The 57671-nt window shown below is 63.4% G+C and carries 48 protein-coding genes, 3 tRNA genes and 1 other RNA gene (1 of these 52 running past the window's edge); 22 read left to right on the top strand and 30 right to left on the bottom strand.

Features of this window, described 5'->3' with window-relative positions:
* Nucleotides 1-46: 46 nt before the first annotated feature.
* The gene (locus tag BKH28_RS05320) at nt 47-691 is read right to left on the bottom strand and encodes a DUF3060 domain-containing protein (RefSeq protein WP_075417826.1); all 645 of its coding nucleotides are present in this window, start codon (nt 689-691) and stop codon (nt 47-49) included.
* Between the two features lie 108 nt (nt 692-799).
* Nucleotides 800-3553: a pyruvate dehydrogenase (acetyl-transferring), homodimeric type gene (gene aceE / locus BKH28_RS05325; RefSeq protein ID WP_075417827.1), complete on the bottom strand. Its 2754-nt coding sequence runs from the start codon at nt 3551-3553 to the stop codon at nt 800-802.
* A gap of 398 nt (nt 3554-3951) precedes the next feature.
* Here aceE and BKH28_RS05330 point away from each other — a divergent pair, with 398 nt between their 5' ends.
* Both BKH28_RS05330 and BKH28_RS05335 read left to right on the top strand, forming a co-directional pair.
* Nucleotides 3952-4356, top strand: coding sequence for a DUF3052 family protein (locus BKH28_RS05330; RefSeq protein ID WP_009397367.1), 405 nt, complete (start codon nt 3952-3954; stop codon nt 4354-4356).
* A gap of 163 nt (nt 4357-4519) precedes the next feature.
* Nucleotides 4520-4595 (top strand) — tRNA-Val (locus BKH28_RS05335).
* A 37-nt stretch (nt 4596-4632) separates the two neighbouring features.
* Here the strand turns inward: BKH28_RS05335 and BKH28_RS05340 are convergent.
* Nucleotides 4633-5547: an alpha/beta hydrolase gene (locus tag BKH28_RS05340; RefSeq protein ID WP_075417828.1), complete on the bottom strand. Its 915-nt coding sequence runs from the start codon at nt 5545-5547 to the stop codon at nt 4633-4635.
* A 173-nt stretch (nt 5548-5720) separates the two neighbouring features.
* On the opposite strand from BKH28_RS05340, the gene BKH28_RS05345 reads away from it, so the two are divergent.
* A complete protein-coding gene (locus BKH28_RS05345; protein WP_075417829.1) occupies nt 5721-5921 on the top strand; it encodes a YdeI/OmpD-associated family protein in 201 nt (66 codons plus the stop codon).
* Between the two features lie 98 nt (nt 5922-6019).
* On the opposite strand, the gene BKH28_RS05350 is transcribed toward BKH28_RS05345, so the two are convergent.
* Together BKH28_RS05350 and BKH28_RS05355 are read right to left on the bottom strand one after the other, a co-directional pair.
* Entirely contained in the window at nt 6020-7060 is a 1041-nt protein-coding gene (locus BKH28_RS05350) for a DUF1266 domain-containing protein (protein WP_075417830.1), read from the bottom strand.
* 89 nt (nt 7061-7149) lie between these two features.
* Complete coding sequence (locus BKH28_RS05355) at nt 7150-8322, bottom strand: aminotransferase class I/II-fold pyridoxal phosphate-dependent enzyme (RefSeq protein WP_075417831.1); 1173 nt, start codon at nt 8320-8322, stop codon at nt 7150-7152.
* Nucleotides 8323-8519: 197 nt separating this feature from the next.
* Between BKH28_RS05355 and BKH28_RS05360 the strand changes: the two genes are divergently transcribed.
* Nucleotides 8520-9770, top strand: coding sequence for a DUF1266 domain-containing protein (locus BKH28_RS05360; protein WP_075417832.1), 1251 nt, complete (start codon nt 8520-8522; stop codon nt 9768-9770).
* A gap of 100 nt (nt 9771-9870) precedes the next feature.
* Entirely contained in the window at nt 9871-10365 is a 495-nt protein-coding gene (locus tag BKH28_RS13790; protein ID WP_256695501.1) for a DNA-binding protein, read from the top strand.
* A gap of 376 nt (nt 10366-10741) precedes the next feature.
* On the opposite strand, the gene BKH28_RS13310 is transcribed toward BKH28_RS13790, so the two are convergent.
* Together BKH28_RS13310 and BKH28_RS13315 are read right to left on the bottom strand one after the other, a co-directional pair.
* Nucleotides 10742-11263, bottom strand: a complete 522-nt coding sequence (locus BKH28_RS13310) for a hypothetical protein (RefSeq protein ID WP_143224076.1) — start codon at nt 11261-11263, stop codon at nt 10742-10744.
* Nucleotides 11264-11576: 313 nt separating this feature from the next.
* Nucleotides 11577-12176 carry a HepT-like ribonuclease domain-containing protein gene (locus BKH28_RS13315; protein WP_143224077.1) on the bottom strand — a complete coding sequence of 200 codons (600 nt, stop codon included), beginning with the start codon at nt 12174-12176 and terminating at the stop codon, nt 11577-11579.
* Between the two features lie 186 nt (nt 12177-12362).
* On the opposite strand from BKH28_RS13315, the gene BKH28_RS05375 reads away from it, so the two are divergent.
* Nucleotides 12363-13412: an IS3 family transposase gene (locus BKH28_RS05375; RefSeq protein WP_075417834.1), complete on the top strand. Its 1050-nt coding sequence runs from the start codon at nt 12363-12365 to the stop codon at nt 13410-13412.
* Between the two features lie 200 nt (nt 13413-13612).
* On the opposite strand, the gene BKH28_RS13320 is transcribed toward BKH28_RS05375, so the two are convergent.
* The 9 genes from BKH28_RS13320 to BKH28_RS13340 all read right to left on the bottom strand — a co-directional run bounded on the left by BKH28_RS13320 (nt 13613) and on the right by BKH28_RS13340 (nt 25069).
* A complete protein-coding gene (locus tag BKH28_RS13320) occupies nt 13613-14578 on the bottom strand; it encodes a hypothetical protein (protein WP_143224078.1) in 966 nt (321 codons plus the stop codon).
* A 604-nt stretch (nt 14579-15182) separates the two neighbouring features.
* On the bottom strand, nt 15183-17759 hold the full coding sequence (locus BKH28_RS05380; protein ID WP_075417835.1) for an AAA family ATPase: 2577 nt from the start codon (nt 17757-17759) through the stop codon (nt 15183-15185).
* 136 nt (nt 17760-17895) lie between these two features.
* Complete coding sequence (locus BKH28_RS05385; RefSeq protein ID WP_075417836.1) at nt 17896-18855, bottom strand: hypothetical protein; 960 nt, start codon at nt 18853-18855, stop codon at nt 17896-17898.
* A 431-nt stretch (nt 18856-19286) separates the two neighbouring features.
* Nucleotides 19287-19559 (bottom strand): helix-turn-helix domain-containing protein, encoded by a 273-nt coding sequence (locus tag BKH28_RS05390; protein WP_075254669.1) that lies wholly within the window; start codon nt 19557-19559, stop codon nt 19287-19289.
* 173 nt (nt 19560-19732) lie between these two features.
* The gene (locus BKH28_RS05395) at nt 19733-20962 is read right to left on the bottom strand and encodes a hypothetical protein (RefSeq protein WP_256695502.1); all 1230 of its coding nucleotides are present in this window, start codon (nt 20960-20962) and stop codon (nt 19733-19735) included.
* Between the two features lie 59 nt (nt 20963-21021).
* Nucleotides 21022-21798 (bottom strand): hypothetical protein, encoded by a 777-nt coding sequence (locus tag BKH28_RS13325; RefSeq protein WP_143224079.1) that lies wholly within the window; start codon nt 21796-21798, stop codon nt 21022-21024.
* Between the two features lie 238 nt (nt 21799-22036).
* Nucleotides 22037-23005: a hypothetical protein gene (locus BKH28_RS13330; RefSeq protein WP_143224080.1), complete on the bottom strand. Its 969-nt coding sequence runs from the start codon at nt 23003-23005 to the stop codon at nt 22037-22039.
* A gap of 83 nt (nt 23006-23088) precedes the next feature.
* On the bottom strand, nt 23089-24498 hold the full coding sequence (locus tag BKH28_RS13335) for a hypothetical protein (protein ID WP_143224081.1): 1410 nt from the start codon (nt 24496-24498) through the stop codon (nt 23089-23091).
* A 37-nt stretch (nt 24499-24535) separates the two neighbouring features.
* Nucleotides 24536-25069, bottom strand: a complete 534-nt coding sequence (locus tag BKH28_RS13340; protein ID WP_143224082.1) for a hypothetical protein — start codon at nt 25067-25069, stop codon at nt 24536-24538.
* Nucleotides 25070-26282: 1213 nt separating this feature from the next.
* Here BKH28_RS13340 and BKH28_RS05410 point away from each other — a divergent pair.
* Entirely contained in the window at nt 26283-26543 is a 261-nt protein-coding gene (locus tag BKH28_RS05410) for a PerC family transcriptional regulator (protein WP_075417839.1), read from the top strand.
* 83 nt (nt 26544-26626) lie between these two features.
* Here BKH28_RS05410 and BKH28_RS05415 read toward each other — a convergent pair whose 3' ends face one another.
* Nucleotides 26627-27493 (bottom strand): hypothetical protein, encoded by an 867-nt coding sequence (locus BKH28_RS05415; protein ID WP_075417840.1) that lies wholly within the window; start codon nt 27491-27493, stop codon nt 26627-26629.
* Between the two features lie 296 nt (nt 27494-27789).
* Between BKH28_RS05415 and BKH28_RS05420 the strand changes: the two genes are divergently transcribed.
* From BKH28_RS05420 to BKH28_RS05455, 8 genes are all read left to right on the top strand, one after another.
* Complete coding sequence (locus BKH28_RS05420) at nt 27790-28089, top strand: hypothetical protein (RefSeq protein ID WP_009233120.1); 300 nt, start codon at nt 27790-27792, stop codon at nt 28087-28089.
* A 118-nt stretch (nt 28090-28207) separates the two neighbouring features.
* Nucleotides 28208-28918, top strand: a complete 711-nt coding sequence (locus tag BKH28_RS05425; protein ID WP_256695503.1) for a hypothetical protein — start codon at nt 28208-28210, stop codon at nt 28916-28918.
* A 433-nt stretch (nt 28919-29351) separates the two neighbouring features.
* Nucleotides 29352-30026, top strand: a complete 675-nt coding sequence (locus BKH28_RS05430; RefSeq protein ID WP_075417867.1) for an MT-A70 family methyltransferase — start codon at nt 29352-29354, stop codon at nt 30024-30026.
* A gap of 57 nt (nt 30027-30083) precedes the next feature.
* Nucleotides 30084-30275 carry a hypothetical protein gene (locus BKH28_RS05435; RefSeq protein WP_256695504.1) on the top strand — a complete coding sequence of 64 codons (192 nt, stop codon included), beginning with the start codon at nt 30084-30086 and terminating at the stop codon, nt 30273-30275.
* A 771-nt stretch (nt 30276-31046) separates the two neighbouring features.
* On the top strand, nt 31047-33278 hold the full coding sequence (locus BKH28_RS05440) for a type IV secretory system conjugative DNA transfer family protein (RefSeq protein ID WP_256695505.1): 2232 nt from the start codon (nt 31047-31049) through the stop codon (nt 33276-33278).
* Nucleotides 33279-33525: 247 nt separating this feature from the next.
* Nucleotides 33526-34383, top strand: a complete 858-nt coding sequence (locus tag BKH28_RS05445) for a replication-relaxation family protein (RefSeq protein ID WP_256695506.1) — start codon at nt 33526-33528, stop codon at nt 34381-34383.
* A gap of 263 nt (nt 34384-34646) precedes the next feature.
* Entirely contained in the window at nt 34647-35237 is a 591-nt protein-coding gene (locus BKH28_RS05450) for a hypothetical protein (RefSeq protein WP_256695507.1), read from the top strand.
* Nucleotides 35230-37212, top strand: coding sequence for a recombinase family protein (locus BKH28_RS05455; RefSeq protein WP_075417843.1), 1983 nt, complete (start codon nt 35230-35232; stop codon nt 37210-37212). The genes BKH28_RS05450 and BKH28_RS05455 overlap by 8 nt, the downstream gene beginning before the upstream one ends.
* Here the strand turns inward: BKH28_RS05455 and BKH28_RS05460 are convergent.
* Nucleotides 37175-37259: transfer RNA gene (locus BKH28_RS05460), tRNA-Leu, on the bottom strand. The two genes, BKH28_RS05455 and BKH28_RS05460, sit on opposite strands and share 38 nt — an antisense overlap.
* Nucleotides 37260-37296: 37 nt before the next feature.
* Nucleotides 37297-37388, bottom strand: a tRNA-Ile gene (locus tag BKH28_RS05465).
* Between the two features lie 204 nt (nt 37389-37592).
* On the opposite strand from BKH28_RS05465, the gene BKH28_RS05470 reads away from it, so the two are divergent.
* Both BKH28_RS05470 and BKH28_RS05475 read left to right on the top strand, forming a co-directional pair.
* Nucleotides 37593-38495, top strand: a complete 903-nt coding sequence (locus tag BKH28_RS05470) for a Nif3-like dinuclear metal center hexameric protein (protein WP_075417844.1) — start codon at nt 37593-37595, stop codon at nt 38493-38495.
* 46 nt (nt 38496-38541) lie between these two features.
* Nucleotides 38542-39276 carry a zinc ribbon domain-containing protein gene (locus BKH28_RS05475; protein ID WP_075417845.1) on the top strand — a complete coding sequence of 245 codons (735 nt, stop codon included), beginning with the start codon at nt 38542-38544 and terminating at the stop codon, nt 39274-39276.
* Nucleotides 39277-39349: 73 nt separating this feature from the next.
* Here BKH28_RS05475 and BKH28_RS05480 read toward each other — a convergent pair whose 3' ends face one another.
* Nucleotides 39350-40153 carry a YaaA family protein gene (locus BKH28_RS05480; protein WP_178388833.1) on the bottom strand — a complete coding sequence of 268 codons (804 nt, stop codon included), beginning with the start codon at nt 40151-40153 and terminating at the stop codon, nt 39350-39352.
* Nucleotides 40154-40251: 98 nt separating this feature from the next.
* Between BKH28_RS05480 and rnpB the strand changes: the two genes are divergently transcribed.
* Nucleotides 40252-40642: RNase P RNA component class A (gene rnpB / locus BKH28_RS05485), an RNA gene on the top strand.
* Between the two features lie 123 nt (nt 40643-40765).
* Here the strand turns inward: rnpB and BKH28_RS05490 are convergent.
* From BKH28_RS05490 to panB, 3 genes are all read right to left on the bottom strand, one after another.
* Nucleotides 40766-41977, bottom strand: a complete 1212-nt coding sequence (locus BKH28_RS05490) for a hypothetical protein (protein WP_075417847.1) — start codon at nt 41975-41977, stop codon at nt 40766-40768.
* 161 nt (nt 41978-42138) lie between these two features.
* Nucleotides 42139-43053 carry a type I methionyl aminopeptidase gene (map, locus tag BKH28_RS05495; RefSeq protein WP_075417848.1) on the bottom strand — a complete coding sequence of 305 codons (915 nt, stop codon included), beginning with the start codon at nt 43051-43053 and terminating at the stop codon, nt 42139-42141.
* A gap of 104 nt (nt 43054-43157) precedes the next feature.
* Nucleotides 43158-44003 carry a 3-methyl-2-oxobutanoate hydroxymethyltransferase gene (gene panB / locus BKH28_RS05500; protein ID WP_075417849.1) on the bottom strand — a complete coding sequence of 282 codons (846 nt, stop codon included), beginning with the start codon at nt 44001-44003 and terminating at the stop codon, nt 43158-43160.
* A gap of 192 nt (nt 44004-44195) precedes the next feature.
* On the opposite strand from panB, the gene glnA (BKH28_RS05505) reads away from it, so the two are divergent.
* The 3 genes from glnA (BKH28_RS05505) (at nt 44196) to BKH28_RS05515 (ending at nt 49922) form a co-directional block, all read left to right on the top strand.
* On the top strand, nt 44196-45527 hold the full coding sequence (glnA, locus tag BKH28_RS05505) for a type I glutamate--ammonia ligase (protein WP_075417850.1): 1332 nt from the start codon (nt 44196-44198) through the stop codon (nt 45525-45527).
* A gap of 18 nt (nt 45528-45545) precedes the next feature.
* The gene (locus BKH28_RS05510; RefSeq protein ID WP_075417851.1) at nt 45546-49151 is read left to right on the top strand and encodes a bifunctional [glutamine synthetase] adenylyltransferase/[glutamine synthetase]-adenylyl-L-tyrosine phosphorylase; all 3606 of its coding nucleotides are present in this window, start codon (nt 45546-45548) and stop codon (nt 49149-49151) included.
* 117 nt (nt 49152-49268) lie between these two features.
* Nucleotides 49269-49922 carry a histidine phosphatase family protein gene (locus BKH28_RS05515; protein WP_075417852.1) on the top strand — a complete coding sequence of 218 codons (654 nt, stop codon included), beginning with the start codon at nt 49269-49271 and terminating at the stop codon, nt 49920-49922.
* 10 nt (nt 49923-49932) lie between these two features.
* Here the strand turns inward: BKH28_RS05515 and BKH28_RS05520 are convergent, their stop codons facing one another.
* The 7 genes from BKH28_RS05520 to lipB all read right to left on the bottom strand — a co-directional run bounded on the left by BKH28_RS05520 (nt 49933) and on the right by lipB (nt 57039).
* The gene (locus tag BKH28_RS05520) at nt 49933-50733 is read right to left on the bottom strand and encodes an amino acid ABC transporter ATP-binding protein (protein ID WP_075417853.1); all 801 of its coding nucleotides are present in this window, start codon (nt 50731-50733) and stop codon (nt 49933-49935) included.
* On the bottom strand, nt 50730-51695 hold the full coding sequence (locus BKH28_RS05525) for an amino acid ABC transporter permease (protein WP_075417854.1): 966 nt from the start codon (nt 51693-51695) through the stop codon (nt 50730-50732). Before BKH28_RS05525 ends, BKH28_RS05520 begins: the two co-directional genes overlap by 4 nt.
* A gap of 3 nt (nt 51696-51698) precedes the next feature.
* A complete protein-coding gene (locus tag BKH28_RS05530; protein WP_075417855.1) occupies nt 51699-52619 on the bottom strand; it encodes an ABC transporter substrate-binding protein in 921 nt (306 codons plus the stop codon).
* A gap of 155 nt (nt 52620-52774) precedes the next feature.
* Nucleotides 52775-54199, bottom strand: coding sequence for a type I glutamate--ammonia ligase (gene glnA / locus BKH28_RS05535; protein WP_075417856.1), 1425 nt, complete (start codon nt 54197-54199; stop codon nt 52775-52777).
* Between the two features lie 189 nt (nt 54200-54388).
* A complete protein-coding gene (locus BKH28_RS05540; RefSeq protein ID WP_075417857.1) occupies nt 54389-55108 on the bottom strand; it encodes a DUF4191 domain-containing protein in 720 nt (239 codons plus the stop codon).
* A gap of 106 nt (nt 55109-55214) precedes the next feature.
* Nucleotides 55215-56246 (bottom strand): lipoyl synthase, encoded by a 1032-nt coding sequence (locus BKH28_RS05545; RefSeq protein WP_075417858.1) that lies wholly within the window; start codon nt 56244-56246, stop codon nt 55215-55217.
* A gap of 91 nt (nt 56247-56337) precedes the next feature.
* Nucleotides 56338-57039 (bottom strand): lipoyl(octanoyl) transferase LipB, encoded by a 702-nt coding sequence (lipB, locus tag BKH28_RS05550; RefSeq protein WP_075417859.1) that lies wholly within the window; start codon nt 57037-57039, stop codon nt 56338-56340.
* A 102-nt stretch (nt 57040-57141) separates the two neighbouring features.
* Here lipB and BKH28_RS05555 point away from each other — a divergent pair, with 102 nt between their 5' ends.
* Nucleotides 57142-57671: the 5' end (the start) of a serine/threonine-protein kinase gene (locus tag BKH28_RS05555; protein WP_075417870.1), read on the top strand. 1183 nt of this gene lie beyond the right edge of the window; the window shows 530 of its 1713 coding nt (coding positions 1-530); its start codon is at nt 57142-57144; the stop codon falls past the right edge of the window.

The raw sequence follows: 57671 nt of genomic DNA on the forward strand, positions 1-57671 counted from the left end.
CCCGCCGACACCCGGAAGGCATGGTTCGGCTCTGTCGCGAACGGTGTCATGAGAAGGAGCGGCAGGAGCGGATGACAGGGGCGTTGACATCCTTGCCGATCATGTTGACACCTTGTGGATCCACCTTCGACTGTGGAGGCCTGGAGCGCCAGAAGACGTAATTGAGGTTGTCTCCGTCGTCCGAGCCGAACGTGACTTTATTGGATGCATCGATCCAGATCGTGTTGTCGAACCCGTGGACGGTGAGTGACTCGATCTCCCCTTCAATGATGACCACGAGACTTTGTGCGGTGATTGTTACGTCCCGTGCACCCGCCGAGACCTTGACCACCTGGTCGGTAGAGAGCTCGTTGGAGGTGACATTCACCTGGTCGGAGGCGGGCACCACCTTGGTGACCTCGGCCTCCGCCTGGGCTCGGGTGTCCTCCGCGTCGTTGTCGGTCAGCTCGTCGTCGTACTCGCTGATCTCGGAGGACGTGCAGTTCCCGAACTCCAACGGATCAACCGGGCTGGTGTCCTCCAGCTTCCCAGTGGGCTCCTCCACGGCCTCCTGAGCGGCAGCGTCGTGCGCTTGGTCAGGCGGAGCCGAGGACGCTCTCGTGGCGCCGGTCCAGCCGACTGAGCAGCCGGACAGGGTCAGCAGGCACGCGGCCATGAAGGAGGCGGAACGCAGCATCGGGGAGCGGGACAACGGAGGACCTCATTCGGCAGACATGGTGGTGCCGGCGGGACACGGAAGACCGCGTTCCACCGGCACCACAATTGGTCAGTGCGTCCAACTATAGACGCACGAGAGGGATCAGGACTCCCCGCCCTGGGACCCGGAGGTACCTGCGTTGACGTTGGTCAAGTCGTAGCGGGCAACGGCCTGGGCCAGGACGGAGTGGTCGAGGCGCCCCTGCTCCACCAGCGCCTGGAGGGCGCGGACCACCACCGACTGGGCGTCGATGAGGTAGTGGCGCCTGGCGGCGGCACGAGTGTCGGAGAATCCGAAGCCGTCAGCACCCAGGGTGTAGTAGTCGCCGGGTACCCAGGCGCGGATCTGGTCGGGGATCAGGTGGTCGTAGTCGCTAGTGGCGATGAAGGGGCCAGTGCCCTCGGAGAGCTTCTGCGTCACGTAGGGGACCTGCTTCTGGGCGTCGGGAGCCAGGAAGTTGGCCTTCTCTACCTCAAGGGCCTGGCGCCGCAGCTCGTTCCAGCTGGTGACGGACCACGTAGCGGCACGGACACCCCAGTCCTCGGCCAGGATGCGGCGGGCCTCCTCGATCCAGGGCACTCCGACACCGGAGGCCAGGAGCTGGACCTCGGGCCCCTCGCCGTCGGGAGCCGTGCTGATGCGGTGAATACCGCGCAGGATTCCCTCGACGTCGACGCCGTCGGGCTCGGCGGGCTGGTGGATCGGCTCGTTGTAGACGGTCAGGTAGTACATGACGTCCCGGTTGCGGCCCGAGTCCGGCCCGTACCAGCGCTCCAGGGCGTCGCGCACGATGTGCCGGATCTCGTAGGCGTAGGCCGGGTCGTAGCTGATGACGGCCTCGTTGGTGGCCGAGATGATGGGGGAGTGGCCATCCATGTGCTGGGTGCCCTCACCGGTCAGGGTGGTGCGCCCGGCGGTGGCCCCGATGATGAAGCCACGGGTCAGCTGGTCGCCGGCGGCCCAGAACTGGTCACCGGTGCGCTGGAAGCCGAACATCGAGTAGAAGATGTAGACCGGGATCATGGGCTCGCCGTGGGTGGCGTAGCTGGTGCCGGCCACCTGGAACAGGGAGACCGAGCCTGCCTCGTTGATGCCCGTGTGCATGAGCTGGCCGGAGGTGGACTCCCGGTAGGACAGCATCATGTCGGCGTCGACCGGCGTGTAGTTCTGGCCCTGGGTGTTGAAGATCTTCTTGGTGGGGAAGAGCGACTCCAAACCGAAGGTGCGCGACTCGTCGGGGACGATCGGTACGATGCGCCGGCCGATTCCCTTGTCCTTGATGAGCTCCTTGAGCAGGCGCACGAAGGCCATCGTGGAGGCGACCTCCTGCTTGCCCGAGCCGCCCTTGAGGATGTCGTAGGTCTTGTCGCCCGGAAGCTCGAGCTCGACGCCTGCGTCGCGGCGCTCGGGGATGAAGCCGCCGAGCTGACGGCGCCGGTCCAGCATGTAGAGCAGGGAGGGGTCGTCGTCAGCCGGCCGGTAGTACGGCGGCATCTTGGGGTTGGCCTCAAGCTGCTCGTCCGTGATCGGGATGTGCAGACGGTCGCGCAGGGCCTTGAGGTCATCCAGCGCCAGCTTCTTCATCTGGTGGGTGGCGTTGCGGCCGGCGAAGTGCCCGCCCAGCAGGTAGCCCTTGACCGTGTGCGCCAGGATGACGGTGGGCTGACCCTTGTGCTCCGTGGCGGCCTTGTAGGCGGCGTACATCTTGCGGTAGTCGTTGCCGCCGCGCTGGAGAGCCCAGATCTCGTCGTCGGTCCAGTCCTTGACGAGCTCGGCGGTGCGTGGGTCGCGACCGAAGAAGTGCTCGCGGATGTAGGCACCGTCATTGGCCTTGAAGGTCTGGTAGTCGCCGTCGAGCGTCTCCATCATGAGGTGCTCCAGGGCGTGGTCCTTGTCCGCGGCGAGGAGCTGGTCCCAGCCACGGCCCCAGATCACCTTGATGACGTTCCAGCCGGCGCCCTTGAAGAAGGCCTCGAGCTCCTGGATGATCTTGCCGTTTCCTCGCACCGGGCCGTCGAGGCGCTGCAGGTTGCAGTTGATGACGAAGGTGAGGTTGTCCAGCTGCTGGCTGGCCGCCAGCTGCAGCATGCCGCGGGACTCGGGCTCGTCCATCTCGCCGTCGCCAAGGAAGGCCCAGGTGTGCTGCTGGGAGGTGTCCTTGATGCCGGCGCCCTGAAGGTACTTGTCGAACCAGGCCTGGTAGATCGCCTCCGACGGGCCGAGCCCCATGGAGACGGTGGGGTACTCCCAGAAGTCCTCCATGCGGCGCGGGTGCGGGTAGGAGGGCAGGCCGCGGCCGCCGGCCGGGCGGGACTCCTCCTGGCGGAAGCCGTCCAGGTCCGCCTCATTGAGGCGGCCCTCGATGAAGGCGCGGGCGTAGTTGCCCGGAGAGGCGTGACCCTGGAAGAAGACGTGGTCGCCACCGCCGGGGTGGTCCTTGCCCCGGAAGAAGTGGTTGAAGCCGACCTCGTAGAGCGTTGCGGTCGAGGCGTAGGAGGAGATGTGTCCGCCGACCCCGACCCCGGGGCGCTGGGCGCGGGTGACCATGACGGCGGCGTTCCAACGCAGCCAGCGCCGGTAGGTGCGCTCGGCGCTCTCATCGCCGGGGAAGTAGGGCTCGTTGGTGACGTCGATGGTGTTGATGTACGGCGTCGTCATCTCGGTGGGAACCGTGACGTTCTTCTGCCGGGCCTGAGCCAGCATGCTCAGCAGGATGTAGCGCGCGCGCTTGGCGCCCTTGTCCGCGATGAGGGCATCGAGGGACTCGTGCCACTCCTTGGTCTCCTCTGGGTCGTTGTCGGTCACCTTCGTCAGGAGGCCGTCAATGAGCGGCGTGGAGTCACTGGTGGGGCTCACGGATTCCTCTTTCCTCGCGTCTGTGCGGTCGGCCCGAGCCTCATTGCGTGCGATGGCGCCGATGGTGGCGTTGGCGTACGCCTGAAGTCAGGCCGCTGTGGATGACGGCCCTAATCTACGACCTGCGACGGGGCGAACGCTGCACCCAACGGGAGGAAAGTCCCACCTCACGTATGGTGTGACTCACATGATGGCGGGTTGGTTTCGATGTTGAGGGCTGAGGGGTGTGGGGCTTGAAGACGGTGGCCGCGCCGGAATCGAACTTCAAAGGAAAGTTCAAGGTAATCTGACATGCGTGTTCACTTGCGCGGCTGGTGCCGGGTGCGGTGGGCTAGTACCTATCGCCCAGCAGCGGGCGAGCGGTAGACGGGCGCAGCCCAGAAGGACGGTGTAAAGACGTGGCGAGTACAGCGGGTGGAGCTTTCGGCTTCGCCTCCGGTCTCATCATTCAGGAGTTCGGCTACGACGACGACGTCGACGAGACCTTGCGGCAGGCCGTTGAGGCGGAGACCGGAACCACTCTGGTGGACGAGGACTATGAGGACGTGGCCGACTCGGCCATCGTGTGGTGGCGTGACGACGACGGCGACGTCGACGACCTCACCGACCTCCTCATGGACGCCCAGGCCAACCTCGACGGTGCGGGGCTCATCTGGGTGCTGACGCCCAAGGCACGTACCACTGGCGCCGTTCAGGCCGCTGAGGTGGAGGAGGCTGCCGCGACAGCCGGCATGCACGCAACCTCCGCCGCCTCCATGGGGCAGCACTGGAGCGGTATCAGGGTCTCCAGCCGAGGGCGCTGAGGCGCCCCAATGGCCGCGCGGCATGCTGCGCCGTCAGAGGTGGAGATGATTAGTGGCTTGCCCGGCGGAGGCGGTAAAGTCTCCGGCTGAGGCGGCTCGCGCCGTCAGCCGCATGTGCGGGCACCGGGAGCTCGGGAATGTGCTTCTGGGAACGTCTGCACCTGGACCTGTAGCTCAGTTGGTAGAGCAACGCGTTTACACCGCGTCGGTCGTCGGTTCGAGTCCGGCCGGGTCCACCACGGGCGTGACCTCGTCATTCGCGCGCCCGCAGCATTCTTAGGCCCGGTCCCGTGAGCCGAGGCGCCGAGCCAGGCCGGCGACGGCGTCGACGAGATCCGTGACTCCCGGGTCCTCGACGGGGAAGTGGCCGCACTCGCGCAGCACCACCAGCTCGGCCGGACCTGCGGCACGCGACAGCACCCGGGCGCTGAGCTCGACCGGAGTCCACGCGTCCCGGCCGGGGTGCAGCAGCGTCAACGGTGTGCGGTTGCGCTCAGGCGGGGTGTGCATGAACCGCAGGTAGGAAGCGAGGAACCCCAGAGGGACCCTGGCGGCGCCCCCGCGCGGGTCGATGGCGCACAGGCGGGACAGTGCGCGGTCGCGGCTCATCCGCCGCAGGTTCGCCACTGCGCTCATCGGCACCATGGTGCGCGCCAGCTTTCCGCGGGCGAGCGTCGACAACGGCCCGCCCAGGACGCCCAGTGCCCCAGCACGCGTCATATGTGCTCGGGCGCGCCAGTCACGTGGGTCGAGCAGGCAGGTGGCGGCCACCGCCTCCACGTGCGGCGAATGGGCCGCCACCTCATAGGCGAGAAGGCCGCCGATGCTGGCGCCCAGAAGCATCAGAGGACGGTGATCGCGCTCGGCCTCAACAAGGTCGACGAGGAGGTCGACCCAGGTCCCGTAGCGCACGGCCGCCGGATCCGGTGATGTCGTGCGTCCGTACAGAGGCAGGTCGACGGCGCTGACGTCGATGCCGCGTGAGGCCACCAGCGCGGCGATGGGCCACAGCGCTCCGCTGTGCCCGCCCGCCCCGTGCACGAGCAGCACCCGGGCCGGCGCCCCCGGGTCGGAGGCTCGCGCGATGTGCACGCGGTGGCCGTGCCACTGCCACCACGTCGACTCGGGCACCAGTGAGGCCGCGCGCTGGTGGTGCGGCGGCAGGAAGGGGACGTACGGATTGGTCGGCACGCGTCGATGCTAGCCGCGTGAGCCGTGGGCGCGTGTGCTTCAGCAGCGGAGGTGTCGAGGTGGGGGAGCGGCTATGGTGGTCGTGGCGATGGAGGCAAAGAGGGCTGCCATCAGGTCCCTATCCGACCTTTTTATCCGTGTGGTACTTCTGTCAACCGGTTAGAGGAGAGGCAATGAGCGACGAGCAGGAGAGTATCCCGGTGGAGCTGTCCGAGGCGCTGTCGGAGAATGAGGCGGCGGAGAGGATATTCGCGGCTCTGCCCCCATCGCACCGGAACGAGTACCTGCGCTGGATCAGTGAGGCGAAGCGTGCCGAGACCCGCCGTCGTCGGGCCACCAGAGCAGCAGAGATGATGGTTGATAAGCACGGGTAGGTGTGTCCGACCCTGACTTGTCCTAGCCGAGCCGTTGTCATGGCGAGGGGCGGGCGCGGCCCTGCGAACCGTTGCTGAGTCGCCGCTGACGCGATTCCTCAGGCTCGCTTGGTGAACCGGTGGTGCTGCTCGACGCGGGTGCCGAAGTGCTGGGGGCGATGCTGCCCGCGGAGAATGACCTGATCGTCGACCCAGCGCTCCCACTGTGTGGCGCGCTTCCGCTCGCCCGCACCCAGCGGCATGGCCACGCCGGTGTCGAGGAGATCATCGAGGATCAGAAACGAGGGCTCAGGGGTATCGATGTCCCAGTCGATGATCCCCCATGGCCCGTCGGGGCTGAGGAGAACCAGTGACCGGTTGAGGTCGTGCAGGTCGTTGAAGTGCTCGTCCTTGCCGCTCTTGGAGTTCCAGTACCAGCGTGCCAGCCGGAATGACTCCGACATCTGTGTCCAGCTCTGATAGCGTTCTCGCAGCCCACGATCCAGGATCGTGAGCGTGTCCCAGGTCTCGTCCTCGGTCAGCCACCCCAGCGCGAATCCGCAGCGTGTCAGCATGGCGGCACGGACCAGGTCCCAGGCGGAGAAGTCCACGTTTCGGATGTCCCGATCATTATTGAGCATGCGTCCGAGGCGCCACAGCGTCTCGGACGCATCTGAGGACGAGTCGGAACTCTCTCGCAGCTCGTGGCGCTCGGCCTCCGCCAGGGAAGTATCGACCCAGCGAGCGCGCTCCGCATTGAATCCGCTGCGGTGGCCGGAGGTGATGAGCCAGTAGATCCGGGAGAGGAGGTCGGTGCGGGAGCGTACGCCCCAGTCGAGCGAGAGCATGGTGCGTGTGCCGTCAAGATCGGAGCAGGCGAGACGGTCCCACGGGTCCCGGCGGCACAGGGAGTACGGCGCGCAGATCGCCAGGAGCCGCTCCTGCGGACCGGCGGTGAACTCATCGGGCTCGGAGTCTCTGATGGGCCGATGGTGCTCAGTGAGCTCATTCCATGTGGACTCCTCGCCCCGGTGCGGGGCGGAGGAGGCCTTGTCGCGGCGCAAGCGCACTTTCTGATGGATTGATTTGGAGATCTCGACGGTGGCGATCACCCCAAAAACTACCAGCGCGACGGAAAGGAGCAAGGGCTGCAAGGACATAAAGAGAAGTGTGCAACATGCGAACAGGTGAGTACCAAATTGTTGCACAGAGGTCGATGCAGTAATTATTGAGTTGAATGCCTGTTTATTTACAGGCTGTCGATCAGGCTTTCGAGACGTTTCATTCCTTCGTGCAGCTCGTCACAGGAGGCCGCGTAGGACAACCGTACGTGGGAGTGAGCCGTGGTCGTGGAGAAGTCCTGTCCCGGAGTGAGAGCCACATGCGCCTCCTCCAGGGCACGGAGACAGAAGGTCTGGGCGTCGAGCCCTGTGGAGGAGACATCGAAGTAGACGTAGAAGGCGCCGTCGGGAAGGACCGGTACAGGCAGGTCGATGCGTTGCAGCCCGTCGAGCACGATGCTCCTGCGGGCAAGAAGCTCTTGCCGGCGTTCCTCGCATACGGAGATGGATTCGGGGGAGAAGGCCGCCAGTGCGGCCTGCTGAACAGGCGTCGAAGCGCACAGGAAGTAGTTGACCGCCAGGTTCTCCGTGGGCTGCACCAGTTCCTCGGGAAGGATCGCCCAGCCCAGGCGCCAGCCCGTCATCCCGAAGTACTTGGAGAAGGAGTTGATGACGATCGCGTCGGAGTCGGCCTCCAGGACGGTACGCGCCGGCGTTCCGTCGTCGTCTGGATCGGCCAGGCCCAGGTAGATCTCGTCAACGATCCGCCAGGCGCTGCGTTCACGGGCCAGCGCGCAGATCGATGCCAGCTCCTCGAAGGGGATCGACGTGCCCGTGGGGTTGGACGGTGTCGCCAGCATCACCGCGCTCGTCTGAGGAGTCCACGCCGCCTCGGCTGCGGTCCGGTCCATCTGGTAGCGGCTGGCAGGACTGGTAGGTGCCAGAACGATCCGGCCGCCGTAGGTCTCCACCAGCTGTCGGTTACAGGGGTAGGACGGATCTGCGATGACGACGTCGTCACCGGGCTGTGTGGTGGCAGCGGCCACCAGCAGGAGCGCCGAGGACGCGCCGGTAGTTACGACGATCCGGGCAGGATCGATCTTGACACCGTGCCTGTCCCGGTAGAAGCCCGCAATGGCCTCACGCAGTGCGAGCAGGCCAAGGGCGGGGGAGTAGGGCAGTGGCCGGCCATCCATGACACGGCACATCTCCTCGCGGACAGCAGGAGGTGCACCGAAGTCGGGCTCACCCAGGCTGAGCTTGGCGATCGAGTGGCCCTCCGCCTGGAGGATTCCAGCGCGTTCGCCAATGCTCATCGCATGGAAGGGCTGAGCGGCCTTGGCCCGGGCGGTGATCTTCATGACGGCTCCTTGACTCGGGGCGGGACAGGACCAGTGTCCTCCTTCTCATGGCGGGAGGGCAAAGGTCCCGAGGACCCGGGAGAAGAGGAGAGGAGAAGACCTCCTGATCCCTCATTCTCCCGGTTGATATCTTGTTCTCCTGTACCGTGTCTGAAAGGCTCTGAGAGCAACACTCGTGTCTAGGACGGAGTCCGATCGTGCTCACTGACGCCATGATGCTTGTCTCTCCCTTTCACGCTGACTACGAGTTCCTGGCCAGGCCGTATCACGAGGCAGCTCCTGAGCTCTGGGACACGGAGGGCGCTGGACTGGCGGGGTTGAGCCAGGAGGTCGCGGCCACTCTCCTGGAGGAGTCCTTCGAGGTTGTGGACGCCGCCTCTGCGATCGAGTGGTGTGACTCGCTGGAGGCCGAGGCCGGCTTATGGCCGGATTCGAGCCTCGTAGCTGAGCACGTACCCGCCGTGTCGATGCTCGCCGGCTCCGCAGTGGCTGCGGGCTTCGACTGCTGCCGCGTCATCAACATCCTCACCTCGGCTCGCGCAGCGGGCTATATAGACGAGCGCATGTTGGCGGCCCTCCTTGAGCGCTACGTGCAGGGTTTCGTTGACCGCTGCTCCGGATGGGGGCAGTACCTGGCCTCGGTCATCGTGGGCAAGGTGGCGTTCCAGGTCATGTACGCAACACCTGAGACTCGCCATGTTGATGCGACGATCATTCTTGAAGGCGCCCACATCATGGCACTGACTGCTCCTGTCACCCTGTTCCGCACAGAAATCTGGCCTGCGGAGGATCTCAGTGCCTTGATCAGCGCGATCGAGGCCCTTATTCCTGCCGAGCGTGTGCGTGCTGTCCGTCTTGGTGCCAGTGGGTGGCTGGCGACGGCTGAGCATCCTCTGGACTCGGCTACCGCCAAGGTGCTTGAGAATGCGGACACGGATGCGGGGACGTTTCTGCGTGCACGTGCTCTGGCACAGGAGGTCTTCTGGCGTCCCGCCGATGCAGGTGGCATCGGGGGCGTCTTCGAAGATCTGAGAACTGCCCGTATACCTCTGTGGGATCTGCCTGCTCGCGGCGACGGCGCAGCGGCGACCACGTTCTGGACCGACTCGAGTCTTGACCAGGAGCACTGGAGCGGCGTGCCGTTCCTGCGTACGAGTGAGGGGGCTCGGCTTACCGCCGTGATGACGGAGGACGCCTGCTTCCTGGTCTCCAGAAAGGCGCTGCGCCGAGTCTTCACCCCGATCCCCTGGGAGCAGGTGAGGTTCACGGTGTCAGTGATGCCGGGGCAGGACATCGTCTTCTACGCCAATGGCAAGAAGCTTGGCACGCTCTTCCCCGACTGGGATGTGGTGGGGGTGATCAACCCCGAGTTGCCGTTGCACCTGGAGGCCTTCATGAATGGTCTGGGACCGCGTGTGCGTGCCTTCAGCGCCGCCTACCCGTTATGAGCAGGGTGAGTGTGCCGTTGAGCTCAGCAGCCTCACCTGGTTCGCCCGGGCTCCAGGCCCGCAACCAGTCCAGAGACTGAACCGATGTGAGAGGAACTCTGTGACGCGTTTCCGAGCCGGTGGTGAGGGTTTGTATAGCGATGCTGTGGTGCACCTGGGCAGCATCAACTCGAACAACTGGCTACCCCTGCTCGCCTTCCGCAAGCGTCTCATCGCGGGTGAGGTGGCTCCAGAACCGAGCACGGCTAGCGTAGCGCCCACCGAGCAGGCGAGCGAGACCACGACGACCCGCGGTATCCGCAACACGGCCTGCCGTCCGATCAGCGCGGCCAAGAAGGAGCAGATCCTGAGGCTTGAGCCCACAGGTATGTCGGCCCACGAGATCGCTGCCGAGGTCGGTGTCACTGAGTCCACCGTCCGCGCCACGTGCCGCCAGGCCAAGCGACCACCCCGCCGCAAGCGACACTTCACCAGCGATGACCTCCAACGTGCCCAGCAGCTCTACGCTCAAGGTCGTACCTACATCGATATCGGTCTGGAGCTCGGCTTCGGGCGGGATACGGTGAGCAAGCATCTGGCGGCCGCGCAGAAATGACAAGAGGCGGGGGAGCAGTGTGTGTCCTCTGCTCTTCTCGTAGATGGCGATGTAGATCGTCAAGCGCATAGCCCTCCACCACACTCCACCGTAGTCATACGTCTCAAGGAGACAGTGGTAAGCCTGCGCAACGATCCGGCCGATCTTGTCCTTTAGAGGCGGGTGCGTTCATGCCTATGCCGAGAGCGAGGCTGTCAAGCACATTGCCCAGTTGCCGAGCGTCAGTAAGGGTAAGGATACAGTGCAGACGAGTAATGTAGGGCGGGAAATGCGACATATGAGGGGCTCTCAGAGTTGTAGTGATCGCCTCCATTTGCGCAGTATGGGGATTCATGTGAAATAAGTCTAGTTAACTGCTAAAGTGTGCTCATATACCTCAGGTCTCATCATACCCGTACACAAACGCCCCTGTTGAAAGCGACAGGCAAAATACCTCGCTGTGCGGTCCAGGATGGTAGCGAGCGATACAATGGCTATCCTTTCCTGTTGCCATGCGAAGGGTACTGCGCAAGCCGGACGGCAAACTTTTTTCGTCACTCTGCAGTGCCGATGCCTCATCATTATCGAGTTCGCTATATGACTGCCAAGATGAGCAGCCACCTGAGCAATCGGCAAACAGTTGATTAGCAAGCAATTTATGACGTTTCTCGGCATCGGAAATATAGCCAATTACGCTGCCGCTTGGGCCGTCGCGGCTGAACTTGGGTGAACCTTGGCTATACCGAATGTCGAGAGCCCGAGTGTGCTCGTTAGGCAAACGTTGCTTGAGTGTGCTAGTCGCGTCAACCGCAAAGAATGGTGATGTGAGAAGTACGTATGGAATGCCATAAATAATGATTCCTGAGCCAATGAGGCCAGTGGCAATAATAAAGATGGTTCTTAGGATAAATCGTAACATACGTTATATATTATACGTATTCTATAAAATTAATCCAATCAAACATTGAGTTGGTTTATCGCATAACCGAACCTGTCCACAGGCTCGAATATAATCTACTCGCCCCCTCCTTTATTCTTGATAAGTCAAAACCATTGGTTGGTTGGAAATTTACTGGCTCTTCGTGTTTAAAGGTGTAGTGGCCGGGGCCTATTGAAGTGCGTAGGTGGGGCGGGTGCGTCGTTGCTTGGGTAGGGGTCGAGGTCTCCCGATGATGGGAGCTGCTACATACTGGGATGCGTGTTGTGTGGCGGACATACAAACCAACAAGTCGCTAATCGAGGATCGCGCGCTCCAATTCAGCGGAAAGGCGACAAAACTCGATAGCCTGCAACTCACTCATCTCTACGTCTGCGTACTGATGAACAATCTGGTTGCGCATCTGATTGAGTCGCTCAGCGGCGCTCGCTTCCTCAGAACTAAGCAGGCCAGTTTCTTGCGCTTCCTTGATCATCCTGCCCATTGGCTGCGGTCGCCGCCGATCTTCCGGTGACTGGGGCGCCTCTCGGTACGCTTTGTCCATGCGCCGACGAAGTACCGACTCAAATCGTGCTGCACTCGCCAGTGCGGCCGCTGCGGGATCTATGGCAGCAATCTCAGCGAAGCTCTTTGAAGGGGACTCCTCGAGAGTGTCAGTTGGACTTGCACTGGGTGCTGACGTCGATACGGCTTGGCGGACGCTGTCGAGTTCGAAATCGATCTTGCGGGTGGTCAGCTTAACGCCGCTCAGCCCCGCTTCGATTTGCTCTACGTTCTTTGGGTCAAGCAGTTTTAGCAAGCGTCCTTTGAGGAGCCAAACGGCGACAAGGATCGTGATTGGCCAAGCAACGTGACTGACTAGGGCCACGGCCAGTTTGGCCCACTCAAGTTTCATGTCACTAACCCTAGTGGCGTCTCATCTCACGAGGGTCCAGACAGGGCAGACCCGCGTGTCGCGTGACGTGTGGTGTATGCCATGCTGGGCATGGACACTTCCGATTGTTCGTCGCGTCGCCGGCTCGTGCTGATTGAATCGCCCCGGGTTTGATGGAGGCAGTGATGACACGGAAGGATCACTGTCATGGGACAGAAGAAGTACCCCGATGAGCTGCGGGAGCGAGCCACGAGGATGACCTTGGAGGCACTGTCTGACCCGGCGCGGGCCAAGGGCTCGATCCGTCGGATCGCCGACGAGCTGGGCGTCCACCCCGAGGCTCTACGCACCTGGGTCAAGAAGGCCCAGATCGACCAGGGCACCCGGCCCGGCACCACCACCGATGAGACGCAGCGGATCAAGGAGCTGGAGAAAGAAGTCCGAGAGCTGCGAAGAGCCAACGCGATCCTGAAGAGCGCGTCAGCTTGTCTATCGCGGCGGAGTGTGAGCGCCCGTCCCGTTGATCTGCCAGTACATCGAGACCAAGAAGGAGGAGTTCGGGGTCGAGCCGATCTGCCGGGCGTTGACCAGCGCCGGAGTCAAGATCGCCCCGAGCACGTGACTCACGCAGCCAAGACCCGTCCCCCATCAGCCAGGTCGTTGCGCGACGAGACTCTCAAGACGGAGATATCCAAGGTCCACAAGGACAACTACTCGGTGCTGGGGGCCCGCAAGATGCACGTAATGCTCAACCGCCCTGAGATCGCCGAGCGTCACGGTGCCGGTCATGTGGCCCGCTGTACCGTCGAACGCCTCATGGGCGACTTGGGCCTGCGCGGCGTCAGACGCGCCAAATCACCACGTACCACGCGCTCGGTGTCTAAGGACCAGTGCCCGGCCGACCTGGTCAAGCGCCACTTCGAGGCGTTTGCTCCCAATGAGCTGTGGGTCGCCGACATCACCTATGTCCGTACGTTCTCGGGGTGGGTGTACGTCGCTTTCGTCACCGACGTGTACTCGCGGCGGATCATCGGCTGGCAGACCTCCACCAGTCTGTACACCGACCTGGCTCTGGATGCCCTCAAGATGGCGGTCTGGCAACGGAAACGCGCCGGAGCTGATCTCTGTGGCCTGGTGCATCACTCCGACCGCGGGGTGCAGTACAGGTCCATCCGCTACGGGGCCGCCCTGGCCGAGTGCGAGGCGGTCGCCTCGGTGGGTTCGAAGGGGGACTCCTACGACAACGCCCTGAGGTAGGCGGGGTGTGCGGCCGTGGGTGGTGGGTTCGAAGGGGGACTCCTACGACAACGCCCTGGCCGAGGCGCTCAACTCGCTGTACAAGGCCGAGCAACCACCGGTACCAGATAAACCAGTTTCCACCAAACCCGAGGCTTTGATGCCCCCATCAAGCAGATCATAGGCTCTGCCTACTACAAGCTCAAACGCGAAGAGCCGCACTACCAGCCGCCACCTCCGTTATCAAGGCCAAGTTCACTGCATGTTTTGGCTTGTCCACCTGCTGTACCTGCTCCTTCGGAGCCGCCTTGTGCGGGTGCATTCGGAAGATCTCCTAGAGAGAAAATATTATACTCCATAGCGGCGCCAGTTACGGCCTCTTGGTGGAGTATGTCATACTCGCCGCCTGCCTCAAAATTATAATAGTCATACACGAGATAACATGATGACGACAGCCGGTAAATGTCGAAATGCCCCAACGCTAAGTGTGTCGGTAGATCTACCTTATTGCGATTGGGGTCAAACCCTGCCATGCCCCCCACGGGAATTTTATATGCGATATCGAGGAAGTCTTGATAGTCGACAAAGTAGTTCCAACTAATGAACGTATCGGCTCCTGGAGTGCCAGCAACTCTCTGGTAGTGAGCAAGCAACATTTCTGGCAATCCCGGTTCTACGTGCGGGTTGTTTGGGAAAAAGTATGCGATGTTGTAGCGCTCTGGAATAGTCGGTGGCTTTTTAAGATAGACGGTGACGTTGCCGCCAAACTTGAATGGGAATTTCCTATCGGCCTCAGGCGGTCCGTTGGGGTCGCACATCGGCACGACTGGATCATCGCCACCTGTATCGAGGTAGGCGTGTGATACCAGGCCAGTCGGATATCCTGGTATCCTGTACCAAATGGTACTTGCAGGCTGTCCAGGGAACGGGCTGGGGACGGCGCTCCCACTAATCCAGCACATCGGCCATACGAAGGAGCCAGCACTGATAGTATCGATGATATTCTCGTTAGTGCTGGTGTCGGCAGTATTGCGCACATTGATGTATTGGACTTCGGGTGTATCAAACACCTTCACAACAGCATAGTTTGCACTTGCCGTTGGTGCTGCAAACACTGCTGCAGCGGTGGCTAACGGCACGCTGAGGCAGATTGTCATCAGTTTTTTTGCTTTGCTCGTCTTGCTCATCGTGATCCTCCTCGGGGATGAGGGCGATGGAGCTGTTGACTCCAGCAGACGTCCTTGCCTGCATCTCCGAGGCTATACCGCCTAGACGATTAGTAGTGGCACACGTCACCAACTGTGATGAAACCGTAACAAATACTGTGGTGGCAGCCAATGCTGATGAGTGAACGTTGGAGGAGCGACGCAAAAGCCGCCCTGGGAGCTGGCGTCTGTGGGGGCCAACTTCCCAGGGCGAGTCGATGTGGTAAGAGCATGCTCAGGCGCTGGCGGCGTGTACCTGTCCTTCACCTGCGCCGCAGTAGTGGATGGTCAGATCGCAGAGTGACCCACCGGTTTCAAGCGGCACTACTCTGAACTGCCGCATGTATCCGTCACTCGAGGCCCACTGAGTGGGGGTGGGTGACAGGTGCCGGTGAAGGCGCTACCCCTGGGGCTGAGCCCGATCCGAGTGCGCGCTGAGGCGGACCGGAGGGGCGCAGTGGCACGATGCAGGATGTTGATTGTTCAACGTGTTCTGTCAGCGGCACTGTACTGCTCTGTTACTCGTATCCGTCGGCGTTCCTCCGAGTGCTCACTCCATGCGATCCAATACGTCTGCTCGTGATTTCTAACCATTACGGTAATTATTTCGGGCGGTCTGCAAATCACTCCAATCGCTCTCAAGGTCGGCGGGCGTCGGCCTAGTTCCTAGAGTTACCAATGGCTGTGAATGGCTATCAATATAGCGGCAGGAGTCCCTAAATACTCGACTGACCACCTGAATTACTTCTGGCAACAGATCCACTTTGACTTTCGAAAGGCAGTTCAAGCGCACGTTGGGCTGGTATCGCAATGTCACTCCGGCAAAGACTTCTGTCTCAATAAATACCTCACACCAAGAACGAATCAAGCTATAGCCCCTCTGAACCAGTTCGTCACGCTCATTGCTGTCCTTTGACGACTTTGCTTCCTGTACAATCGAGTTGATCCGCTTTGAGATTTTTGAATAGGAGTCCCATCTTGGATGGCTTCCTCGCACGATGAAACCTTTACCGTTTTCGTCAGAAATCTGAAAGTATGCGCACGTTCGTCCAGTATCGTCGATAATTTGCAGGAGCTTTGTCGTGAAAAAAATATCGTGAGTAAACACGATGACCTGAGCTGTTTCAGAAAAAGCCACAACTCTTTCTGCGACTTCGCTAACTCGACGATGGTCGAGGCTTGAAACAGGATCGTCAAAGATCACGGGCGCTGTTACTCCAGAAAGCCGGGCTTCGGCAAGAAAGTCAGCCATAGCAAGTACTTTCTGCTCACCTTCAGAAAATACCGCAGAAGGCTTATGATTGTCGGCCACTATTCTATTGCGCTGCGCACGCCCTTGCCGCCCAATGTGATTCACCTTCACTACTGGAGCCCGGAGCGCCTTACATTCTTCTGCAAATAGAGTGTCGAAATCAATGTTGATGAGTTTTTCGTTGGCTCGTTTAGAATATTCTGTAAGTTTGCGAGTAAGGCGTGTAAACTGCTCGCTGCAGTTATCAAGCCGAGCAAACCACTGAGCCTTGGTGACAAACTCTTCGATATTGGTCCACGACTTGCCAAGCTCAACCGCCGCAACAAGTTCAGAAAGGCGATGCTTCTCTTTTTGCAGTATTTCGGAGCGATTTGCGTCTTGATCTTGGAGTTGTTCACGTTCTTGCGTTATGTTCTCGAATTCAGTTTTCAGATCTACACCATCAATACTTACGGTGTTGGTCGCCGACAGCGCTAGTTGTTCAGTAGCGGAAAGAGTCTCGACTGCTACTTCAAGCGCATTCACAATCCGCTCGAGCTTAGCATAATAGGCGGGCTTGTCGTCGGAGTTGGCATGTTCCTGTATAAGTGTTTTGGCATCAGAGAGTTGTGTCGACGTTAGTCTCCCAACGAGCTTCTTGAGTCGTTCTTTGCTGCTATTGATGTCCGCAGAGATCTTATCTTCCAGGAGTTCGGAATACTTCTCGATGAGCGTGCGAGCTGCATCCTGCAATGGTTGCCGACAATACAGGCAGCGCCCGGTATCGTATACCGAATGTGCATCGAGGTGTTGACGATACCTCTCGGCGGACTCGATGAACATCATCCAGGTGTCATCTGGAGCCATTGGCAAGTCGGCTTCTTTAAACAGTGCATCGCGGAATAGTCGATAGTTCTCTTCGAGCTGCTTAAGTTTCTGGCGCTCTTGCTCGTATGCATCGACGTCAAAGTCTTCTATCGCACGGGTGGCTTCACAGGCTTGGCTTAATGCTTGTTCAGTGCGCTGCAGCTCTCGAATCCTGATTTTGATAGTATTGGATTCCAGCTCGGCCACCCTCGTACGTTGCGATTCGATACGGGTGTTAACCTCTGGGTCGGCGACTGCCATTGTTTTTAGGTGCGCTAGGTCTGTTGCAGCACTAAGCGAAGCGATATGCTGATATACACTGGTGTTTTTGTCGAACCGAGATAGGATGTCATCGAGTACTGTTGAAGGGGCTCCAGCGTTCTTTTTTGCGGTATTCTGCACTGCCTTCATGCCATCCATGACATGATCAAATAGCACCAGTGCGGCAGGCGTGTAAGTATAGTCTAGGTTGTCATCGACGTGGAGTTTGACTGCACGGCTATCGAATATTGACATCCTGGTAAAGGGGAGTACCCCCTTTTCCCCTCGCCATATATAGCGCTGCTCATCACTATCGCCAAGTCTGTACTTGACGGTGGCTGACATCGCCTCAGGTCGAGTGTGCGCGATGTTCCCGAGAATCTCTTTGTCGACTGTGCGGCTCTCCGCAAGCGCCTTAAAGATTCGCGAGTATCCTGTCTTACCCGTTCCGTTCTCGCCAAACAAGATAGTGAGGTGAGGATCCGGCTCAATAGTGTTGCCTGTACCCAGTGCGTTGACGCCAGTGACGTCAGACAATGACGTTATTGTCAGCGGGACAATTGTCTCTGCGTCGGCGTTGGAGGCTATAAGCAGCGGCTCATCCGGGAGTGTTCGTTCTTCAAGTCCGTTCTCCTGCAAGAAGAGTTTGTACGCGGTAGCTGTGCTTTCACCGTCAAGCGGCGCCTTGTTGTCGATGACATTTCGTACGATGTAGCGCGCCCATTCTGGAGCTTTGTTTGCCCACTCGACCAGGAGGTCGCGCGAGTCTTTTCTCGAAGAGGTGTTATCGTGCGTTGGGTTCATTACAGTGCTTTCGTTAGATATAGTTTATCGAGCTCTGAATATATAATACACGAGCATTATGGTAATTCAATCGCCGAACTACCTCCACTTATCTGTAACCAGCGTGTTGCGCGGTAGTAGGTCGTTGCGTGTATCGTTACGCCACCACCCCCACCCCTCGCTCCATCACACTCTCTACGTCCATTCGCGCCTTCGCCAGTATCGTGCTGGCGTCACCACCAAGAATCTCCTCGATGGTCCACGTCTTGACTGTCGCCTGTCGTGGTAACCAGATGCCGATGCGCTGGGCTTGGTAGTCGTTGTCGAGGTCAAGGATGAGGTAGCCCAGGAGCTGCATGAGGACTTTGCGCACCCACGGCGCTGTGATGGTGTCCTTGACCTTGCAGTCGAAGAGGGTGTCGTCGATGAACCAGTCGCCGTCGGCGCCACTGACTAAGAAGTCGCCGGAGAAGGATGGGTTCGAGATGAAGAAGGCCCCATGCTTCATGCGCAGGCGCCAGTGCTTGATCTGACGCTGGTTGACGATGCGCAGCCGGGCGATGTCTTCGAGCATGAGTGGCGGGATGGAGTCGTACACCTCATCGACGTTCCGTGCTGCCGACAGGCGTTCGCCCAGTGAGCTGCGTATTGCCCGCCCGCCGGCGCGGTAGATCGACTCGCACCAGGCGAAGACGATGCTGGCGTAGTCCTGGTCGACGTCGTCGCCGTCCCTGGTGAGCCGCTCGGCTTCGAGGAAGGCGTCGCCAAGCACGTCTGATATGTGCTGGCCGTTCGGCAGCAGCGGTGCGAGCAGATGGTTGAAGACGTCCATGCCCATCGCCGAGGCGCTCCGGCGTGGTTCGAACTCGCCTAGCATCATTCTGGTGCGGATGTCGAAGGCCATGCCGACAGTTGGTGAGTGCCGCCGTGCGTCGGTCACTCCATCCGGCAGTGGCGCCAGGGAGCGCGATTTGACGAGTTCGTAGAAACCAAGCCGTTCAGCAATCCGCTTGCCTTCCGGAGACCTGCCACCCGCTATGGCCAGCGCGGGGGCACAACCTTCCACCAGCTGCCGGAACGGAGACTGCTTCTTGTTCAGTTCGCGTGTCAGGCTCATGGGAGGCTCCACCGTAGGATTGAAAGGGATATATGGCAGTGCAGAGCCGAGCGACGCCGGTGTCGCCATGGGTGACAGGGGCTGGAGGATGCCTCCAACAGAGACGGGGCTGCGTTGCCGCAATTGATAGTAAGGCGCCGTACGATGAGCCAGTAGTCATCTCCCGTCCTGGCGGGCTGTTTGCGGCTGAATCGTGATCTGATGCGGGCACGACGCGGTGCGCTTCGCTGTGTGGGCTACGTCCTGCTGTCAGGAGTAGCCAGAGCGTCCTTGGGGATACCCGTGCCTGCGCCTGAGCGCGGGGGAGGACTCTTCGCGTCTTTCTTAACGCTGGAGAACGTCACTATCGCAACGCGTCAGAGAAGTAGACGCCGGTGAGCCGGCGTCCAAAGGGGAGATCGAGGTGTCTGCGCCGCTACACCGCCTGCAACCTACTCGCTTAGCTCTCCCACCAACTCCTCCACCTGCATGTCCAGCGCCGTTGCCAGGGCGATGAGGGTGCGCAGGCGTGGGTTCATCGGGGTGCCGGGGCGGGACTCGCCCTTTTCGAACTTTTGGTAGGTGTAGGTGGAGATGCCGGCGGCGTGGGCCAGGGACTCCTGGCTGAGGCCCTTGGCGATGCGGGCGCGCTGCAGCCGCAGACCGAGCTGGCGGGCGATGGGCCACCACTGCTCGTCTTGGCTGGTGGAGGAGGAGTCGCGCACGGCACCAGCGTCGAGCGGTCACCCACTTGGCACCACCATACATGTATGGCAATCTAGAGATGTCAGCCGAGACGGAGGGAGGTGAGCGTCATGGGTGGCGACTGACCAAGCGCCCCACGCAGGGGCCAACCCATCCCACAGCTGCCTCCTACATGGCAGCTGGTCGGTGTCCGTCAGGCTGCACGAGCTTGGCGGGCGTCGTCTTCCGTGGCTGGTACTGCCTTGACGGCGTTCTCAGAACTACCGGCTGAGCGTGGTGGCCTGGCATCGGTGTCGGGAGCAACCTCGCCCCAGTCGTCCTGCTCGTCTGGCAGCGTCCAGACGAAGACCATGCCAGCTCTTGGGAAGAGCCAGCCGTCGTAGCGGTAGCGCAGCGTTGGCGTATTCGGTACTTGGGTGAGGCGTCCTCCTTCGCCGATGGAGGCAAAGTCGAGGATGCGCATCTGGCCGACTTGCTCTGGGTCGTAGCGCAGCTCGACGTCGAGACCGCGTGTGGGGCGGTCGATGTCCAGGTGCACCACATGGCCACTGCGGAGCGTGCGGGTGCGGAAGCTGAAGGAGACGACGACTGTCTGCTCCTGCTGGATGACCTGCTCGCCAAGATCAACGGTGTAGACCTGGGAGACCTCATCCACCTGCCGTGAGAACGGCACCGGTGTGCCGTTGACGGTGAACTGCTCCAGGGCGAAGACTTCTGGATCGGAGACGGCCAGGCCGGGCACCGGCCGGCGGTACCACACACTCGTCTCCCCACGCTCAGCCACCAGCTGGTCGTAGCGCTGGCGGTCGGAGACGACGGCGAACTTGCGGAAGCGGTGCCGCGGCGTGACGGTGTACTCCCAGCGGACACGTAAGTCGAAGAACGGGGTAGGAGCACTGCTCCTACCCCTTGGTATACCAAGGGTCGCGTCGACGCGGGCGTCGTACCAGCGCTCCTCGGCGGCCATGGCTTGGTGGCGGATGTCGGCATAGACCTCACGACCGAAGGCTGGATCACCGAAGCGCAGGCCCAGGCTGGTGCGAGCCAAGTCATCCAGCAGTTCAGGCGTGGCTATACGCGCTACGTCCTGACGGTCGAAGCGGAAGGCCTCGATGACGGCGTCGCGCAGGGCCGGTGCTTCCTCACGGATCGTCTGGCGGAAGCGCTCGGTCACCGCCCGCTCCTGATCGCGGCGGAAGGTGTACTCGAAGAACGTCGAGAGCAGCCCCGCACCAAACAGCGTCCCACCCAGCTCGCCCAGCGGTAGGGCATGCAGCCACTGCCAACTTCCCAGCTGTAGTGGAGACAGCCAGGCATTGAGCATCATGAGGAGGATGCCAGCCAGGGTGAAGGAGACGGCGAGGAGGGCGGCTTTGGCTTTGCGGAGGCGGTGGTGGAGGGAAGGGTGATGGTTGGCGGGCATATCTAATTTTAGATTAGCATTATATGTTCGAGTGCGCAAATATAACTAGCGAGACCGATTCATTGCTTAGTAGATTCCTTGCGGAAGACATCGAAGTCCAGGAACTTTGCGAAGAAGCGTGGAATATTCGTCTTATTGCTTCCAATCGACTCTGACCCTCCTTTCGTCTCGTCGACCCACTCCTTAGCGCGCAGTCTCACGAATAGTACGAGCGCAGGAAAAGCAAGCATACCGACAGCGATGCCTCCACCGGCTAGCAAATCCGAATGCTTGGGCCTGCCAGCCAGAACCGCAGCGCCACAAAAAGCATTGGCAGCAATAGTAAAGCAAACGGCATAAACAAGAACCGTGTTTCCCAGGCGCCACAATGGGATGCGTGGCTCGGTGAGCAAGCCTGCTTTGTGATGCTCAACTATCCGCACTCGCTCGCAGTAGCTCCCGATGAACAACCATGCAAACCATGCGCAGAACACGAGATAGTACAGCGTCGCAACGGTTGCATCAGATGAATACTTCTCAGTCGCAATGGCGTAAAGGAAGAAGAATCCAACCAGGATCATCCAAAGTGGAAGTACCACGAACCGCCACCACGGTACATAGTGGGCAGCAAGGAGATGAGCCTCTTGGGATACTCTTAAGTCCTTAAGTGGGCGTTGGTATGCATCGTCGTCTCGATCGGGGTCAAGCGTGCTGTTAGTCCATTCGATGGTTCTGTAGGCTTTTGCTGTCCTGGAGAACTGGCTGAGTCCAGCCACAGCATTGACAACGGTTGCAAGTATGGCAGTCAGGCTCACGATCAGTGCGACGACGCTGGCGTCTTTGGGTATCCAACTCATGCTCACACGCTATGTCTTTACAACCTTACACGTGCCAGTTTGAGCCCCTGACGTTATTAAGGCTGTTGCTAGCTTTGACCACGCGGTACGGTTATCAGTTTGCCCCACTCACGGCGCCCAACTCACCCATGCACCACTACGGCCTGGCCTGGCCTTTCAATGCCTTCCTGATAGTGGAAGACTGAGCAGTATACTGAGGTAGCACATTACTCAGCGGAAACAGATTTAGGAAGAATGATTATATCCACGGATGTCCTAAATGAACGCCGTTCGACTTGACATCAGTGCTCTGCCATTCATTGCCAAGATAAATGTCGATAATGTCTTCCACTTTCCCCGATGGACCATCGAGAGAAAAACTTGCAGCATAACGATTTCGCGCCAACTCGACAGCCCTCCTTAACAGGTGCTTCACTGCACTGGGATGATGCCATAGATCGGCAGAAGTAGCGGACCCTGTTAGACAGAGAACAAACATTTTATCACTAGTAGGATGGATGCTATTGCTAGATTTCCATGCATTGAGTACAACATCGATAGCATTCTTGACAAGACTCTGTGATGTCATAGCAGGAATTTGCTTTAACCTACTTTCAGACCTGCCTCGGGGGAAGCAAATGAGGCTGTATGGATAGCAAGGATAACTACTTCCAAAAGACAAGTTCAATCTGCTGAGTACGTTCTGATGACTAGAATTGTTCAAACTAGACAAACTTCCATTGGTAGGAAATGCCGCCGATACCAAGGCGAGGATCGATGCCCAAAAGTAACCATCGCTGGAGGTTGAGGAGACGTGAGATGGCATACTGGTTTTTAGCGATTGATATGAATTATCAGTGAGATCATTCAGTAAATTCAGCCACCCTCGCTTTTGAATGGTACGGAGCGAATGAGTAATTTCGAGAAGGTCATGCAAAGTGACATCAACAATCCTTTGTTCTACTTGGGATTTTTGCTTGGCAGACAACGCAAGGGGATCCCATCCTCTTCCTTTTCGTGTTTGTTGCACGGAGGACGGGGGAGTGGATAGATGACTGAACTCACTGCCAAACACGTCCGTCAGCGTTGCACAGAATCCACCGCTAAAAGGAGCCGAGGAAATGGCAGCCTCCAAGATACTCTTCTGATGCAGCATTCCTCGACAATGACATTTGCAACTTAATTCCTTAGCCTCTTCGCAGCCAGCGTGATGTTTTGCTACAGCCATGGCGGTTCCTAATCTCTAGAGTAAGTAGATTACTGCCGTTTGTTTTTCACCTAGGTCGTATCTGTTAATTCGAATGCAGAACTTTACTCGATGGTTGTTCTGCTACTGTTTAAACCTTCTGTCTGATGCTCTGGGGCGGAGGTATTAACTATCTTCTGATGCAATCCTTGAAATTTCGCGAAGCACCACATATCCCCTACGAAATTTGTCACGAACCCAATTAAAGATATGGAGAATAACCAAGCGGCAGAGACGTAATAGCCATCACCGTCTTTTAACGGCAGAACAGACATTGACGCGGCCAGAATTAGATTAAATGCCGATAATGCGTAGCCAGTAAAGCGCCAATGCCGATAAAGCTGCGAAAGAATGCGATGTTCGGAGCCGTAAAACAACACTGCCGCATGGGCGGTTGGTATTACTGCCATTAGAGTCACAATGGCGCTAATATTTAGAGGCACCCAAGCGCCGTCAGATATCCATCTTTTCAAAAACGCGAAAGAAATTATCATCAACAGAGCATATATTGCGGATGATATGGCAAAAACGGCAAGGTGGGGGCCGAGGTAGTATGATCTTTTCGGCTGGAGTTCAACCGCTACTGTATAGGCAGCTCTACCTTTTAATGACTCCCAGGCGTCGAAATTTTCTTGAGATGCAATGAGTGCCTTACGTCCAGATTTTAGATTAGTGCTATGTAGCAGACTTCGAGAGTAGTTATCTTGTATCGAGTAAGTTGGCCCATTACGTGTAGAATCCCTCCTATAATCGGAGTCTGCCGGAGATACTTCTTCGCCTTCAAACAGCAGCGACATCTTCGAGATCCAGGTTCCGTTTGGAGATTCTACGCAAATGTAATTTGACTTCACGTCCTGGTCAAGCGATTTCGCCCACAATTCTAATCTTCCATTGGTAAACTGCAGACCGGGAATGACCTCTCTAGTTTTGATTATGGAGATCGATGAGCGTTGCTGGACACTTAGATGTATGGCGTACAACTTCCTACCCCTGACTTCGTAAAAGCTATTGATGAAGTCGAAAGCTTGTTGAGAGTTAGAGATATGTTTCCATATTCTCGACTGGGAGTAAGTTGTCGGGCGTTTGTTCATCATTGCAGTAACCATGTCTATACATACTCGCTGCTCACCGCTTGACATGTCGTCAAACGTTGGGCCCAATGCTCCGCACAATGCAATATTCATAAATTGTTCAGCGTCATCACTCTTGATAAGAGGGAGGCATACACCGTCTTCATCTCTAATATCTAGATCAATCAATGTATTCTCCTCTCCGAGCCAGAGTGGGAGAATGATCTCTTTGTTGGGGTCAATCCCGCATTGCAAGGCCCGATCCCGCAAATTTCGGCAATCAATGTCGTAAGTTGATCGCTTCTCATATATTTTCGTGTCAACTAACTTGATCGTATTTACTTGGCGTAAAAGCCAAGACCTGTCGCTATATAATTCCCAGTAGAATTTTTTCAAGTCAGACACGACAGCATCCTGTCCCACTAGTAAAAATACGATATGTCTAAACGTAGGCTAATTCAGGACGACCTTCACGTGCTCTACGTTCGTCGATTAGGCGGCACACTTCGTTGAGGTCTTCGAGCTTTGACAATTTAGTAAGAAATGCTATGTGTCCAGAGTTACTTTCTTCTAATATCGAGCGTGGTTTACGACTCTCTGTGTGGGTCCCAAAAAATTGCTTCATTGCATCTTCGGCGCTTACCAATTCTTCATCTTTCGTAACTTGAGTAGTGGTTTTCTGTTCAGAATCAAAATACTTGCTACTGATGGTCTTATGAAGCTCTTCAGTGTAGACAGTAGCCTCTGCGGCTGCCGCTAGAGCTCCCTCCAGCGACGCAGAATCTTCCAAGGGGCGCACAACTTCCGCTGTTTCGCTCATGGCTACAGTCTCCAGATCTACGGTTGCTATTTCGCCAAGACGAACTCTGAGGACAATGCAGAACTCCGCTGTACTTGGCTTAGCTTCACCAGCATCTATACATTCGTCGTCCTGACGTACTGGTGACTCGTTTGTGGATAGTGGTCTTTCGCTCATGATGGTTGCTATTATAAAACAGTCAACCAATCTATGCAATATACATTGAGCGACTTGCTTTGTTCCTTCGAATTCCGTCTCTATGTCGTGAAGAGCAAATTCACGGACGCATTCGAAAAGCGACTGTCTCGTAATATCGATCCACAGCTGAACCACAAGGTGGACGCATCTGGTGCGCAGCAGACAGACGCCATTGTCGGGAGGTGGGCCCAGGCGGACTGCCAGACGGCAACAGCTGCCGGCGTTGTTGCCGCCTGAGAGCGTCTATGTCTGCCTGGTAGCGCATGCCTGTCTCCATCGTCGCGCTGGGCCCGGTGGCCCGCAGATCCTTCTGGACACTTGGAAAGGTAGCACTCCCTGCCGTGGTTGCCCATAGGGAGCCTGCGTCCAGGGGCTGCGACGACGGGATGCCGTTGTGGGAAGTGGGCAGGCATGCGCTCGGGGGGTGGACGAAATGACCGAAGGAACGGCCTAGGATCACGTGTCGTTTGTGGCTAGCGCCAAAGTTTGCAACAGTTTGGTCACTTCTGATGCGCGGGTGTGGCGGCATCGTGCCACCTGACGTTTGTACTATCGCCCAAGCAGCCAGCCAGCACGACCATGCCGGCCTGGATGCTCAGCAGTGTGCAACCCTTGCCCAGCGCGACACCTTCAGCGGGCTGGCTTCCTCATGTGAGGGTGCGGCTCGTCTGGGTGGGGGGACTCGTCTGGGTGGAGATGTGGCGAAGCGGGTCGAGAGAACTTTCTAGCCTACCCGGCTGCACCTCGTTGATGATTGGTGCCCACCGGTGGCCGCGCGGCGGTGAGGTCGTCTCGCTTGGGCGCTCATGTCGATTTAGGGTCCTGAAATAGATGTCGGTGCCGCGGAATATCCTTGTTTCGAGGCGTCCTCCCGAGCAGTTCTCGGGGGAGGGGTGCTACGAAGCGGCTAGCCGATTAATTAGCAGCCCCCCTTTGAATGTCTGATGCCTCGTGTTCTGGTATTTTGCCAGGAAGGAGAAAATATGGCCAGATCTATTAGCCGTAGTGCGGTCAATGGGCGCATCGTCCCGGCCAGGGCGGTGCGGCTCAACCCGCGGGAGACGGTTACGCAGCGTGCTGGTTCGTCGGGCTCGAAGCCATCGGGTGGTTCGTACCGGTCGGCAATCACTGGGCGTTACGTCACTGAGGCGACCGCTCGGCGTCACCCGAACACGACGATTCATGAGGGAGCGTGAGCTGGGTGTCCGTGCACGTGGAGATCAACTCAGATATAGAGCGCCAGATTGCAGCAATGGCTCAGAACGCGTTCAAGCGTTTCGAGGATGATCTGAACCGCCGCCGGTCTCGGTTGCAGGGGCGGCCTGTTGCCGAAGTTCGGCGTGCTGTTGACAGCGCGCTACGCAAGTACGGGCTCGACCTGCCCGACGCGATGGTAGCCGGCCTTGCTCAGGACTTGGCTGAGGGGCGTCAGATTCAAATCAGCACCCGTTAGCGGAACTGTCGTGCGGGTGGGGCAGCAGGTGTACGGAGGTCGCCTGCTGCCCCACCTGTCTCGTATGACGTGGTGGGTGTTGTTCACTCCTCATCCCTAGCTACCTCCACCATCACGATGGTGCGGTAGGTGGTCATGCGGGTGTGGAGGCCGGGGATGAGGTGGCTGTGGTCTTGGTAGAAGACGGTGCGCATGGGGGCGTCCTGGCCGGTGATGGATACGGCCAGGACGGCGTCGTCTGGTTCGACGGCCTGGGTGTCGGGCAGGTCGAGGGCGAGGCGGTGGCGGCGCATGGTCAGTCCGTCGCGTGAGACCTGGGGGCTGGCGATCTGCTCCAGGTCGAGCGTGATCTCTCGTGGGCTGTTGCTGGAGGGGTAGTGCCAGACCTGGATGAGGGGCGCCTTGGCCGGTAGGTCGCTGCTTGTCATCTGGTCGATGATGACCAACAATCTGGTGCCGCTGCCGCCGAGCTGGATGCTGAGTGTCTCGGTGCCGAGCCGTCCGGCGACTTGGGCGAAGTAGACCAGGTCGCGGGCGATGATCGGCATGCCGGCGTCACTCCAGCGGCGGGCGGTGCGTTGGTCGCGCCAGTCCTGCTCGGGTGAGAGGGCTTCGGCGGTGAGCTGGAGGCGGTCAAGGACGGTGTCTGCCGGAGCGGACAGGGATAAGGCGGCAGCTGCTTCGTTGCGGCCGCTGTGCTGGTAGCGGGCCAGCTCGCGCTGAAACAGCAAGAAGGCGTCGAGCAGGTCGTCGCCGCCGCAGACCTGCCGCAAGGTGGTGAAGGTGCTGAACTTCTGCACCGTCAGCTGCCCGTAGGCCTTGCGCAGGGCAAGCAGCTCGGTCAGCACCTGCTGCTCCAGTGCGGCGCGCTGCTCGGCTTCATCCGTGGTGTCGCCGATGGGGAAGACGCCATGTGGCAGCGGGGTGGCTGGCTCCGGGGGCGTGCTCATGGACCCTATTCTCACCGACTGGTTTGGCGCCGTGCTGTGCAGATGCAGCACGGCGCACTTTTCTGTCACGACACCGTCAATGGCGGCGGGTTCTCCTAGATGTGCCAGGTCAACCGGACGCCAGCGCGGCACCTGTCCTAGGGCAGTGCGACAGGCCGATGGCGTGATCTGGGCGGCCACAGGGCCGCATGTGTCATCCCAGGCGGTGGCAGCGGATCCACTCCAGGGGGAGCGACTGCCCTGGCCGTCGTCTTTCTCTTCTCTCTTCTTCCTTCCTCTCCTCGAAAGGACTCCTCATGGCTTCTACCAATCTCAGTCTCTTCTCGCCTCAGCGCACCCGGATGGGGGTGGTGCTGGGCAATGGCCAGGCCCGGGTGACCCGGCGGGAGATCGAGCAGGTCGCCGCCCAGGCAGAAGTAGCGGCCCAGGCCGAGCAGGCCCGGGCCTTCCTGACCTCCCAGGTCCTGACCAACATCGCCACGCTGGTCACCCAGGCCGAGGCCCAGACCCGCATCGCACCCGGCGGTGCCCAGTTCTACGAAGCGATCATCACGGGGTATGCGCTGGGCGCTGGGCAGCGGATCGGGCAGCTGTAGGGCTGCTGTCCTGCGGCTTCGTCGGCCCGGTGGCAAGCTCCCTGCCTCCAGCCTTCTGTCCTTCTCCTCATCTTTCTCTTCTCTTCTTCTTTCTTTCTTCATCTTCGGAGGTTTCATCATGACGGTCGTAATCGGGATCCTGGCCCTCATCGGTCTGGCGGTGGTGGGCGCAATTGGCTGGGCGTTCGTTCACGGGGTGCGCGACGGCCTGGCCCAGTGGCGGGAGGCACCGCCCGGCGGAACGAGCCAGCCGGTGCCCGTAGGCGCATCGCCGCTGTCGCTGTCCGCCGCGCTGCCGAGCAGCTACCAGGCCGGCCAGCTGGCCGGTGAGGTCGCAGCCAGCTGGCGCTCTGCACACCAGGCGGCCAGAGCAGCTGGAGCAGGCGCACCGGCCAGCTCATCCTGGGCAGCCGCCCTGGCCCTGGGCAGCGAACTGAGTCAGCAACGCCAAGAAGCCGGCCGAGCCATGCAAGCAGCCATGGCCCAGGTGCTACAGGACAACGAACAGGCAGTACGGGACGCAGCGGCTGAGGCTGCCGGAGGAAGGCGCGACACCAGTAATGGTGGGAGTGGTGCCAGCAGCGGCGACGGTGCCAGTGCTGGCGGTGGTGCGGCTCCGACTGCTGTAGGGCCGGATGAGGCCAACAAGGGTGGCAGCGCGTCGCCTGATGCGAGTTCTAGCGTGACGGACAGTGGTGACAGCGACGGCACGGCAGAAGCTGCCCGTCCCACCTGGCCGGCTCACTCGCCCTCGCGTCGCCCGCCGTGGCCGCGTCCCAGGCGGTGCACGCAGCAGCGACCGGCTCGGTCGGACGAGCGGCAGCCGTGAGCGTTCGGCTCCATTCCTTACCCACGTGCCGCGTCGTTTTCGCCTGCTTGTTGCAAAAACTACAGCACCGACTTTCGTGGCCACTAAGTGGCGTGTGTGTCCATTTTGTTTCCTGGGGTGGCACCACAGAAATCGGTCAATGTCGGGGCGTGTCGCGTCGCTTCGCAATCTGAATTGGGAGGCCTTGCAACACGCGAGTGTTCGTGGAATGTATGGGATAAGGGCAACCGGCTGCCGATACGCGAAAAGCTGGTAGCGAGCTTGCCCGGAGCAAATAGCAAGTAAGGAACAAAAAAGGAGGGACACCATGCAACAGACGAAACAAGCAGCCCAGCGGTGCGCTGGGGGAGCAGCATCTCGGCGAGGTGACGTGGCCAGGCAGGCGGGCACAGTAGCGAAGCGAGGCGCTGGCTCATCACCCACCATCTCTGGCTTGCCGCCTGGTGGCTTTGCCACCATTCTGGTCGATCCGCCCTGGCCACTGCAGAGTGGCGAGAAGCACTACCGGACGATGAGTCTGACGCGGATCAAGGCACTGCCGGTGGGGCAACTGGCGGCCCGTGATGCCCATGTGTGGCTGTGGACGACCAATGCGCTCTTGCCGAAGGCGTATGAGGTGGCTGAGGCCTGGGGCTTTACGGTGCGTAGCCCACTGACCTGGGTGAAGTTCCGCCTTGGTTTGGGTGGCCGCTACCAGCTGCGTAATGCCACCGAGCAACTGCTGTTCTGCACCCGGGGGAAGGCACCCTTAGGGTCGCACTCCCAGCCGACCTGGTTCAACGCACCCGTCACCGAGCACTCGCGCAAGCCAGCGGAGCAGTTCGCCATTATCGAGCGGGTCAGCCCTGGGCCGTACCTGGAGTTGTTTGCCCGCCGCAGGCCAGAGTCGAACCAGCCCTGGGCAGTGTGGGGCGACCAGGTGGACTCCGATATCCGCATCCCCGGCTTTGCCGTGCCGCGGTACAGCGAGCGGGCGCGTGAGGCAGAGGCTGAGACACCGACCACGACAGCGGAGCAGGCGGAGCCAGTACACGCGGCGGTGACTGCTGCGTCCCGTGGTGAGGACAGAGATGACAGTGCTGACGGTAACGGTGAGGAGGTCCTGTGATGAGTCGGCCGTGGCGAGACAAGTACCCACTTTGCAGTCTTCGAGGAGATGGTGATGATGAGCGATTCGAGGCATTCTTTGCCCGGCAGTCTGCTGCGATGCGGCGTCGGCCTGCTCCTGATCGCGATGGGGCTGAGGTGGATCGTCGCCATCGTGCAAAGCAGCTGGCCCTGGCTCGTCGGGCTGCTCGCCGTGAGCGCCGCCGCCTGGCTGGCAGTGCGCTGGTGGCAGAGCCGACGGGAGTGGTGAGGGAGCCGCTCAGAAGTGAGCGGCAGACAGGTAGGCGTCGTCAGGTGGGTCAGGCTGAGCAGTGCCCGAGTTGGCCCGTCGACGACAAAACACAGCGAGCACGTTCCCGCCGGCGTCGCAGTCCTCACTCCACTGCTGGAGACCATCGAAAGAACGATGGGTGGCCTCATGCTTCGAGGAGGCAGCCATGATGGCCCGCTACGCCGGTGGTCGGCCTGGTTCGTCGCGTCGGGTGCGCTTGGTCCCGGTGCGGCAAAGCGGCATGGATCACCGGGCGGTGGCACGGATCGTGCTGGCAATGGCGCGGCAGATGGCAGCGGATGAGGCTGTGGAGTCGGCAGCGGATGATGCGGCTTCCTCAGGTGCTGAGAGCTGCTCGAGGAGCGAGCCTGGTACCAGCGATGTGTCGGCTACCGGGAGTGATGATGCTGCGGCTCCATGGGCTAGCGCTCATCGCGGGCAGAGTGCCCGTGGTGGCACCACGGCGGGGCGCTGCGCTGCGAATGAGCCCTTCTCGGCATCGCCTGGGAGTGGCTCGGTAGGCCGGTGTGCTCACCAGCGTCATGAGGGCGCTCACTACTTGGCTCATGGCACCTCTTCCGCTGGTTCCCATACTTTGCCGGATCGCGCTGGTGCGGCTAAGACCGACGAGGCCGCCGCTGCCTCCTCCACGCCGGGAGGCACCCCGTGATGGCCCCCGCAACTCAGCCTCTGGTGTGGCACCAACTGCGGTTTGCTCTGCCGCTCGCGACAGAGACAGCGGTCGGTTTGGTGGGGCGCATTCTGGCGGATGGTTCGCTTGGTCGGGTGGTGCTGGAGCTGCGCGCTTCAAGCGGTCAGGCGACGTGGGCGGTGGGCTCGAGCGGGGGTGAGCGGTTGGCGAGGGTGGTGCGTGAGCTGGTGCCGGGCTGCCGGGTATCTCGTGGGGTCTCGCGGCGGGCGGTGAGCCAGGCGGTGGTGGTGTCGGCCCGCCCGGTTGGGGCGGGACTGGCGACGGAGCGGCTAGCGGCGGTGGTGCGAGCCGTCCTGGCGGCACTGGCGGTGACGGCTAAGGACGAGGAGCTGGTGGTTCAGCTGCAGCTGGGGCGGCGCTTCTCACCGCAGGTACTGGGGCGGGTGGAGCCGCAGGGTTGGCTGGAGCTGCTCGGCCTCGTACCGACTCCATCGGTTAGTGGTGAGCGGGGTCGGCGGATGCGGGCGCAGGTGGGGCGGCATCGGGCGGCGGTCTGCCTCCGTCTGGGGGTGCGGGCGGCCTCGCCGCTGCGCCAGCGGGTCCTGCTGCAGGGGCTACTCGGGGCACTGCGCCTGCTGGAGGGCCCGGGGGTGCGGCTGCGCGCCCGTACGGAGCACCCCGCCAAGCTCGATAGCGTGCGGCGGCCGTGGCGGGCGGGGCTGGAGCTTGGAGCAGGAGAGATTGTGGCGATGGCGGGCTGGCCTATTGGTGAGTTGCCCTTGCCGCTGCTGGGTAGTGGGCACCCGCGCCTGGTGGCCCCGCCGCCGGAGGTGGGGTCCGGCTCATCGCAACGCGTCGTCGGGGCCAGTGCGGTGCCAGGAGAGACTGGGCTCGTGCGTCTGCCGATTACCGATGCGGTGTACCACACGCATCTGCTGGGGCCGACTGGTGTGGGTAAGTCGACGGTGCTGCTGTCGTTGGCGCTGGCTGATGCGGCTGAGGGTCGGGGTCTGCTCCTGCTCGACCCTAAGGGAGATCTGGCGACGGACTTTCTGGCGCGCCTGCCCGAGGAACGGGCTGCGGATGTGGTGGTGCTGGATCCGACCAATCCCTGCCCGGTGGGGTTCAACCCGTTGGCTGGGCCGCCGGAGCTGGCGGTGGTGACGGCGGAGGCGGTGCTGGGGGTGCTGGCCGAGCTGTTTCGCGACAGCTGGGGCATCCGCACCGCCGATGTGCTCTCCGCTGCGCTATTGACGCTGGCGCGCATCCCGCAGGCGACGCTGGTGTGGCTGGTGCCGTTGCTGACCAACCCGGCCTTCCGACGCCGGGTACTGGCACTGGCCCCAGCTGACCCGCTGGGCACGGATGTCTTCTGGCAGGGGTACGAGGCCAAGCCGGTACGGACCCAGGCGGTGGAGGTCGCCCCGGTGCTCAACAAGCTGCGCCAGCTGATGCTGTGCCCAGGACTGCGGGCGATGCTGGGACAGGCCCAGCCCCGCTTCGGGCTGGCGGATCTGCTGGAGCGCCGACGCATTGTGGTGGTCAACCTCAACCAGGGCCTACTCGGAGCCGGAGCAGCCCGCTTGCTGGGGACCCTGCTGGTCTCTCAGCTGTGGCAGCACCTGCTGGCACGCCAGGCAGAGCCGCCTGAGCGGCGGCAGATCGTCAGCGTGTATATCGATGAGGTCCAGGCCTTCCTGGCCGGGCTGCCGGGCAGCCTGGCCGACGCCCTGGCCCAGGCCCGCTCACTCGGGGCGGCCTTCCATCTGGCGCACCAGTACCGCGGGCAGCTCAGTGCCGAGATGATCCAGGCGGTGGAGAGCAACACGCGCTCCAAGGTGTACTTCGCCTTGTCGGCCACCGATGCGGCCGCGGCAGCCCGACTGGCCCCGGAGCTGGAGGCGGCCGACTTCCAGCTGCTGGCCCAGTACCAGGCCTACGCCACCGTCATGCACCACGGACACCGCTCGGGCTGGTTCTCCCTAGCCACTCGGCCTGCCCCGCCAGCGGTGCGCGACCCAGCCCTGCTCTACGCCGCCAGCCACGCCCGCTACGGCATCCCTGCCGAGCAGACCGAAGCCGAGCTCATCGCCCTGACCAGCGGTAGTACAACGACCTCTGTCGATGTGAATGAGCAACGCAACCCGATCACGAAGCTGCCGGACGCCACTGCCACCACTGATATCACTAGTGATGAGACCAGCGAAGGAGCGGCTAATGATCTGAAGCCCGCCACTCTGGATGAGTCTGGGGCGGATGGATCCACGAGTAGGGCTGAGTCTGAGTCTGGTCGGCCTCGCCCCGCGATTGGCCGCAGGAGGCGACCATGACGCCACTGGTACGCAACCACAAGACTTTGAGCTGCCGCTGTTACAGGCGAAGTACATACCGTGATGGCAGCGATGGTGGCCAGCGAACCACTGGATGGGGGCGTCGTCTCGGTGGACGTGTCGGTCGACGCACCGCTGCACTCACGGCTCGCGGCAAGCGGCGGCACCAAGCCCTTTTGTGGTCGTTTGTGGCGGTGACTGACCCCACCTGGTGTGGTCACGTCTGGCTCGGCGGAGGCGGCCAGCGATGAACCGGTCATCCACCATTGCAGCGGCCCGGTTCTCATCGCTGGTGCCCCCGCCGATCCATCCGATGCAGGCGCGCTTGCTCGCCCTGGTGGCAGCCCACCGTTTTGCCACCACCACGCAGCTGGCTCGGCTGACCGCGCCGGAGTATGCGTCGCCGGCCTCGGCTCTGCGCCAGACGCAGCGCCATCTGGCCAGCCTGGCTCAGCAGCGCCTGCTGACGAGCCTGGAGCGGCGGGTCGGTGGCTGGCAGGGCGGCTCAGCCGTGACGATCTGGGCCGCCACGACTCGAGGCCACCGGCTTGTGGCAGTAGACGAGGGGGAGGAGGTGCCGCGGCGGCAGCGGCCCCGTGAGGTGTCGACCACCTTCCTGGACCACCTCCTCGCGATAACGGAGGTGCGCACCAGCATTGAGGAGGCCGTCCGCCAGGAGGCGGATACCGAGGCAGCGGTGGCCTTGGAGCCGGAGTGCTGGCGCACTGCGCTCAGCCCCAGCGGTCAGGTGCAGGTGCTGCGCCCCGACCTGGCCGTGACCATCACCAGCCCGGCCTATGAGGACTGCTACCTCATCGAGGTCGACCGGGCTACCGAGAACCCCGGCCGCGTCATCGCCACCTGCTGGCGCTACCAGGAACACCAAGCCACCAGCGCCCAGGCCAGCGACGGCGACGTCTTCCCCCTGGTGGTCTGGCTGGTACCCACCGACCGCAGACGCCACCGCCTGGAGCGAGCCATCGCCCACAGCACCGGCCTGCTGCGCGACCTCTTCCGCGTCATCCGCCTCGACCAGCTGCCCACCCTGATCCACGGCGGCCCCGCCGCCATTCCCACCCCACAGGCCACCAACCAGGTGGGCTGACACACCAAAAGAAGGCATATCCCTCCCGAGAAAGGAGAAACGCGGCAGTATCCCATCTGATGAGGCGAAATATATGGAGGGGTGAGGCGAATACTGCGCACAGCAGACAACCGCCAAGCCGTGGCTCGTGCGGAAACTCGCGGATTGCTGCCAGGGGTAAGAGAAAATCGGACTGGACTTTTCCGTCCATCTGAGCGTCAATAGAAAGAGGAGAAACACTGGAACAACAGATAGAGAATAAGAAATACGAGAGGAGGACACCGATGACAACGCAGACAAAGACGAACGCACAGGGGAAGCAACAGGGCGTGCGCTCCGCCGTACCAACCACCGCGCTGGACGGCCAGACGGGTACCGGGGCGATCGCCATCTTCTACGGCGCGGCCCGCTACCCCTTCGAGCTGGCCCGGCAACGTGACCTGGTGGAGGACTACGCCGAAACGGCCAGTCTCAACCTGGTCACCGAGTTCCACGACCGACAGCAGCACCAGTACGGCCTGGGCATGCTGCTCGATGCCTGCCAGCGCGGTGGGGTGGAGTACGTCATCACGGCGGGCTGGCCCACCCCCAACCTCACCACCACCGAAGCGGACATGGTCGTCGACCAGCTCACTCAGGCCGGTACCCACCTGGTCTGCCTCAACAGCTGGCACCCCGGCGACGGCACCCCACCAGGTTGGTGGAACGACGAGGAAGGTGCGTGGATGCGGAAGCTTGATGCGCTCAGGGAGGAAGAGCACAGGCAGCGCGAACAGACCAGAGAGCGTAGCCAGCCTAGCGAAACCGGCGATCCCCGCCAACCCAGTGCCACCAGCCAAGCCAGTGAACAGTATAAGGAGGTGCACCATGCCTGACGCACTCGCCCCCGATCCCTTCACCGCCATGGCCGCCCAGCTCACCCCCAAACGCGCCGTCTCCTACATCCGCGTCTCTACCCGCGAGCAGGCCCAGCGTGGTGGGTCGGAGGAGGGCTTCTCCTTGCCGGCTCAGCGTGAAGCCAACAAGCGCAAAGCCCAGTCGATGGGTGCGCTGGTGGTCAAGGAGTTCGCCGACCGGGGAGAGTCGGCTCGTAGTGCCAACCGTCCTGAGCTGCAGAAGATGCTGGCCTACCTCAAAGAAGATGGTGGGATCGACTACGTCATCGTCCACAAGCTCGACCGCCTCGCCCGCAATAGGGCGGACGATGTGGAGATCAACCGGGCGTTTGAGGAGGCGGGTGTGCGGCTGGTGTCGACGTCGGAGAACATCGACCAGACGCCAGGTGGCATGCTCCTACACGGCATCATGAGCTCCATCGCTGAGTTCTACTCCCGCAACCTGGCTAATGAGGTCATCAAGGGGATGGGCGAGAAAGCCAGGAATGGTGGGACGCTGGGCAAGGCACCGCTCGGTTACATGAACGTCCGCGCCAGAGACGAGAACGGCCGAGAAGTCCGCACCATCGCCCTGGATGAGGAGCGCGCACCGCTGATCCGGCTGGCGTTCACGGAGTATGCGACGGGTAACTGGACGGTGCGGCAGCTGGCCGACCATCTCAACACTCTCGGACTCTCTATCCCGCCTACGCCGCGGCGCCCTGCCAAGCCCATCACGGCAACGCGCCTGCACGAGATCCTGCGCCACCCCTACTACAAAGGCATCGTCACGTTCCAAGGCGTGGAGTACCCGGGTAAGCACGAGCCGCTGGTAGATAGCCAGACCTGGCAGACCGTGCAGACCATCCTGGCCTCACGGCGCTACGGGGAGCGCCAGCGCATCCACAACCACTTCCTCAAGAGCACCGTCGTCTGCGGCCAGTGCGGTGCCCGCCTGTCCGTCCAGAACGCCAAGAACAGCAAGGGCAGCATCTACCCCTACTTCGTCTGCGCCCGCCGCTGCCGCCTCCACGACTGCGCCTTCACCGCGGTGCTCATCGACGTCGTCGAAGACCGCGTGGTAGAGCTCTACCAAACCATCCAGCTCAGCGCAGCAGACAGAACGCAGATCGAGCACTACCTCCACGACGAGCTGGCTCAGATCGAAGGGGACAAGGCCAAGGCAGTGCGTTCCCTGACGACGCGGCGCACCAACATCGAGGACAGACGACGCCGTCTCCTCCACGCCCACTACGAAGGCGCGGTGCCCCTTGACTTACTCAAGGAGGAGCAGGCTGAGCTGTCCACCGAGCTCAGCCAGATCGAGCGCCAGCTAGCCGCCTACCAGGCCGACGCCGCCGAAGTCCGCCAGCACCTCACCCAAGCCCTTGACCTCCTCGAAGACTGCCACCGCCTCTACACGGCAGCACCAGACCACCTGAAGAAACTACTCAACCAGGTCTTCTTCGAGCGCGTGCTGGTCAACCCACTGGTCGATGATGAGGGACGGGTCATCTTGCCAGGCGAAGGAACAAGCGACGGTGCGAATGCTGGCGGGCCAGCGGATAAGGATGCAGCTGGTAAGGAGACGGGTGGTGAGGACAGCGCTGGAGAAGAAGGAACTGGCGATGCCAGTAGGGGAGGGGTCACACCGCACTCGGTCGACCTCACTGACACCGGCTCCGGCACTCGCCTCAGCGCTCTGCTCGTCCCGCCCTTCGACCAGCTGGCCAGCCCCAGCCTGCACGCCGCCGCCCATACGCACCACCTGCAGCACCCGGCTCAGCCTGACACCCCGACCACGCCGCCCACAGCTGACGACACGTTCATGAGCGCCACAACACGAACAACGCCCACCCTGGTGGGTGAGCGTTGTTCAACATCTGGAACCGCATCCCAGCCTGTTTCGACTGGAGAGGGTTTGGATAAGAGCTGGTTGGTGCCTCCGGCGGGACTCGAACCCGCACGCCCGTAGGCAGCGACTTTTAAGGTCGCGGTGTCTACCGATTCCACCACGGAGGCGAGACGCGGCCCAATGTTTGAACAACTGGGGCGTCAGTACCCCCACTGGGATTCGAACCCAGGACCTTGTGCTTATCAGGCACGACACGAGGTATAAGCTCGCTGCTCTAACCGCTGAGCTATGGGGGCGCGGCCGCGACATCGACGGCGTCGAGGAGGCCGACGCTACCAGCACCGGAGGGGCCCAGCAGCGCGGAAGTAGGTTACCCCAGATGGCGGCCGCGTCGGTCGTTTTCTCACTGTGTTCCATCAGGCACGCCCTCATGCGGGTGCCACGGGGCATCGACCTCCTCACCTCTGAGGAACTGCCTGCTTTACCGCTAGCCTGGTCGCATGAGTCACACTCCTGCCCACGCATCCTCTGAGGCCGGACTCGAGCCCTCACGGAACACCCTGGAAGGCCATCTGACGGTCGGTGACGTCGTCGCCCTCGTGGAGGCCGCCGCGCCTCCCGGACTGGCCGCCTCGTGGGACTCCAACGGGCTCATCTGCGGTGACCCCGCCGATCCGGTGCGCAGTATCCTGCTGGCCGTCGACCCGGTGACGGCCGTCGTCGACGAGGCCATCAACACCGGCGTCGACATGGTCATCACCCACCACCCCCTCTACCTGCGCGGAACCGACCACGTCGCGGCCACCGACCCCAAGGGACGCTCCATCCACCGCCTCATCCGTGCCGGCATCGCGCTCCTCAACGCCCACACCAGCCTCGACGCCGCCCGTGGGGGAGTGGCGGACGCCCTCGCCGACCGCGTCGGGCTCATCTCAACCGTGCCGCTCGAGCCGGACCCCGCCTCCCCGGATCAGGGCATCGGACGGATCGGCACCCTCCCACAGCCCGTCACTCTGCGCTGGTTCGCCGCGGATGTCGCCGCAGCCCTCCCCGACTCGGCCCCCGGCCTCCTCGTGGGCGGGGACCTCGACGTCGTCGTTGAGCGCATCGCCGTCTCAGGTGGGGCGGGCGATTCTCTCCTGCAACGGGCCCGCGAGGCCGGAGCCGACGTGTTCCTCACCGCCGACCTGCGCCACCACCCCGCCTCCGAGCACCTGGAGGACGGACGCCCCTACCTCCTGTGCGGAACCCACTGGGCCACCGAGTGGGTCGGCCTGGAGCCCCTGGCCCGCAGGCTCAAGGACGGCGCCCACTGCCATGGGGCCTCACTGGCCGTCCAGGTCTCCCGGATTGTCACGGACCCCTGGGCGCTGCGCCTGTCCACCGGAACAGACCGGGCATGAGAGGATTCGCAGCATCAACCTGCACGCACCTGAAGGAGCACACGCCGTGACAAGCGCCCCCATCGCCCAGCAGCGCCTTCTCATCGACCTCCAGGACCTCGACTCCCGCCTGGCACGGCTGCGTCACGAGCGCAAGCACCTTCCGGTCCTCACCCGCATCGAGTTGGTCATCGAACGCCTCAAGACGAATAAGCGAGCCGCCATCCAGGCTGAGGCCGCCCTCGACGAGGCCAAGAAGCGGGCCACCCGCAGCGAGGACGAGGTCTCTCAGGTGGTGCGCCGGGCCGAGGTACTGCGCGAGCGCCTCCACTCCGGCACCAGCGCGGCCCGCGACCTCTCAGCCATCCAGGGGGAGATCGACCAGCTCGGTCAACGGCAGTCAGCCTTGGAGGAGGCGCAGATCCTGGCCATGGAGGCGCTCGACTCCGCCCGGCAGGAGGCGGAGCGCCTCAGCCAGGAGGAGTCCGAGATCCGCGCGGCCGGGCGAGAGCTCACCGCCAAGCGCGACGCCGAGTTCGCCCGACTCGACGAGGAGATCGAGTCCCTGGAGAACCAGCGGGCAGATCTGGCCGGAACCATCGAGACACCCCTCCTGGCGGACTACGAGGCCGTCCGCACCTCCACCGGTGGACTCGGCGCAGTGGCCCTCAGGGGGCGCACCATCGAGGGCGGTGCCGTCGAGATCAGCCCCCAGGAGCTGGCCCGCATCGTGGCCGCCCCGAAGGAGGAGGTCATCCACGCCGAGGAGAACGACGTCATCGTCGTACGGATGGACATCTGACAGCGGCCACGTCTCAGCCAACCGCTATATCGCCGGCCCCTGGCCCGGGTGCCGATGGTGCTCGCCAGCGGCGTCAGTGAGTCACCAGGGTGAGAACCCGTCGCCACTGCCGGTCCGGCTCGGAGACCTCGACGGCGTCGACGCTGTCCAGGCGCTCGGCGATACTCGCGATGTCGTCCACGCGTACCGGTGCAGGCAGGGACTCGCCGGCAACGGCCCGGAGGAGCTCCCCGGTGAGCAGCCCGCGAGCGTGCTTGGCCATGTGGGATACCACCTTGCGGGAACCGTCGTCGGCGGTGCGCACCACACGCACGGTGACGACCTCAATGCCGTCGCGCGCAGACGGCTTCCAAGCGGCCGCATAGTCCGCCGACCGACAATCGATCACCAACCCCTGTGCAGCCAAACCGGTGAGCGACGGCGCAAGGTACGGCTTCCAGAACGCCGACAGACGTCCCGGTCCGGGCAGGGACGTGCCCATCGACAGACGGTGATCGGGCACCAGGTCAGTGGGGGAGAGGATGCCCCACAGCCCCGAGAAGACAATGCAGTGGCGCTCCAGAGCGGAGCGGCCCGCCGGATCCTCGGCGATCGAGTCGAGCCCCGCGGCCTCGTACAGGACCCCGGTGAACAGCTGATGGGCGGGGACGCAGGGCGAGGTCTCCAGCACCAGATTCGTCCCCACCTGCTCGGCGCTACGAGGCCCCAACCCCAGGACGGAGGCCGCCTCGGCGCTCCGGCTCACCTCAGCCAGCGCGGACATCACCTCACGGCGCGCAGCGGTGAGCCTGTCCGCCTCCAGAAGCGAGTCGAGATCCAGTGATGGTCCACTGGCAGGAGCAGTCTTTCCCTCAGAGGGAGGAAGCAGGATCAGCACCCGCACATGATAGGTCGTGACACGGCCGCCGGCAGACCAGGGCTGCACGGTGGGCGCGAACCCTCGATGCCTCATGCCGCTACACTGATCCGTGCGGACGAGCCGACCGGGCGGCCGCGGTACCGGCACCGCCTTCATGACGGTGCAGGGCTGAGGAACGTCCGGGCTCCACAGAGCAGGGCGGTGGCTAACAGCCACCCGGGGTGACCCGCGGGACAGTGCCACAGAGAGTAGACCGCCCATCGAATACCGGTGGGTAAGGGTGAAAGGGTGGGGTAAGAGCCCACCAGCGCGACGGGTGACCGTCGCGGCTCGGTAAACCCCGCCCGGAGCAAGACCGCACAGCTGGCGATTGAAGGCTGCTCGCCCAAGTCAGCGGGTAGGTCGCATGAGGCCGCTGGCAACAGCGGTCCAAGATGAATGGTCGCCACCGCCCAGGCCGGCAACGGCGGGCGGCAACAGAACCCGGCGTACAGGTCGGCTCGTCCGCCCATCCTTGCGTGCGCTCTCTTATCCGCTGACGTGCAGACGACGTACTGAACTAGTGAGAAAACATGTGGCGCCTCGCCGGTTAATCCGGTGAGGCGCCACATGCTGAGCGTACGTGGTGAGCTACTTGGCCGTCACGTACTTCTCCTTGGAGTTGTAGCTGTCGTAGAAGGCCTTGACGGCGAAGACGGCTTTGCCGTCGTTCGCGGTGGCTGCATCGACCAGGAAGACGTAGTAGCCCTTCGCGGTTCCACCATCACGGGGGAAGTCCTGCCGGATGAACAGGCCACTGTCACTGTAGGACTCGATGGCGCTGGACGTGTTCCCCTGGTAGTCGTAGTCGATCTTCAGGGAGCGTCCCTGGAATTGGCCCTCGCCGTGGTAAGTCACCTCGACCGGAACACGAATGTACTTCTTTCCCTCAGGCGGGTCGGTGTAGGTGCGCCGGTCAATCGCCTGGAGATCTGCGGCATTGACATCCCACTCAACAGGGTTGAACTTGACCGAGATCGAAGCGTTGGGGTCCTCGTCGTACTTTCCAGCCTTGATCTCAACGGGGCCTGACGTCGGGTCAAGCGGCTTGGACTTGCTGCTACCGGGGTCGTTGCTGCTCGACTTGCTGCTCTGAGAAGACGAAGACTTCGAATCCGAGCTGTCAGACGCGTCCGAGTCGCCGGCATCCTCGGTGGGCTCCGAGTCGTCAGCCTTCTTCTCGTCCTTCTTCGACTCCGAGCTCGACGTGCTGTCCGCCTTGTTGTCGCTATTGCCGGAATCGCCCTTGAACATGAACACGCTGCCGATGACCAGGGCGACCACGACGACCGCAGCAATACCGGTCCAGAACCACCACTGCTGGGTCAGCGGCTTGGAGCCATTGCCAGGGCCTGCCGGGGCGGCGGCGTCAGCGGGCTGCCATCCACCGCCAGGGGGCTGCATGCCGCCCGCAGCCCCCTGGGGCTGGTAGGGCGTGGGCGACTGGGCATAGTCCATGCTGGCCGCGTAAGGGCTGGCACCGGCAGCCGCGGGCTGCCCGGCGTAGTCACCGGAGGGTGCGGAGGCGGACATGCCCGTCGGGTCGGCAACCGGTGCGTTGGTGTTCAACGAGGCCGTCGGGGCAGTCGACACCGCCTGGGTGGGAGCCCACGCCGGGTCGGCCTCTGTAGCGGCACCTGCGGCAGAAGCGGCTGACGCACCGGAGGCGGCGGAGTCATCGACCCAGATCTGCCAGCCCTCAGGAGCCGGCCCCCAGGCGGGGTCGGGCTGCCAGCCTGCAGGTGGTTCGAAGCCCTCGGGTGGTGCGGGCCAGTTCGGCGGTGGATTGAAGCGCAAAGCCATGAGAACCTCCGGGAGGAAATAAACAGGGAGAAACCCGCACGGGCTTCCTGGGCAGAATGCAGATGTCCGCTGTCCAAGGACCTTACGTCGTCACCTTATCGTGAGGCAACGTGACGGGGCCCGATCAGCCTGGACGTGGATGGGTAGCGATACCCAGAACCTCAAGGCAGGGTAAGCACCTCGGCGCCTTCCTCGGTCACCACGAGCGTGTGCTCGAACTGCGCGGTACGGGAACGGTCCTTGGTGACCACCGTCCAGCCGTCAGCCCACTGCTCCCACTCGACGCCGCCGAGAGTGAGCATCGGCTCGATCGTGAAGACCATGCCCGTCTCGATGACGTCGTCGTGCAGGGGAGCGGCGTCGTAGTGGGGGATGATGAGTCCTGAGTGAAAGGCCTCGCCGACGCCGTGGCCCGTGTAGTCGCGCACCACCCCGTAGTCGAAGCGCTTGGCGTAGGCCTCGATGACGCGGCCGATGACGTTGACCTCGCGTCCCGGTTTGACGGCCTTGATGCCCCGCTCCATCGCGGTGCGGGTACGTTCGATGAGCAGCTCCGTCTCACGGTCGACCTCACCGACGGCGTAGGTGGCGTTCGTGTCGCCGTGGACCCCGCCGATGTAGGCGGTCACGTCAAGATTGATGAGATCTCCCTCATTCAAGCGGGTCGAGTCCGGGATGCCGTGGCAGATGACCTCATTGATCGAGGTGCAGATCGACTTGGGGAAGCCCATGTAGCCCAGACAGGAGGGGTAGGCGCCGTGATCGCACAGGTACTCATGGGCGATCCTGTCCAGCTCATCGGTGGTCACCCCCGGCGTGATCGCCTTGGCGGCCTCGGCTAGAGCGCGCGCGGCCAACCGACCCGCCACCCTGATCCGCTCGATCGTCTCCGCGTCCTTGATCTCCGAGGCCGTCACGCGCTCGGGGCCGTCGTGGAACATGTACTCGGGGCGTGCGATCGACGCCGGGACATGCCGCCCAGGACTGATCGTCCCGGGAGTGAGCGTGCCGCGCGGTGCGCGATCGGCCAGCGAGGAGGAGGGCACCGAGGGCACGGAGGAAGCCGAAGAACTCATGGCCTCAGCATAGAAGGAGGCATCCGGTTCGCGGGACCTTCCCTCCAGCTACTGGTCCAGGGCCTCCGCCATCACGCTATGGGCCTTATCACTGTCAGGAACCGTCAGGAGCTGAACCAGTGCTTCTCAGCGGGGAAGGACTTCTCGCGCACCGCCGCCCCGTAGTCGGCGGCCGCCTGCCGCAGGGCCTCGCCGACCTGCCCGAACTGGTGGGCGAAGCGCGGGGACCAGTCCGTCATTCCGGCCATGTCCGTCCAGACCAGGACCTGGCCGTCGCAGCGTGCACCCGCGCCGATACCGATCGTGGGGATCGCAAGCGACTCGGTGACGCGCGCGGCCAAGGGCTCGGGCACCATCTCCAGGACGAGAGCGATCGCCCCCGCCTCGGCCAGCGCCTGCGCGTCGGCCAGCAGCTCCTCCGCGGCCTCGCCGCGGCCCTGAACCCGGAAGCCGCCGAGCATGTTGACGCTCTGCGGGGTGAAACCCAAGTGACCTACCACCGGGATGCCCGCCTGGGTCAGCGCCTTCACGCTGGCGGCCCGCGGTCTGCCGCCCTCGAGCTTGACGGCGTTGGCCCCCGCCTTCATGAGGCGCACCGCGCTGGCCAGTGCCTGCTCGGGGCCCGCCTCGTAGGTGCCGAAGGGAAGGTCCGCCACCACCAGCGCACGCTTGGTCGCCCGCGCCACCGAGCGCGTGGCCACTACCATCTCGTCGAGCTCGACTGGAAGCGTGGAGTCGTGCCCCAGCATGACATTGCCGATCGAGTCGCCCACCAGCAGCAGGTCGGTTCCTGCAGCGTCCAGGAGCTGGGCGGTCACGGCGTCGTAGGCGGTGAGCATGACCAGCTTGGCGCCCTCCTTCTTGGCGGCTGCCAGGTGATGAACGCGCACGGGCTTGCCGCCTCCGACGACGGTGGCGGACGTTCCGTAAGGGGACTCGGGTGTAGCCATGGGACGAGGCTACCCGAGGTGCCCCAATGCGTCGGCTCGCCGGACTGCCCGCCGACGTCCCTCGCGAGGAGGTTCTCCGAAACCTGCCTGACGCACCCGCGCACTAGGCTGGTCCCAGTAGAACGTCTCAGGCACAAGACCGCCGGCCACGTCGTCGGCCGGCTACCGCACCACCATGCTGAGGAGGCCCCATTGGACAAGCAGCAGGAGTACGTGCTCCGAGCCATCGAGGAACGTGACATCAGCTTCATCCGCCTGTGGTTCACTGACGTCTCCGGACAGCTCAAGTCCGTGGCCATCGCACCTGCCGAGGTCGAGAGTGCCTTCGAGGAGGGCATCGGCTTCGACGGATCGGCGATCGAGGGCCTGACCCGCGTCTTTGAGTCCGACATGCTCCTGGCTCCTGACCCCTCCACCTTCCAGATGCTGCCGTGGCGGGACGGGGACAACGGTGTGGCCCGCATGTTCTGCGATGTTCTCACGCCCGACGGCGAGCCCGCCCGCACCGACCCGCGCTCCGTGCTCGAGCGCCAGCTCGCCCGGGTCGCCGAGGCCGGCTTCACCTGCTACATCCACCCGGAGATCGAGTTCTACCTGGTCAAGCGCGACGCCGACGGGCGTATCCGCCCCACTGATGACGCCGGTTACTTCGACCACGTACCCGGGGGGACCGCCCACGACTTCCGCCGCCACGCCATCCTCATGCTCGAGCAGATGGGGATCTCGGTGCAGTTCTCCCACCACGAGGGCGGCCCCGGTCAGAACGAGATCGACCTGCGCTTCGCCGACGCCCTGTCCATGGCGGACAACATCATGACCTTCCGCGCCGTCGTTGAGGAGGTCGCACTGGAGGAGGGCTGCCTGGCGACCTTCATGCCCAAGCCCTTCCCCGACCAGTTCGGCTCGGGCATGCACACGCACTTCTCCCTGTTCGAGGGCGACCGCAACGCCTTCTTCGACCCCTCCGGCCAGTACCAGCTCTCCGCCACCGGTCGCTCCTTCATCGCCGGGCTGCTGCACCATGCCTCGGAGATCACGGCGGTCACCAACCAGCACGTCAACTCCTACAAGCGCCTGTGGGGAGGGGACGAGGCCCCCAGCTACGTGTGCTGGGGCCACAACAACCGCTCCGCCCTCGTGCGCGTTCCCATGCACAAGCCCGGCAAGGCCCAGTCGGCGCGGGTGGAGTTCCGCGGCATCGACTCCTCGGCCAACCCCTACCTGGCCTACGCGGTCATCCTGGCTGCGGGCCTCAAGGGCATCGAGGAGGGCTACGAGCTTCCTCCGGAGGCCGAGGACGACGTCTGGGCCCTGTCAGAGATGGAGCGCAGGGCCCTGGGCATCCACGCCCTGCCCACCTCACTCAAGAGCGCGGTTGCCGCCATGGAGGGCTCCGACCTGGTGGCAGACACCTTCGGTGAGGACACCTTCGAGTTCTTCCTGCGCAACAAGCGCCGCGAGTACCGGGCCTACGACGCCCAGGTCACCGATTTCGAGATCAGCCAGTTCTTCCCGCGCGCCTGAGCGGAGCAGGAGACAGCTGTGAGAGACCGCAGCGAGAAGCGACCGCCGATCGGGTCCCCCTCCCGGCACAGCTCCTCGCCCAGGACCCTGCTGCTGCGGGCCGGATTCCAGGACCCCGCCCGCGCCGGAACGCTCCTGGGCGACCCGGCGCTGCTGCCCTTCCTCCCGGCGGATGCCCAGGCCGACGACGTCGGCGAGGCGGGAGATCCCGGCGGACGTGTCTCAGCGGATCGCTCCAGGCGTCCAGGCGGCCGACCCGCCGACGTGCGGCTCGGGCCGGCTCGCGAGGACCTCATCGACTCCCTGGCGCTCACCGCGGATCCTGACATGGCCCTGCTCAGCCTCGTCCGACTCGCCGAGGCCGCCACCGCATCCGAGTCGGGCCACCTGGTATCGGAAGGCGGTATCGAGCCCGGGTGCACGACGACACCGGCGGCACTCCTGCGCAGCATCCTGAGTGATCCGGCCGCAGAGCCGCGTGAGCACAGGCACCGTCTGCTCGCGGTCCTGGGCGCCTCGCAGGCCCTGGGCGACTTCCTCGTGACCCATCCCGAGCGTCTCACGGCGCTCGCGCCGCTCAGGGCGTGGGGCTCCCCGGAGGAGCCCGGCGTCGGTGAGACGCTGCAACGAGCCGTCCTGGACGTGCTGGGGCAGGCCGACCTTGCGGAGGCAGACCCGTCAGACAGTGATGAGACAACCCCTCACCCCGCAGGAGCGGGCCCGGCAGTCAGCCGGGCGACCGCGGTGCTGCGGCGCGTCTACCGGGACCGGCTCACGGCGATCGTCGCCGATGACCTCACCAGCGCCGACCCGATCGAGCACGTGCCCACTGTCTGCCGTCGCATGGCCGAGCTCGCCGACGCCGCCCTGGACGCGGCTCTGCTCGTCGCCCGCGCCGCCGTCGGGCCGCAGGCGGATGAGGTGGCTCTCGCCGTGATCGCCATGGGCAAGACCGGGGCCCGCGAGCTCAACTACATCTCGGACGTCGACGTCGTCTACGTCGTCGGCCCCGCCCACGAGCCCCAGGACGCTCAAGAACCGATCAGCGAGGAGCACCTCGTGGACGTCGGCACCCACCTGGCCACAGAGCTCGCCCACGTCGTCTCCGCCACCGCGCCCGAGCCGCCCCTGTGGCCGCTGGACACGGCGCTGCGTCCTGAGGGCAAGGACGGTGCGCTCGTGCGCACTCTCGACTCCCACCTGGCCTACTACCGCCGATGGGCCGCCTCCTGGGAGTTCCAGGCCCTGCTCAAGGCCAGGGCCTGCGCCGGGGACGCGGAGCTCGGCACCCTCTACGAGCAAGGCGTGGCGCCCTACGTGTGGGAGGCCAGCCGACGGGAGAACTTCGTTGAGGACGCCCGTGCCATGCGGCGCCGGGTGGAGAAGGAGTCAGTGCCGCGCGGCGGAGAGGACCGGCGTATCAAGCTGGGACCCGGTGGCCTACGAGACGTCGAGTTCACCGTCCAGCTCCTCCAGCTCGTCCACGGCCGCTCCGATGAGAGCCTGCGCGTGCGCGGCACCCTGGAGGCTCTCGACGCTCTCAGCGCAGGAGGCTACGTCAGCCGAACCGATGCCGCGGCCTTGAGCGGCTGCTACAAGGCCCTGCGGCTGCTGGAGCATCGCAGCCAGCTCTTCCGCCTGCGCCGTACCCACAACCTTCCTGAGAAGGCGGAGAACCTGCGCCGCATCGAGCGGGGCATCAGCGACTGCCTGGGCCGGGGCGACAGCCTGTGGGAGGGTTTCAAGGACCTGCGCCGGCGAGTGCGGTCCCTCCATCAGGAGATCTACTACCGTCCCCTACTGGGCTTCGCAGCCGCCCTCAGCGCCGATGAGATGGCCCTGAGCCCTCAGGCTGCGCGTGAGCGCCTCGCCGCCGTCGGCTACACGGACCCCGACGGGGCACTGCGCCACATCCAGGCACTCACCGAAGGGGTCAGCCGCCGCGCCGCGATCCAGCGCCAGCTGCTGCCGGTCATCATCGGCTGGATCGGTGAAGGAGCCGACCCCGATTTCGGCCTGCTGTCCTTCCGACGGCTGTCCGAGGCCATCGGAGGGTCGCACTGGTACCTGGCCATGCTGCGGGACTCGCCGGTGGCGGCCCGCAGACTGTGCCAGGTCCTCTCCAGCGCCCACTGGGCCACCGAGCGCCTGGCGGAGTTCCCCGAGTCCATCGCCTGGCTCGACGACGACGGTGAGCTCGAGCCCCGCCGATCCGTCGCCCTGGCGGAGGAGGTTGCCGCCGTCCTGCGCCGTCGCAGCCTCACCGGCCCCGATGACGCGGCCCTTGCCGAGCAGGCGCTCGAGGCGACCCAGGCGATCCTGAGAGTGCGAGCCCGTGAGGAGGTACGCGCCTCACTGGCGGACTGCCTGGACTGCATCGACCCCGAACGCACCGCCTCCATCCTCTCCGACGCCACCGACGCGGTCCTGGACGGGGCTCTGACCGTCGCCACCGGGCTGGTCATCGCCCAGCGCGACGGGCTGGAGGCCGTTTCCTCGGGACCCGACGCCGACGGGCGCTGGCAGGCCGCTCTCGCCCGCCACGCCATCGTCGCCATGGGACGCCTGGGAGGCCGCGAGATCGGGTACGCCTCCGACGCGGATGTCCTCTTCGTCCACGAGGCCTGTGACGGGGTGGGTGAGGAGGCCGCCGCCCAGGAGGCCGAGGCCGTCGCCAAGCAGGTCATGGGGCTTCTGGCCTCGGCGCTCCCGCACCCCCTCGAAGTGGACTGCGATCTGCGGCCCGAGGGCCGCAACGGCGTCATGAGCCGCTCGCTGGACGCCTACCGCGAGTACTACGGCCGCTGGTCCGCCCTGTGGGAGCGTCAGGCGCTGCTGCGCGCCCGTTCCTGCGCCGGAGACCGGGACCTGGGCCGGCGGTTCGAGGAGCTTATCAACCCCCTGCGCTGGGCGCAGGACGGACTGCAGCCCCAGGACCTGCGGGAGATCCGCAGGATCAAGGCACGGGTGGAGGCCGAGCGCCTGCCCCGGGGCATCGACCCTGCCCGACACCTCAAGCTCGGCCCCGGAGGGCTCAGTGACGTGGAATGGAGTGCCCAGGTACTTCAGCTCGCTCACGCCGGTCGGATACCCGAGCTGCGGACCACCTCGACCGTCGGCGCGCTCCAGGCTGCGGTCCAGGCCGGGGTACTGAGCGCGGACGGCGGGGGAGAGCTGGTGGCGGCCTGGATCCTGGCCAGTCGGCTGCGCTCGGCGATCGTCCTGGGAACCGGGCGCGCCTCGGGGCCGCGCTCCCAGGTCCTTCCTACCCAGATCCGGGAGATCCGTCTGGTGGGGCGTCTCATCGGCCTGGGCGCGGGCAGGGAGAGAGAGCTCGAGGACCTTTACCGTCGCAGCGCCCGCCACGCGCGCGCGGTGGCCGAACGCATCGTCTTCACCGACACCGCCGCCCACGGCTCCTCCGCATCAACGCAGCCGACCACCACGTCGCAGGCTCAGCAGCACAGCGCGGACTCACCGCCGCCCCACTCAACAGGCTGGGCCCGGAACGCTCGCGCGCAGCCCCGTCGGGGTGCAGAAGCGGCAGGCTCCAAGAGCTCCAGGCGGGCAAACCGCAGCCGCGCCACCAGAAGGCGACCGGAGGGACCCTACCCCTGGAGCTGACCAGGCAGAGTCAGTACCAGCTGGACACCAGCCGGATACCAGGCGGATGCTGCCGGGCGATGAGGATCGCACCGTCGTCGAGGACCGCCGCCCCGCGAACCTGGCAGACTTGGCGCCGTGAGGCTCATTCTCGTACGCCACGGTCGCACCGCGGCCAATGTCATGCAGGCACTCGACACCGCCTTCCCCGGAAATCCCCTGGATGACGTGGGGCTGGGACAGGCCGACGGGCTGCCGGCCCGCCTGGAGAAGGCCGGCCTGCTTCAGGGACTGGGCTCACTGTGGGTCTCCCCGATTCTGCGCGCCAGGCAGACCATCGCCCCCATCGAGACCGCCACCGGCCTGAGCGCCACCGTCGACTCAGGACTGCGTGAGGTCCTCGCCGCCGACCTGGAGATGAACACCGATGCGCGCTCGGTGGCCTGCTACGTGGACACCACCCGGGCATGGATGGCGGGGCGCCCCGCCTGCCGCATCCCCGGATCCCCGGAGGATGGACACGACACGCTTCAGCGCTTCGACGACGCCGTCGGCCGCATCTACGAGCAGACCGCCCAGGCGGGGGACTCGGCGGCCTTGCTCGTCTCCCACGGCACCGCGCTGCGCCTGTGGACCTCTCTGAGGGCCGCGGCCGGAGGCGGTGTGGACCCGCTGTGGGTTGCCGACCGCCCCATGCACAACACCGGGATCACCATCGTCGACGGCGATCCCGGTGCCGGGTGGAGCCTGACCTCCTGGGATGACGGAGCTTGGGACCGGGCCGCCTCCTGACCGGCCCGCCTTAGAGCACCGAGGAGAGGAAGGCCCGGGTACGTTCGGCCTGGGGATCGTCCAGGACCTTGACGGGGTCACCGGACTCGCAGATGACACCGCCGTCCATGAAGATCAGCTGGTCGCCGACCTCCCGGGCGAAGCCCATCTCGTGGGTGACCACGACCATCGTCATGCCGGAGGCGGCGAGATCCTTCATCACCTGAAGCACCTCACCCACCAGTTCGGGATCCAGGGCCGAAGTCGGCTCGTCGAAGAGCATGAGCTCGGGGTCCATCGCCAGGGCGCGGGCGATCGCCACCCGCTGCTGCTGACCACCGGAGAGCTGGGAGGGGTAGTGGTCGAACCGGTCACCCAGTCCCACCCGCTCCAGCAGCTCGATACCGCGTTCGCGGGCCTTGGCCTTCGGAGTCTTCTTGACCAGGATCGGTGCCTCCATGACGTTCTCCAGAGCCGTCATGTGGGGGAAGAGGTTGAAACGCTGGAAGACCATGCCGATCTTGGCGCGCTGAGCGGCACGGGCCCTGTCCGACAGGGCATGCAGCTCGGTGCGACCACCGCGCTCGACCTCACGCATACCGATGAGCTCGCCGTCGACCTTGACCCGGCCGGCGTCGATGGACTCCAGCTCGTTGATGCAGCGCAGCAGCGTCGATTTCCCCGAGCCGGATGGGCCGATGAGGACCGTGACTGAGCCGGGCGGGACGATGAGGTCGATGCCCCGCAGCACGTGCAGCTCGCCGAAGAACTTGTGCAGGTCGCTGATCTCGACCTTGGGCGTCCCCGCCGCGGCGTGGGTGGATGTGCTCATGGGGTGACCTCCAGGAAGGGATTGTCCTTGGTGGTGTGCGCATCGAGGATGGCCTGCTGGCGGGCGGACAGGCCCCGGCCGGGGGAGGCGGAGGACTTGTCAGGGTCGAAGCCCTTGCCGTAGTAGCGCTCGATGTAGTGCTGCCCCACCATGAGGATCGAGGTAATGATGATGTACCAGATGGCCGCGACGAGAAGCAGTGGAATGATCTGGTAGGTCAGCGACGCGTAGGAGTTGGTGACGAAGGTCAGATCCAGGGTGAAGGGGACCGCCAGCACCAAGGAGGTCGTCTTGAGCATGGAGATCGTCTCGTTGCCGGTGGGCGGGACGATGACCCTCATCGCCTGCGGCAGGACGATCCTGCGCAGGATCTGGCTCCTACTCATGCCCAGGGCCCCGGCGGCCTCGCTCTGGCCCTTGTCCACCGAGTTCAGGCCCGAACGGACGATCTCGGAGAGATAGGCTCCCTCGTTGATGCCCAGTCCCAGGACCGCCGCGACGAAGGGGGTGAAGACGGTCGTCGTCTTGAAGGTCAGCAGCTCGGGGCCGAAGGGGATTCCCAGACTCAGCTTCTGGTAGAGCGCGGACAGCGCCCCCCAGAACACGAGCTGGGTGTAGATAGGGGTGCCGCGGAAGAACCACAGGTAGGCCAGCGCCACCCAGCGCAGGACCGGGTTGGAGGACTGGCGCAGGATCGCCGTGGTGACCGCAAGCACGATGCCGATGGCCATGGCCATGAAGGTCAGCAGCAGTGTCCATCCGACGGCCTTGACCACGTGGACCTCACGCAGGAAGAACCAGACCGTGGACCAGTGGAACTTCTCATTGGTGACCAGCCCGTGGATGAGCATGGCCCCCAGGATCGAGACGATCGCGGCACTGATCCACGTCCCCGGGCGGGGGACGGGCTTGGGGTTGTTGAGGACGACCTTGTCGTCCTCAGAGGCGGGTGAGGCGGTCACGGCTCACTCCTTCACTGCGGGATTGAGTTCTGCGGTGGTCAAGGCGGCGTCCTTCACGCCCCAGTTGTCCAGGATCTTCTGCCAGATGCCCTGGTCCATGAGGTACTGGATGGCGGCCTGGATCGCGGCGGTGAACTGCGGATCGGCCTTGGAGGTCACCACCCCCTGGGGGGCGGCGTCCTCCACCTCGCCCAGGGTGACGACCTGGCCGTCGGTCAGCTCGACGGCGTATCCGGCCACGGTGGAGTCGGAGTAGGTGGCGTCGATGGTGCCGCCCACCAGGCCGGTGGTGGCCTCGGACTGCTTGGAGTAGGAACGTACGGACAGCACCGCCTTGCCCTCCTTGGCGCATTTTTCGGCGGCGCTGCGCATGGTGGTCTCCTGGGCGGTTCCCACCTGGACACCGACGGTCCGTCCGCACAGCTTGAGGTGGTCGGAGGTCTCAACGCCCTTGGGGTTGCCGGCCTGGACGTTGAATCGGGAACCCACATTGATGTAGGCGGTCATATTGACCTCCGCGATCCGCTCGGGAGTGACGGTGAAGGAGGAGATGCCCGCGTCGTACTTCGAGCCGATTGAGGCGATGATGGAGTCGAACTCGGCGGTGTGCACCGTGCCCTTGACGCCCAGGACGGCGGCGATCGCGTTGGTCAGGTCGACGTCGTAGCCGACGGCCTTGCCCGAGGGATCGAGGAACTCCGCCGGTGCGTAGTCCGTGGACGCCGCCACGTTGAGGACGCCGTCCTCGAGAGCGCCTTGGGGGAGCTTGGCGATGATGTCGGGCTGCGCCTGGATCGAGGAGGTGTCGTAGGAGTGGATCTGCGAGCTCCGGTCCGCGTTCCAGTCAGCGGCGTTGGTGCATCCGCTGAGGACCAGGCAGGCTGTGGCTGCCAGCCCGAGGGCGGCGTGTTGGCGGATCCTCATTGTGGGATCTCCTCTTCGGAGTGGGTCAAGACAAAGAAAGAATATCCGCAATGCAGTATAGATATGCAAGTAGGGAGGGTGGCGTACAGCACGACGGCGGCCCTGAGCCTCGTGCGTAGGAGGCTCAGGGCCGCCGTCTGAGCTGAGTCAACAACTCACAGGTCGTAGTAGAGCTGGAACTCGTAAGGGTGGGGGCGCAGCCGCAGCGGCTCGATCTCGTTGGTGCGCTTGTACTCGATCCAGGTCTCGATGAGATCAGGGGTGAAGACGTCCCCCTCGGTGAGGAAGTCGTGGTCATCCTCCAGGGCCTCCAGGGCCTGGTCCAGACTGTCGGGGAGCTTGTCGATGTCGAAGTACTCCTCGGGAGCGAGCTCGTAGAGGTCCTTGTCGATGGGCTCACGGGGCTCGATGCGGTTGCGGATGCCGTCGATACCCGCCATGAGTACGGCGGCGAAGCACAGGTAGGGATTGGAGGACGGATCCGGTACGCGGTACTCCACCCGCTTGGCCTTGGGGGAGGAGCCCGTGACCGGGATGCGGATGCAGGCCGAGCGGTTACGGGCCGAGTAGACCAGGTTGACCGGGGCCTCGAAACCGGGGACCAGGCGGTGGAAGGAGTTCACCGACGGGTTGGTGAAGGCCAGCAGTGCCGGGGCGTGAGCCAGGATCCCGCCGATGTACCAACGAGCGAGGTCCGAGAGCTGGCCGTAGCCCCGCTCGTCGAAGAACAGCGGTTTGCCGTCCTTCCACAGCGAGTGGTGGGTGTGCATGCCGGAGCCGTTGTCGCCGAAGATCGGCTTGGGCATGAATGTGGCCGTCTTGCCGTTGCGCCAGGCCTCGTTCTTGATGATGTACTTGAACTTCATCATGTCATCACCCGCCGCGAGCAGAGAGCTGAAGCGGTAGTTGATCTCCTGCTGTCCGGCAGTGCCGACCTCGTGATGCGCCCGTTCGATCTCCAGGCCGGAGGTGAGACAGGTGCGGACCATGCGATCGCGGATATCAGCCATCTGATCGTTGGGTGAGACGGGGAAGTAGCCGCCCTTGAAAGCGGTCTTATAACCCTTGTTGCCGCCCTCCTCCTCACGACCGGTGTTCCAGGCCGCCTCGGAGGAGTCGATGGCGTAGAAGGACTCGGCCGGTGAGGACTCGTAGCGCACCGAGTCGAAGAGGTAGAACTCGGCCTCCGCTCCGATATAGCAGGTGTCGGCGATTCCGGTGGAGCGCAGGTAGTCCTCCGCCTTGGCGGCGATCGAGCGAGGGTCGCGCGAGTAGACCTCATCCGTGAAGGGATCGACGATCGAGAAGTTGACGACCAGGGTCTTCTCCTCACGGAACGGGTCCAGGAAGGCTGTGGTCACATCGGGAACCAGCTTCATGTCCGACTCGTGGATCGCGGTGAAGCCTCGGATTGATGAGCCGTCAAACATGAGGCCGTCGGTCAGTGCCTCGTCCTTGAAAGCGGCCACAGGAATGGTGAAGTGCTGCATGACGCCGGGTAGGTCGCAGAACCGCACATCGACCAGCGCGACATTCTCCTTCTCGATGAACGTCAGTGCCTCGGATGCGTCCTTGAACATATCTCCTCCAAGTGGGAACGGCGCACATACTCCACACGTATGCACTGCGGCTGACATCGGCAACTATATTGACGCTGCCGTGACAAAGGAATGGCGCCAGTGTTGCCTGAGTGTTTCGCCCGTTATTCTCCGGCCCCTTGAGGCGGCAGGCGCTGAGTGATGGAAGGTGGAGGTGACCCGGGAGGCGTTTCAGCGGCCGCGCATCGCACGGCGGTCGGGACGGACCCGATTCGGATCAATGTGCTTGGGAATCGGCAGGTTCTTGCCCGCCATCGACGTCAGGCGCTTGGAGACCTGCGTGATCTCGCTGTCGGTCAGCGAGGTGGGCTTGGTCGGAAGCCGGCGCAGCGTCTTGGACAAGTCGGTCAGACGTACCTGTCCGGCGTCAGTGCCCACCTGAAGGGTGTGGATGGGAACGGTCGACAGCAGCCGATGGACCTTGCGCTCCTCCTCAGCCAGCATGCGCCGGGTGCGGGTGCTCGGTCCCTCGGCGATGAGAACGACCCCGGGGCGTCCCACAAGCCGCCACACGAGGTCCTGATCCTTGGTGAAGGCCACAGGCTCGGACTCGACGTACCAGCCTCGGCCGATCTGGTCCAGAACGGCCTTCGCCGCTCCCGGCATTCCCTCGATCTGGGAGTAGGAGGCGCGACGCACGGTGACAGACAGGATGATCATGTCAACCATGAGCGCCATGAGGATGCCCAGGAACAGCCAGTACCACAGGGACATTCCGCTGGCGAACGATATTGCCAGGCCCACGGCGACGCAGACGACGGTCGCCGCCAGCATCGCCCACCCGATCCACGGATAGCTGCGCCGCGAGATCGTGTAGGAGTCCTTGATGTTCTGAAGGTACTGAGCCAGCCGGCGCTTCTTCTTCGGCTGGGGGGACTGGGCACTACTCACGGGCACACAATAGACGACGTCGCTGGCCGGCACACACGGTCTCGCCGTCAGCGTGCCTGGCTGGAACGCATCGATAATCCGGCTACGTGGGAGTGGCGATCCGTCTTCAGCAGGCGGCGACGAGGTGGGGATGGGCTCCCAGCAGGGCCGACGCCTCCTGGCGGGCGGTGGCGGGCTCGGCGAGCTGCGACAGGTGCTCAGGGATGGGGCGGCCGCGCTTGACCATGGCCCGTCCCCACAGCATCCCGGCACGGTAGGAGGATCGCACCATGGGCCCGCTCATCACGGCGGCGAATCCGATCTCCTCGGCCAGACGGCTGAGATCCACGAACTCCTGGGGCTTGACCCAGCGGTCAACAGGGTGGTGAAGCTTGGAGGGGCGCAAGTACTGCGTGATGGTGAGGATGTCGCAGCGCGCCTCCACCAGGGCGGCCATGGCCGCCTCGATCTCGTCGCGGGTCTCGCCCATGCCCAGGATGAGGTTGGACTTGGTGACCAGACCCGCTTCCGCGGCGGCCGTGATGACGTCGAGACTGCCCTGGTAGGAGAAGGCCGGTCGGATCCGCTTGAAGATGCGTGGGACCGTCTCCAGGTTGTGGCCGAGAACCTCGGGGCGCGAGGAGAAGACGTCCTCCAGGGCCTCCGGGTTGCCCCGGAAATCGGGGATGAGCAGCTCGACCCCGGTGCCCGGCGAGAGCTCGTGCACCTGGCGGGCGGTCTCGGCATAGAGCCAGGCGCCGCCGTCGGGACGGTCGTCACGGGCCACCCCGGTGACGGTGGCGTAGCGCAGCTCCATCTCCTTGATCGAGACCGCCACGCGCCTGGGCTCATCGACATCGTACTCGGTGGGGCGGCCGGTGGCGATGTCGCAGAAGTCGCAGCGCCGGGTGCACATCTCTCCGCCCACCAGGAAGGTGGCCTCACGGTCGTTCCAGCACTCGTAGATGTTGGGGCAGTTCGCCTCGGCGCACACCGTGTGCAGGCTCTTCTCCCTCACCAGGCCGCGGACCGCCTGGTAGGTGTCGGAGACGACGGCGCGGGTGCGCAGCCAGTCGGGCTTGGACTCGATGGGTGTCTGGGCGTTGCGCGCCTCGACCCGCAGGAGCTTGCGTCCCTCAGGGGCCACGGTGGTGCTCACGTCTACCTCTCCTCGCCGACGACGTTTCCACAGGGAGTCTAGTACTCTCCCGAGGCTTATAGGACCTCTGACCTAGGAGTGACTCCTGTTGTCACGTGGTGTCCGCCACCAAGGGGGTCAGATGATTCTCCAGGGCAGAGACCAATGCGTTCGCGGGAGCGCTGGTCGACAGGTGATGGCCGGTCTCCGCGCTCAACGAGGTCACGCCGGCGTCGTCGATTCCGCAGGGAATGATGCGATCCAGGGAGAAGGCCTCCAGATCTGGGTCGACGTTCAGGCCGATTCCGTGCATCGTCACACCGCGGGCGACTCTCACCCCCAGGGCGCAGATCTTGCGCTCGGGACGCGGGAGCCGGTCGGCTCCGCCCGCGGTCTCAGGATCGGCCGGCAGCCAGACCCCGGAGCGCTCCTCGACGCGGATCGTCTCCAGACCGTAGAGGCCGCACAGCTCGATCACGGCGGCTTCCAACGCCCGCACGTAACGGATGACGTCAATCGGCTGGGCCAGGCGCAGGATCGGGTAGACGGTCAGCTGGCCCGGCCCGTGCCAGGTGGTCTTGCCGCCCCGGTCCACGTCGACCACTGGTACGTGCCCCGGCTCGACGACGTCGGCACTGGGCCGCTCCCAGGAGTGGGTCCGCCTGCCGACGGTGTAGACCGGCTCGTGCTCCACGAGCAGGAGCGTGGAGGGACGCCGTCCCTCCACGACCTCGGCATGGAGATCCCGCTGCCGCTGCCAGCCCTCATGGAAGGGGATGAGCCGGGAACCGAGCTCCATGTCCTCGCGCAGCACGGGCGTAGTCTACGTGACCACAACCGGAACCGGAGTTCGAGTTATCCACAGGTCGGTCGAATGGGCTGGTCATCCCGCAGCGCCGTGATGACCATGGAATGCATGAGCCCGATGACGTGCCCCCGCCCTGCCGACCGCCCTCGAGACGGCGCCTCCAACCGTGCGCGGCCCCGGCGCCGTCCCGTGCCTCGACGTCGGCCCCGCCGTGCCGGCGCTGCTCGCCCTCCCTCGCTCCCGACATCCGACGCCGAGCCGAGCATTCCCGACTCGGCGCTCAGTGCCCTGTCGCAGCAGGGCTACACCATCGGCGAGGTCATGGGACGCTCCACGGCCCCCAGCGCGCCTCGTCGCGGTCTGGATGCGCAGGGCCATCATGTGGTCATCCGGGTCGTCGACCTGCCCCAGGGGCGCGCAGGTGCGGCCGTCCTGCGACGCCTGGCCGATCTGCGCGTCCTGCGCCACCCCGGTCTGGTGACCGTCCGGGAGGTGGTCTCGCTGCCCGAGCACCGTGCGGGCGTCATCATGGACCTCGTCGAAGGGGCGGGACTCGACGTGGTTCTGGGGGCACGGGGAAGGTTGAGCGCCTCCTACCTGGCCACGCTCCTGGACGTTCTGGGCTCGGCACTGGCCTA

The organism is Actinomyces oris, assembly GCF_001937665.1.
GTDB classification, from domain to species: Bacteria; Actinomycetota; Actinomycetes; order Actinomycetales; family Actinomycetaceae; genus Actinomyces; species Actinomyces stomatis.

Bases quoted from the DNA above. Each gene is read 5' to 3' on its own strand.
- BKH28_RS05425 (WP_256695503.1), top strand. From the start codon at position 28,208: ATGACGGTCGTAATCGGGATCCTGGCCCTCATCGGTCTGGCGGTGGTG.
- BKH28_RS05530 (WP_075417855.1), bottom strand. From the start codon at position 52,619: ATGAGGATCCGCCAACACGCCGCCCTCGGGCTGGCAGCCACAGCCTGC.
- BKH28_RS13320 (WP_143224078.1), bottom strand. From the start codon at position 14,578: ATGAGCAAGACGAGCAAAGCAAAAAAACTGATGACAATCTGCCTCAGC.
- BKH28_RS05350 (WP_075417830.1), bottom strand. From the start codon at position 7,060: ATGTCCTTGCAGCCCTTGCTCCTTTCCGTCGCGCTGGTAGTTTTTGGG.
- BKH28_RS13325 (WP_143224079.1), bottom strand. From the start codon at position 21,798: ATGAGTTGGATACCCAAAGACGCCAGCGTCGTCGCACTGATCGTGAGC.
- BKH28_RS05380 (WP_075417835.1), bottom strand. From the start codon at position 17,759: ATGAACCCAACGCACGATAACACCTCTTCGAGAAAAGACTCGCGCGAC.
- BKH28_RS05345 (WP_075417829.1), top strand. From the start codon at position 5,721: ATGAGCGACGAGCAGGAGAGTATCCCGGTGGAGCTGTCCGAGGCGCTG.
- BKH28_RS13310 (WP_143224076.1), bottom strand. From the start codon at position 11,263: ATGTTACGATTTATCCTAAGAACCATCTTTATTATTGCCACTGGCCTC.
- BKH28_RS05395 (WP_256695502.1), bottom strand. From the start codon at position 20,962: ATGCCCGCCAACCATCACCCTTCCCTCCACCACCGCCTCCGCAAAGCC.
- BKH28_RS05415 (WP_075417840.1), bottom strand. From the start codon at position 27,493: ATGAGCACGCCCCCGGAGCCAGCCACCCCGCTGCCACATGGCGTCTTC.
- BKH28_RS13330 (WP_143224080.1), bottom strand. From the start codon at position 23,005: ATGGCTGTAGCAAAACATCACGCTGGCTGCGAAGAGGCTAAGGAATTA.
- BKH28_RS05385 (WP_075417836.1), bottom strand. From the start codon at position 18,855: ATGAGCCTGACACGCGAACTGAACAAGAAGCAGTCTCCGTTCCGGCAG.
- BKH28_RS05420 (WP_009233120.1), top strand. From the start codon at position 27,790: ATGGCTTCTACCAATCTCAGTCTCTTCTCGCCTCAGCGCACCCGGATG.
- map (WP_075417848.1), bottom strand. From the start codon at position 43,053: ATGAGTTCTTCGGCTTCCTCCGTGCCCTCGGTGCCCTCCTCCTCGCTG.
- BKH28_RS05445 (WP_256695506.1), top strand. From the start codon at position 33,526: ATGAACCGGTCATCCACCATTGCAGCGGCCCGGTTCTCATCGCTGGTG.
- BKH28_RS05375 (WP_075417834.1), top strand. From the start codon at position 12,363: ATGGGACAGAAGAAGTACCCCGATGAGCTGCGGGAGCGAGCCACGAGG.
- BKH28_RS05455 (WP_075417843.1), top strand. From the start codon at position 35,230: ATGCCTGACGCACTCGCCCCCGATCCCTTCACCGCCATGGCCGCCCAG.
- BKH28_RS05490 (WP_075417847.1), bottom strand. From the start codon at position 41,977: ATGGCTTTGCGCTTCAATCCACCGCCGAACTGGCCCGCACCACCCGAG.
- glnA (WP_075417856.1), bottom strand. From the start codon at position 54,199: ATGTTCAAGGACGCATCCGAGGCACTGACGTTCATCGAGAAGGAGAAT.
- BKH28_RS05470 (WP_075417844.1), top strand. From the start codon at position 37,593: ATGAGTCACACTCCTGCCCACGCATCCTCTGAGGCCGGACTCGAGCCC.
- BKH28_RS13315 (WP_143224077.1), bottom strand. From the start codon at position 12,176: ATGAAACTTGAGTGGGCCAAACTGGCCGTGGCCCTAGTCAGTCACGTT.
- BKH28_RS05355 (WP_075417831.1), bottom strand. From the start codon at position 8,322: ATGAAGATCACCGCCCGGGCCAAGGCCGCTCAGCCCTTCCATGCGATG.
- BKH28_RS05520 (WP_075417853.1), bottom strand. From the start codon at position 50,733: ATGAGCACATCCACCCACGCCGCGGCGGGGACGCCCAAGGTCGAGATC.
- BKH28_RS13340 (WP_143224082.1), bottom strand. From the start codon at position 25,069: ATGAGCGAAAGACCACTATCCACAAACGAGTCACCAGTACGTCAGGAC.
- panB (WP_075417849.1), bottom strand. From the start codon at position 44,003: ATGGCTACACCCGAGTCCCCTTACGGAACGTCCGCCACCGTCGTCGGA.
- BKH28_RS05435 (WP_256695504.1), top strand. From the start codon at position 30,084: ATGAGCGATTCGAGGCATTCTTTGCCCGGCAGTCTGCTGCGATGCGGC.
- BKH28_RS05450 (WP_256695507.1), top strand. From the start codon at position 34,647: ATGACAACGCAGACAAAGACGAACGCACAGGGGAAGCAACAGGGCGTG.